Here is a 44,839-nt window from a genome sequence, read left to right on the forward strand (position 1 = left end):
TGGCGCCGCCCGCGCCCACCAGCAGCGCGCGCTTGCCGCGCAGGTCGCAGCCTTCGTCGGCGAGTGCGGCGACAAAGCCGGCGCCGTCGAACATGTCGCCGTGCCAGCCGCCGTCGGGCGTGCGGCGCAAGGTGTTCACCGCGCCGAGGAACGCCGCCTGGTCAGAAAGGCTCGCGCAGAATTCCGTCGCGCTGAACTTGTGCGGCACGGTGATGATGACGCCGTCGACATTGCGCATGCACGCAACGCCCGCGAAGAACGCGGCGAGATCGGCCGGCGCGACGTGCGCGGGCACCACGAGCGCGTCGCGGCCCGCTTCGCGCATTGCTGCCGTCACGCCTTTGGGCGAACGCACCTGCGCGATCGGATCGCCGACGATGTAGTAGACGCGCGTGGCGCCGCTCAGGCCTTCGTCGAGCGAAACCGGTGTGGCCGCGACGGCCTCGGCGGGCGTGGAAGAGGGGGAAGTCATGCTGATTTCATCTCCTGGGTTGTGCTGGCATCATCGTGCACGATGCCGGGCGGTCTTGCGTGCGCGAGCGCGTGCTGCTTCAGGGAGCTCGCGCGGCTTGCATGGGTCGTGCCCCCGAAGCGCCGCCGTTGCGGCGCAATGGCGTTGGCGGGCGGCGTCAGCGGGCAGCCATCGTGCAGCCGATTTCCTGGCGGGTGCCGTAGAGCCGGTCGAGGTCGGTCGGGTTCTTCGGCACCACCGAGACCTGGTTGAGCCAGTCCCACTTGTCGGTGATGTGGTCCTTCACCTTGAACACGGTCCAGCGCCGCAGAAGCTGATGATCCCACGGACGGAAATACGCGGGGCCCATGCTGTCGCCCAGTTGCACCGTTTCGAGGCTCTGCACGATGTCCGGGCCCGAGGTGCTCTTCGCCTCGTTCACGGCCTTGAGCAGCGAGCGCATGGTGAACCAGCCGATCCATGCCTTGTCGGCGGGCGGCTTGCCGTACTTCGCGGTGTACTGCTTGATGAAGGCGATTTCCTCGGGCGAGTGGTCGGGCGAGCTGAAGTGCCACGGTTTGCCGTAGTAGCCGGTTGCGGCGTCGACGCTGATCGACCAGAGGTCGGAGTCGCCGATGATCGGGCAGGCCACCGGAATCTGGTTCTTCATGCCCATTTCGGCGTACTGCTTGAGGAACGTGGAGAGGTCGCCGCCGGGCAGGCCGAGCAGCACGACATCGGGCTTCGACTGGCGGATCTTGAGGATGAACGCGCTGAAGTCGGTGGTGTTCAGCGGCGTGACGTCCGCGCCGACGATCGTGCCGCCCGACTGCTTGAGCAGGTCCGACATCGAGCGCTGGATGTCCTGCCCATACGCGTAGTTCGCCACGAGGAAGTGCCATTTCTTGCCGATCGCGAGCAGCGACGGCGCGAGCGCGCGGCAGGTCACGGGCGTCGGACTCAGCACGCGGAAGGTGTACGGATTGCAACTGCTGCCGGTCAGCTCGCGCGCGGCGGCATTGGGCGCGATATAGGGCGTTTTGGTGCGCATTGCGACCGACGACATGGCCAGCGACGTGCCGCTGTTCGTGCCGCCGATCACGGCGACCGCCTTGTCCTCTTCGACGAGCTTCTGCATGTTCTGCTGCGCCGACTGCGGATTCGGTTCGTCGTACCAGACGAGGTCGACGCGGCGGCCGCGCGCCTGGTTGCCGGCCTGGTCGAGTGCGAGCTTTACGCCGTTGGCGATCACTTCCCCCTGTTCTGTCCACACGCCCTGCTTGGCCATCAGCAGACCGAGCTTGAGCGGCTGCTCGCCCTGCGCGCGCACGAAGGCGGGCGCCGCGAGCACCGCGGCACCGCCCGCGAGTGCCTTGCCGGCCGTGGCGAGCCACGCGCGCCGCGAGATCGCCGAGGCGGGCGGCGTTTCTGCCGTCGACGTTTCGGGGGCCGAAAGGTGGGTGTCCTGTGAGTGCTTGTCCGTCATGTGTCTCCGCTCCTGCCCCGTTTGAAGGGCCTGCTTCGTTGTGGTCGGCACATCGCGCAAAACGGCTGTGCCCGAAAAAAGCCAAAGTGAATCTTGATTCAAAGTGGAATAGTATTCAACAATTAAAGAGAATTTCAAGGTATCGGGGTAATCACCCGTAGCGGCGCTCCGGTGCCGATCTGTTCAACCGAAGCAAGGAGAGATGCGCAATGGCAAGGAGACGTATGGCGGTGATCGGCGCGGGTGCGATCGGCCGGATGCATGTAGAGCGCGCGCGGCTGCATCCGCATGCGCAAGTGGTGGCGATCGCGGACCCATCGCCGGCCGCGGAGCAGTTCGCGCGTGCCGAAGGGCTGCGCTGGTTTGCCGACTACGCGGCGCTGCTCGACGAAGTGCGCCCCGAAGGCGCTATCGTCGCCACGCCGAACGCGACGCATGTGGATGTCGGTCTCACGTGCGTCGCGCGCGGCGTGCCGGCGTTGCTCGAAAAGCCCGTCGCCGATCGCGTGGAGGACGCACTGCGGCTGGACCGCGCCGCGCGCGAGGCGAACGTGCCGTTGCTGGTGGGCCACCATCGCCGCCACAATCCGATCCTGCGCCGCGCGCGCGAGATCGTGCAGTCGGGGCGGCTCGGCAAGCCGGTGGCGGCCAACGCGCTTGCCACCTTCTACAAGCCCGACGGCTACTTCGGCGTGCAGTGGCGCCGCGAGACCGGCGGCGGTCCCGTGCTCATCAACCTGATTCACGACATCGACATCATGCGGTTTCTGTTCGGCGAGATCGTCGAGGTGCAGGCGCAGACGTCGAGCGGCGTGCGCGGTTTCGCGGTGGAAGATACGGCTGCCGTGCTGCTGCGTTTCGCGAGCGGCGCGCTTGGCACGCTCGTCGTGTCCGACACGGCGGCCGCGCCGTGGAACTGGGACCTCGTGGCGGGTGAGGCCGCGCATTACCCGCGTCAGCAGGAGAACGCGCACTTCCTGATCGGCACGGACGCGTCGCTCACGCTGCCGCAGCTCGACGTGTGGGAATACCGCAGCGGCAAGGGCTGGCACGAGCCGTTGACGGTGGAGCGCAGCACGCCGCATGCGGGCGATCCGTATCACGAGCAATTGCGCCACTTCGCCGCGGTGATCGCAGGCGAGGAGGCGCCGGTGTGCGCCGTGGACGACGGCGCGCGCACGCTCGCGGCGACACTGGCGGTGCACCAGGCGGCCGCGGCACGCGCGCCCATTGCGCTCGATCTCGCTGAAGCCGTGCGGCGATAAATACTCAGGATGGCTGATGACCGTGGCGATAGAACGCCACGGTCTCGCGCAGGCCGTCTTCGAGCGAGGTTTGCGGCAGGCCGGGCAGCAGGCGCGCGAGCGCGGGATCATGGGGAAACGCACTGGCGATCGGCAGCGGCGGCCCGCTCGCATCGATCTGCGCACCCGGAACGATGGCCGTGATCCTGTCGATTAACGTGCTGATCGACGTTATCTCGCCCGCCAGCGTGAACGCGTGCGCGCCCTCGAAGTCGTGCAGCAGCGCTGTTTCGTAGGCCGCGGCGACATCGTCGGCGAAGATGAGGCCCGTCGAGCCGCCGAACGGAATCGTATAGCGTTCGCCGCGCGCGGCCGCGCGGCAGGCGAGGCTCGGTCCCGCGCTCGAGCCCGATTCGCGCCCCGCGCCGTAGACCACGAGCGGCCGGAAGCCGATGCTCGCGATGCCGTGGTCGTGCCAGTACGCGCGGGCGGAGCCTTCGCAGGCGAGCTTGAAGGCGCCATAGTGCGTTTGCGGCAGCGGCGTCGCGCCGTCGTCGGGGCCGAACACGCCCGCGCTGCTCGCGTAGAGCACGCGGCGTATACCCGCCGCGCGTGCGGCATCGAACACGTTCAGCGTGCCGAGCAGGTTGATCTGTGCGCCGCGCACGGGATTCACCGCGCAATCGGGCGTGAGGATGCCCGCGAGATGAATGGCCGCGTCGCAGCCTTCGAGCGCACGGGCGGTGTCGTCCGCGCTGGCGATATCGCCGGTGCGCCACTGCACCGAGGCCGCGCGCTCGGGCGACAGCGTCTCGATGAGCCGCGCGTTCGCGCGCAGGTCGAACGCGACGCAGTCCATGCCGCGCGCCAGCAGCCGCTTCATGATCCACGCTCCCAGAAAACCGCTGCCGCCCGTGATCAGTACCCGCATTGTCCTGTCTCCATGTTGTTCATCATGTCACAAATTTTTGCTGAGCCGTATTTGTTGAATACTATTCCATATAGAAAATTAATTCCACAAATCTGCGCGATGGTGCTGCTCGGGAGCGCACGTCACGAGAGGGCGGTTTGTGACCGTAAATCCAGGGCATTGACCGCGAGCACGCCCATGCGAATCTGCTTGAATTCCAGTGTGGAATTGTGTTCTCATTTGGCTATTACGATAACGATGAGAAAGCTAAATGGCAGGGAATCTTGAGCGTGCGCTGGCCGTGCTCGAACTGTTGGCGAAGAATGGCGGCCGCATGCCGCTGGCCACGATTGCGGACACGCTGAACATTCCGCGCAGCGGCACGCACCGGCTCCTCTCGATGCTGATCGACGAGGGCTTCGTGCGCCAGGACGAAGAGCATGGCGAGTATCTGCTTGCCATGAAGCTCGTTTCACTGGCGTTGATCTATCTCTCGACGAGCGGGGTGTTCGACATTTCGCAGCCGGTACTGGACCGGCTGGCCGAGGCATCGGGCGAACTGGCGCGGCTTGGCGTGGTGGAGGGCGATCACCTTACCTTCGTCGGCAAGGCGCAGGGAGCGAAGTCGGGCTTGCGCTACGACCCGGACATGGGCAGCAACCCGCCGCTGCATTGCACGGCCAGCGGCCAGGCGTGGCTTGCCACCCTGCCGGACGAGCGCGCGATCGAACTGGTGTCGAGGCAGGGCGGGCTCGGCGCGAAAACGCGGAACGCGCCGCGTGCGCCGAAAACGATCCAGCAATTCCTGAAGGACCTGAACGGCGCGCGCCAGCGCGGTTACGGTGTCGCTATCGAGACCTACGAGGCCGGTATGACGTCGATTGCGGCGGCGGTGCGCAATCCCGTTACTCATGAGGTCGTGGGCATCGTGAGCCTCGCGGGTCCGAGTACTCGCTTGCCGGAGTCGCGTCTGAAAGAGCTCGCGCCGCATTTGCTCGAAGCCGCAACGGATATGGGCGCGGCCACGCTGACTTCGCGATATTTCAAGCAGAGTACCGTGGCCGGTGCCGATCGAACGTAAGCCGCCGGGCAATTCACCTTGAGTTCCGTTGAAGTGAACCGCTCCAGCGGTAAAGACCAATCTGACCGAATTTCCGGGCCCATCTCTGATTTTTCAGGTGATTTTTTTGCCACTCAGCGTATAAGCCTCCTTGATGATCTCAGGCGCGATTGCCGCGGCGTTGGCGACGTTCGCCCCCAAAGACCTCGCGACGCCAGCAGCCAGGATCTCTTTGCGCAGTCCGATCGTCTCCTTATCTCCGGACTTCTCCAGGTGATAGAGGTCGTAACTCGCTGAGTATTGGTCCAGCACGGGCTCGGGAGTCCACTCTGGCGCACCGGGCCTGAGATTCCGTGCGTAAGTTTCATTGACTGCTTCTGAAGGCGATGTGAACCCAGCCAGGGCCGCAACGCCTTTTTGGGCCTCGGCCAAGATACCCTTCGCCTCGAGTGAACTATAAGACGCAATCACGACAGGGTGCATCTCACTGGAGTATTTACCGTCTTCCGCGAAGATTGCCGGTCCATCCGCCCACGGATCAATCACCACATTACCAGGATGTCGCTGTGCTGACGCCGGATCACGGGCGAGTTCCGTCCACGCATGGTCATTACGGAAGTCAGTCACCCGTTGAGCGCTCTGATCAGGTTCCATGACAGTGCTAAGCATCGCCGCAGCGACCTCGGAATGTTCACCGCAATTTCCCGCTCCCGTGAACATCGCAGTTGCCGATATCTCTCCGGTTTTGGCAGCGGAGCCAGTCCGGCCTCCGAATAGCTGTTCGAACGCCGCTCCTGCGGGTATTTGCCTGGCCTGGAGCGTTCGAGCGGCAGCCGTGCGGACGATGGCCGCTTGTGAGTCGCTTTTGACATTGCCACGGCCGTGATTTAACGCTTCGCGGGTCAGTTCAAGTGCTTTCTGTCCATTTTCCAGATCGGCAAGGTCAGCACCTTCTACATGTTGTCTTTTTGCCGCACGGAGGAACAAGTACCCCGCCATCTCGGCCCGGATGGCGCTTGGACCGTTGCTGCTGGGGTCGCGTTTGGGAAGCGCTATTTTTCGCGAGGTGCGCGGCTGGGGCGGCCGGCTCATGAGCTCCGACAATACCCCCTCTAGAGTCGTAGGTTGAGTGACATCCGACTTTGGATGACTTTCAGGCCTGACCGGAGAGGCAGCGTGACCTATGGGCCCGCCTGATGGTGACAGTCGGATTATTGGCATGACGTATTCTCCGGCAAGGTTGGAGAGAAGTAACGCGCAGACTAGCGCACGGAACAATCGTATTGTTTCACGTTGACTTTAATGCACGCTTCACCCCAGACATGACTCGACGCGAAGCTCTTGCGCAGATCACGAACGTCTGCGGGGTTCCGATAACGCGTTGTTGGCCGAGCGCGGGTTCGGATGACTGAATCGTTTTTGTCACCGCTCCACCATGGCACCTTGACCACATCGCCGCGTCGGCGTAGGAATACGAATGAGTGGCCACTGTGTATTTTTTAAACACTATTGGCGTCTGTGCGTAAATCTGCACACCGCTTCGCGTTAGCGGGCCATTGCCAGGCGCATGCGGCGGATACTCGGGCGAGGTGTCCGACATACATGCGTTATCAAGGCATGGTGCGTGCCCTGATATGGGCTGTAAGGAGCAGGTTCATGCCAAAAATTTTCGGTCTCAACCCAACTGCAATCGTAAGAAGTCGCCTTGCCGATGTTCCCAACAGTGCTCCCGCTGCGACGGAGCGCGGCGGGAAACAAACCGGTGGGATTCTGGATGGTCTCGCATCGCGAAATCAGTTGCACGCATCGCCGGATCGCCCTTCTACCGGGTTGAAGAAGTTCATGGCGAATCAGGTATTCGGCAACGCGACTGATCGCAAAACGCTCGAACCTTGGCAACAAAGGAAAATTCGAGTGGGAATTGCCACCGGGCAGATCGAACCGGTGAAGATCAAGGGGAATGCCGGGGAATTGGCCGGGCACCTTTATAAAGCGACCTCTGACGAGAAAGCCGGAAAAGTCGCCTTGGTCCTGTCCGGATCAGGGGAGCCGGCAGAGATGCAAGTACCGGATATCGCGGATAAGTACCGAGAAAATGGAGTCGATGTCCTCGCGATAAACTATCGTGGCTTTGGTGCCAGCGAAGGAACGCCCAGTGAGAAAGGCCTCTATCAGGATGCTGAGGCGATGCTCGATCACTTGACGCATACGATGAATGTTCCGGCGGAAAATGTGTTGGTACACGGTTACTCAATGGGTGGCCCCGTTGCAGCACATCTTGCTACCAAAGCACGGTCGGAGGGGCTCAGCCTGGGCGGACTCGTCCTGGATCGGCCGATGCCAAGCACGTCTAAAGGGGTGCGTGCTCACTTTCCAAAAATAGGTGCTATCCCGGGGCAACTCGCCAAGCAGTCCGTTGGCGCGCTGAGCGTGGAGAAGAATCTCCAGGGTCAACCGGCAGGTACGAAGGTCGTGATGATGACCGATAGCGACGGATTGGGCAGGGAAGGTGAGTTGCTACGGGAACGCTTGCTCACGCGTGGATTCGACGTGTCCGGCAGTCAGGTCGATGCCGCGCATGACGAAAGTAATGTCGTCATGCGCGGCCAGTTCAGCGCAATCCAGCAAGCGTTTCTGCCTTCCGCGCCCACTCGACCGGCTCAGCCTGCCGTATCGTCACAGCGTCACGATGCACCGCAGGTCAGCGAACAGGATCAATTCATCGAGGACTTCAGCTACCTCAAGGATTATATTCAGGTTAGCTAATAATGAATTAATAACGCGTGAAAATTTTCCGATAATATAAAATGAAATTGCATGGAATCGCTGCGAAACTGCTTGATTTCAAGAGCACAGAACCGAATGGGCCGGTGTTGATTTCGCGCCCTTTTGACGTACGTGCGAATACGCCTCAGGCGCTTCAGGGATTGAAATCCATGCAACGCAAAAATTTGATGGAGGAGTACGTTTTTCTCGATGTGCCATTCGTTCATCAGCAGCACATCAATTTGTGTGGTGATGCAAGTGTCAACATGCTTCTTGCGTATCACGGCAAGACGACGAATGATCTGGCGAAAAATCCCCGAGGCATACTTTCCGGTCTTACCGTCAGTGGCATTATCGCCCAGATAAAAGAGAAAGGCCTGCAGCCCACTCACGTTCGGTTGCCGACGGCTCGAAGGGCCGAATGCAAGGCAAGCTGGCAAAACGGTCCTCTTTGCAAGGCGCTTGATAGGCACGGGCCCATCATATGTATGGGCAGACTGCCGGGCGATGTCGTCGATCACTGCATTGTATTGATCGGTGCTTCCGATGAAACTGTTGTGTACCACGATCCGTGGAGCGGACCTCGCTGTACAAAAACGCTTGAACAATTCAACGCGTTCCTTGATTGGAGTGATCCGTATACGATGATCGCCGGAAGCGGGCGAAGGCTAATCGGCCAATCGTCTTTATCTTCAGCGCAAAGCTAAAAGTCTCGAAGATCACTACCCGCACCGGAACCATTCAGGCTCGGCAACGCAAATAGCTGGTTCCTGACGACGGAAGCGGCGCCGATAGCGGCTCCGTCCACGCCGAGCCGTGTGATGTAGATCGGCGGCGCCGTGAAGCCGTGCATGAGGTTGCTCGCCAGCGCCCGTTTCACCCTCTGTTCGACGCGAGGGAACACTATGCTCAACGGTCCGCCAAGGACGATCTTTCCGGGGTCCAGCACATAGACAAGATTCAGGATGCCCGTTGTCAGGACGTTCGCCCATTCATCAAATGTTTCTTCGAGTGCAGGTGTGCGGCCGGTATGGTCCGTGCGTGCTAGCCATTCGAGACCGCGCTCGAAACTCTGATCTTTCGGCAGGAACGCGCGGAAACGTTCATAGCCCGCGAGCAGTTCGAACGTGTGCGACGCGATCGCGCCCGGAGTCGCCCCCATCACCATATGCCCCAGTTCGCCCGCGTAGCCACGCGCACCTTCGAGGATGCGTCCCTGCTGAACGATCGCGCCACCGAGACCTTCGGTCAGCAGAATCAGCAGCATGTTTTGCGCATCCTGCTCGCGAGCCATCGTGCGTTCGGCGTTCGCAAAGGCGACAGCGTCGTTGCAAACCGTGATGGGCCACGCCAGATCGCTGCGTGCGGACAGTATCTGTTTCAACGGCACATCGCGCCAGCGCAGGAACGGCGCGATGACCACGCGGCCGCCACGATCGACGAGTCCCGGCACCGAAACGCACAGGCCCTGAACGCGGCTCGGCTCGACGCCGCTCTCCTGCAGAAGACGTGCGGACAGGTTCGCGATCTGCTCGACCACGCGTTCGACGTTGTCCGCATGAGCCTCGATGGAATCGCTGAGCCGATGCGCGATGCGCATTTCCAGATCGACCATCACCGCCGTCAGGTTGAGGCTGGAGATATCGATTCCGATGGCGTAGGCGCCCTGCGGATTCAAGCGTATCCCTGATCCTGGCCGGCCAGGCCGGCCGCCCTCCACGCGGTCGGACGTTTCGACAACCAGCCCCGAGTCGATCAACTCCTTGACGGCGTGTCCAATCGTTGCACGCGTCAGACCCAACTCTCGCGAAAGATCCGCACGACTGAGCGTGACGCCGCGCTCAAGCTGTCGCAGACATCGCGCCGTATTGATGTGACGCAGCAGCATGGGGGTTGTCGAGGCGGTTTCCTGTGGCGCCGCCTCGGGCGTTGGGCTGTCCACGCGCGAAGACGGGGCAGGGGTGGTCCAGTCTCCGGGCACGGCCGCCGGCCGTGCCGAGTGAGGATCGAACTGCTTCTCCCGCGCGGCTTTGCGAAACCTGTACAGGTAGCTCTTCAACGTCGCGGTGGTGATGGCGAGCCCATTTTCGTTCAGCACCTTCACGACGTCTGAAATGCGCGCGCCGGCGCTCAGGCGCTGCTCGATGTCGGGCAGGACGCTGCGCAGCCTGGCGGCCTTGCTGCCGGCTTCGATCCCGGTAATGGCTGAGCGGAGTGATTGAGGAGGCTGCATCGTGCGATCCTGTCCAATTTTTTGCATTCTAGACGCATCCTTATCGCATTTCAAATGTATGTATATGACAAAAATAAGCGCGTTAACCCCGAATACATCGATTTTTATATTTGTTTAAAATACAAACAAATAGAGTGCAATCTCGCTGCCGATGCGTGGCTGCCGCCGACGTATTTCGTCCATCTCAACGTTTGACAGGAAACAACATGCTCAGGAATATCGACCCGCTTCTCGGCCCGGAACTGCTTGCGGTGCTGCGTGCCATGGGGCACGGCGAGGATATTGCGATCGTCGATCGCAACTACCCGGTGTTGAGCGCCGGTCCGCAAATCATCCGGCAGGACGGCGCCGACGGTCCGCGTGTACTCGACGCCATTCTTTCGGTTTTACCGCTCGACAAAGGCGCGCAGACGATCACCCGCATGGAGGTACGCAACCAGCCGGCCGAAATCCTGCCGGTCATGAGCGATTTCATTTCGATTGCGAACACCCACGCGCCGCATCTCGGGGTCGATTCGTTGCCGGCGGCCGAGTTCAAGGCGCGGGCCGCGAAAGCGGTAGCCATCGTCGTGACTGGCGAGGCGCGCGTGTACGGGAATATGCTGTTGCGCAAAGGCACCTTGCCGCTGTGAGCGGCAAACGAAAGACAGCATGCCGGTTAAACGGAGGACTTTATGACTGATGCGTTGATAAATTTGCGGTTTCTGGCCGCGTGTGCGATTGCCAGAGAGGCGGGGCAGTTGATCCGCAGGCGTTTCCTTGCGCGCGACGATGCATTGAATTTCAAGTTCAAAGGTCCTCAGGACTATCTGACCGAAACGGACGGAGAAGTCGAGCGACTGATTGCTGCGCGACTGGCCGCCTCGTTTCCCGACGACGGCTTTTTCGGCGAAGAGAGTGGCGGCGAAGCCGGCGATCGCGTGTGGATCGTCGACCCGATCGACGGAACGGCCGATTTCGCGCGCGGCGTGCCTTATTTCTGCGTGTCGATTGCATTTGTCCAGCATGGCAAGACGGAGATCGGCGTGCTGTACGACCCGATGCTCGACGAGTTGTTTGCCGCGCGCAAAGGGCACGGCGCCACCATGAATGGGCAGCCCATCAAGGTCAGCGCGATTGCGGACATACGTCAGTCCGTCGTCGAACTCGGGTGGTCGTCGCGCGTTCCGTTCGAGCCTTATGCCAAGGTTCTGGAGAAGCTACATTCGCTGGGCGCGGGCGTGAAGCGGCGCGGCTCCGGCGCGCTCGGCATCGCCTATGTGGCCATGGGGCGGCAGGATGCCTACTGCGAACTGCATATCAACTCATGGGATGCGGCGGCAGCCGTCCTGCTCGTCGAAGAAGCGGGCGGATGGGTCAATGACTTCCTCACGAAAGAATGTCTCACGCGGGGCAATCAGGTCGTTGCCTGCACGCCGGGACTGCGTGGCTGGCTCGAAACCGTGCTGAGCGTATAGCCAAAGCGTGGAATGCATCCGGTCGTTTTATCAAGGAGAGGAACAGTGCAGGAGAATTCGGTGAACCCCTTTGCATTGAAGGGGGAAATTGCTCTTGTCACGGGCGCAACACGAGGAATCGGCCGCGCGTGCGCGAAGGCCCTTGGCGAAGCGGGCGCAGCCGTGGCGCTCGGCTGCCGCGACATGCAGGCCGGCGCCGACGAGGCGCAAGCATTGCGCGATGCCGGCATCAACGCGGTCGCAGTGCAGATGGACATGATGTCGATCGAGTCGATCGAGCAGGCCGTGTCGATGGTAGAGACGGAACTGGGTCCGCTGTCCGTGCTGGTCAATAACGCAGGTCACAGCCGCCCGGCGCCCGCCATGGAGGTCAAGACCGGCGACTATGACGCGATGTTCGATCTGAACGTCAAGGGGGCTTTTTTCGCCTCTCAGGCCGCCGCGCGCAAGATGGCAACGCGCGGTCGCGGGTCGATCATCAACATTGCATCGCAGGCCGGGTTCGTCGCTCTCGATGGCGAGTCGATCTACTGCATGACGAAAGCCGCGATGATTCATATGACGCAATGTCTCGCCGTCGAATGGGCGCAGCATCACATCCGCGTCAACGCCGTTGCTCCCACGTTCATCCGGACGGACAGCACCAAAGGCTGGCTCGAGAACGAAGCCACGCGCAATTCACTGCTTGCGCGAATTCCGCTGCGCCAGATCGGCGAACCGGAGAACGTGGCGGAACCGGTCGTGTTTCTCGCCTCGAATGCGGCTGCGATGATGACCGGCGCCACGCTAAAGATCGACGGCGGCTGGACCGCCGTGTGATGTGGGGCCCACGGACGCCGTGAGAACGGCGTCCGCCTGCATCGATGTGCCTGATTCATTAAGTTCAGGATTACTGTTTATTCGGTGCGGGACACCGATGGAGAACGCTGTGAGAAAGGATGAAAGGCAATTGCGTATCGGCATATTGGGCTGTGGACCGATTTCGCAGTTTGCACACTTCGAGTCCGTGCAGAAAGCGCGCAACGCCACGTTGTTTGCGGTGTGCGATGTCGACGAAGGTCTCGCGCGACATTTCGGCCAGTTCTACGACGCGCAGAAGATCTATCTCGACTATGACGAGATGCTCGCGGACCCGGAGGTGGACGCCGTCGTGATCGGTACGTCCGATGCGTTCCACGTACCCGCGTCACTGAAGGCACTTGCTGCGGGCAAGCACGTGCTGTGCGAGAAACCCATCGGCGTTTCGGTCGAGGAGGTCGAGCAGCTCGCTCTGGAAGTTCGACGTTCGGGCAAGGTTCTGCAAATCGGCCACATGCTACGCTTCGATCCCGGCATCGAATCGGCGAAGGCATTCGTGCAGGATGAAATGGGCGAGATGCTGGCGCTCAAGGCCTGGTACTGCGATTCGACGCATCGCTATACCAACACGGACGCGATTCAACCCATGCCACGCCAGGGCACGCGCGTGCTGCGTCCGCAAGGCGACCCCAAAGCCGACAGGCAACGGTATTTCATGCTGGCGCACGGCAGCCATCTCGTCGATCTCGCGCGCTATCTCGGCGGCCCGATTCGCGCGGTCGATGCGAGGCTGCGAGAGAAATTCGGCGCTTATTGCTGGTTCGTGGACGTCGATTTCGAAAACGGCACGCTGGGGCATCTGGATTTGACCATCGCGGTTCGCATGGACTGGCACGAAGGGTTTCAGATCTACGGCGAGCACGGTAGCGCGACCGCGAAAATCTATAACCCCTGGTACTACAAGGCGAGCGACGTCGAGATTTTTCACGAGCGTAATGAGACGACCACGCGCGTGCTGGGAGCCGATGGGCATTTCTATCGACGCCAGATCGAAGGGTTCGCGGATACGGTGCTGAATGGCGTCGCGGCACGAGGCGCCGATATCGACGATGGTGTTGCGTCGATCCGGGCAATGGTCGCGATTGCGCAATCGGTGCATAGCGGAGCGCCGGTCGCCCTCGATGAAGTCGGGGGTGCGTTGTGATGACGCCAGGCGTTTTTGCCCGGACGTACGCCGCGAAATACCCCGGCGATCTGTTCGCGCGGATACGTGCCGACGGGTTCTCCGCCGCGCAGTTCAACCTTTCATGTGCGGGTTTTGCGGCATTGCCCGACGCGTTTCCGTCCGGCATGGGGGAGCGTATTGCCCAAAGCGCCAGGGAAGCGGGCCTGACGCTGTGCGCGTTATCGGGTACCTACAACATGGCGTATCCAGACCCTGCACAACGACAACGCGACAGAGCCGGGTTCGAAAACGTGATGCGGGCAGCGCGCGAGATGGGCGTCTCGCTGGTGACCTTGTGCACCGGATCGCGCGATACCTCGAATATGTGGCGCGCTCATCCCGACAACCGCTCTGACGAGGCATGGCATACCCTTCGCGGTGAACTCGATTTTGCGCTGGCACTTGCCGAGGCATTCGATCTCGTGCTCGGTATCGAGCCGGAACCGGGCAACGTGATTGCAGATGCGAGGCTCGCGCGCAGGATACTCGATGAGATGGGTTCGACGCGTCTTGGCATTGTGCTCGACGCCGCCAATCTTCTTCCGCCCGAGGCGCAGCCCCGGCAGAACGAGATCGTTGCGGAGGCTGCGGAACTGCTCGGGGGCAGCCTGTTTCTCGTGCATGCGAAGGATATAGACCGTCATGGCACCGTCGTTCCCGCAGGCCAGGGCGCCGTCGATCTTCCGGCATTCGTCGCCCGGATGAAAGCGGTTGGCTACGATGGTCCGCTCGTCGGCCACAACTTCGAAGAGTCCGATGCGCCCGGCGTGGCATCGTATCTGTCGTCAATCATTCAGGACTGCGCGCGATGACTGGCCGCTACTTTGAAACGGCGGATGGATGCAGGCTGGCATTCGTGGATGAGGGCGAGGGTCTGCCGGTGTTGTGGCAGCACGGGTTGGGCGCGGACCGCAGGCAACCGGCAGAGGTTTTTCCCGCGATCGACGGCATTCGCCGCATCACGCTCGAATGTCGCGGCCACGGTCTTTCCGCGTTAGGGAGCGTCACGGCATTGTCGATCGCACAGTTTGCCGATGATGCCGTGGCCCTTCTGGATCATCTTGGCATCGGGCGCGCGGTCGTCGGCGGCATATCGCTTGGCGCGGCTGTGGCGTTGCGCATCGCGGTGTCGCGCCCCGAACGCGCGGCCGCGCTGATTCTTGCGCGGCCGGCGTGGGTGGACACGGCGGGTCCCGAGCAACTGCAGATCTATCGCGACGTGGCCGATCTTCTCGCGAAACATGGGGCCCGCGAGGGTTTGATGCGACTCGAAGCCGGCGAGCGTTTGCAAGAGATCGAAGTAGTCTCGACCGATAACGCGGCATCGATGCGTGGCTTTTTCACGCGGGCCGATCCGGAGTCGACCATTGCGCTGTTGAGTCGCATTCCCGCACAGGGGCTGGACGTTCAACGCAGCGATATCGGCGGGCTCGATTTGCCGACGCTCGTCGTTGCCAACGGCCAGGATTATGTGCATCCAGTGGAAATGGCGCAGACGCTGGCCGACCTGATTCCGGGTTCGACGTTGAGGATCGTGACGTCGAAATCTGTAAGTCGCAACGAGTACCTCGCCGGGATGGAACGGGCGTTGCGCGAGTTTCTGATGCCGATGCGGAGCACGTCATGACACAGGCCACAAAGAGCTTGCAGACACCAGACGGCGCATCCATTCTCGTGATCGATATCGGTGGTACGAACGTCAAGTTTGGCTACGCATGTGGCGGCCAACCGCTGGCTTATCGCAAGCTCTTTTCGAGCGATGCGCTCAGAGCGGGGGATCCTGTGCAAGCACTGGCACGAATGGTCGGGAATGTGATCGCGGAGACAGGCATCGCGCCACAGACGATAGTCGCCGCCGTGCCGGGATTTATCGACCGGGATGGCGATCGCGTTCTGCATGCCGCGAACATCGGGAGTCTCGATGGCCGGCGGCTGGGTACCGAGCTTGCGCGGCTCGTCGGCTGCACCGTTCTCCTTGAGCGTGACGCGGTATTGGCCCTGCTGGGCGAGACGCGAGCGGGCATTGTTGGGGATGCAAATGATGTTCTCGGCATCTTCTTCGGCACCGGGATCGGTGCGGCTTACGTGAATGACGGCAAGCCGTTTCGCGGCGGCGGCTGGGCGCTGGAAATCGGTCTGATGCCGTTTTGCGCGCAAGGTCCTGTGCCCGAGGGCGTGCGACCGGACTGCCTCGAAGCCTATGCATCCGGGCGTGCGCTGCAAGCTATTGCCGAGCGTAACGGCGTGTCCATTGACGGTGTATTCCAGGCATCGGGGTTCGATTCTTCGTTGGAGAAAGAGCTGTCGCGCTTCGTCGGATATCAGGCGATGGCGGTGGGCGCGGCCATTGCGATGATGTCGCCGTCTGTGATTCTTCTCGGTGGCGGAATCATGGATATGGCCGGCTATCCGCGGGAAGCGTTGACCGAACTCATCGGCCGTTTCGTGCCGATGGCGGAGACGGGACGCACGTTGGATGTGCGCTGGTCCCGGCACGGCTGGACCGCCGTTTTGCATGGGGCATCCGCGATCATCGCGGGGGGCATGGCTACGCTATAGGTAGAAAATAGATTCCCGAATGGTTGGAGGTGCTAAGCAGGATTGCAGTTTTTGAGTGTGCGTTGCTTAATCCATATTTCTATTTTGAAAGAGAAATTCAAAATGAATATGCCTCAGAAGAACGCGTATCGGCAATTCAAAAAAACAGGCAATCTATCGCAAATCTCCGCTTGCTACGAGGAGGGGCGCAACATCCTGTGGGTGATGTTGCACCCGCGGCCGCGCCCCTGCTTCAATGTCGAACTCGTGCGTGAAATTCTCGAACTCGCCCAGGCCGCCCGGGAATCCGATGTGCCGATCGACTTCTGGGTCACCGGCTCAAAGGTTCCGACGATGTTCAATGTCGGCGGGGACCTCGATTTCCTGGCGAAAGCGATTCGCATGGGAAAACGCCAGGAGCTGATGGCCTACGCACAGGCCTGCGTCGACTGCGTGTATGCAGCAGCGCGAGGGTTCGATACCGGGGCCATTTCGCTTGCGATGGTCGAAGGAACCGCACTTGGCGGAGGGTTCGAGGCAGCGCTTGCACATCATTTCCTGCTCGCTCAGCGCGACGTACAAATGGGGTTCCCGGAAATCGCGTTCAATCTCTTTCCCGGTATGGGCGGGTATTCGCTCGTCGCTCGCAAGGCAGGCATGCTGCTCGCCGAAGAGCTGATCGTCGGAGGCGAGTCGCATACAGCGCAATGGCATGCGGAGAAGGGGCTCGTCGATCAGGTATTCAAGCCGGGCGATGCCCAAGCCGCGATGCATACCTTCATCGACAAACTGCGCCCGAAACTGAACGGCATTCGCGCCATGATACGCGCGCGCCAACGCGTGTTGCCGTTGTGTCGTGCGGAATTGCTGGCGATTACTGAAGACTGGGTCGAAGCCGCCTTCGATATCAAGGAGAAAGATCTCGCCTTCATGGAGCGTCTCGTCGTCATGCAAAACCGGCGCTCGTCCAGTTTGCAAATGGGGTCTACGAATTTTTTCGAAAACGGGTAGGTCCGGTAGGGTAGGCAGTGGGCAGGGGCGTATTACGAAGGTGCGAGCTGTTTTCTTCGGTACGCCAACTGACCGCGTGTGATGCCGAGAATCGCGGCTGCCCGTGAGGCATTACCTCCGGCCTGATCGACCGCGGCGCTGACCATCGTCCTTTCCATCTGAGCGAGAGTGACGCCATGGCGGCGCATGAGTTCGCTCACGATTGCCGAGTGATCCGGTTCCGCCTCGTCCCGATGCAAAGCGGGAGCCGCTTCTGCGGTGCTCTTTTCCGAAGGAATCGACACGATGTGATCCGTTTGCGTACGCTCGCGCGAAAGCTCCTTCATCGTAATGACATGTGAAAGGTCGAGCGGCCGGTCGTTGTCGCTGAGAATGATTGCACGCTCGAGGACATTCGAAAGCTCACGGATATTGCCGGGCCAGGGGTACGAGAGCAGCGTGGCCATGGCTTCCGGCGCGAGTCCGTGGACCTGGCGGTCGTAGGCCTTCGAATAGCGCTCGACGAAGTGCGCAATAAGCACCGGGATATCTTCCTTGCGTTGCCGCAGCGGCGGAATCTGAATCGGGAAAACATATAGGCGGAAGAACAGGTCTTCCCGGAAATGGCCTGCACGCACGGCGCCCCAAAGATCCTCGTTGGTTGCGGCAATGATGCGAACGTCAGCGTGCCGGGCCGTGCCGCTGCCGAGGCGTTCGAACTCTCCCGTTTCCAGTACGCGCAGCAATTTGCCTTGCGCGGTAAGCGGCAGGGTCGCGATCTCATCCAGAAACAGAGTGCCATTCTCGGCGAGTTCGAAACGCCCTGCACGGGCGGCCTCGGCACCGGTGAAAGCGCCGCGCTCCACACCAAACAGTTCGGCTTCCATCAAGCTCTCGGGAATGGCCGCGCAGTTTATGGCCACGAACTGCTGCGCCGCCCGGTGACTCCGCTCGTGCAGCAGGCGGGCCAAAGCGCTCTTGCCGACGCCGCTTTCCCCCAGCAACAGTGCGGTCGCCCCGGTTGGTGCCACACGGTTGATCTTCTGGACAACAGCCTGGAAAGCCGGCGACATGCCAACTATCTCCGACTTACCCTTGGACTGTTCATGCGGGAGTGCCGCCACGCGTCGCTTTTCTCTTCTTTCCTTTGCCTTGAAATCAGGCACATGATCCATGACTGGCGCGTTCAGGAACTGCAGCTCCGTCTCCGGATCGGCCCATTCGCTTGCCGGCTGGGCGATGACATGGCACACGTCGTGCCCCATTGCCCGACAGCCGATTTCCCGCACGAGGATCAGCTTCCCCATGCAGGCGCTCAGGAAGCCGCTTGCGTATCCGGTCTGTAGCCAGCATGCGGGCGTCGAACTGAAGCTATGCGACAGTCGGTGGTCTTCGTCTTCGAATGAATGTTCCCACAGGAATTCCAGACGGCAGCGCCCTTGCGTCACGTCCAGGTCCGCGCTGATCAGCTTGGAGAGGGCGACCCCCTGTAGCGCATGAAGCTGCGGGCCTCGCGCCAGCAAATCGAATATAGCGGCGCCCGGTGCATGAAGTTGTAGTGCTGTCTCCGCGTCGCGTGTGCCTGAAGAAAACCCGATGCGAGTCAGGATCGCTCTGGCGGAATAACTGCCGAGTGAGGCAATCAGTTCGCCGCGCAAATCGTTGAGCGCGGCGAGATGCATCATGATCATGCGCTGCTTGCCCAGATAGATCTGCGCCCGCTCGGGATTGAAATGGAGCTTGTCTTTGAGTAGTGCGATATCGGGGAAGTCCATGCGGCTGAGTGCTTTCGGCATCGATGTCTCCCTTGGCTTGCCGGGCGGCCTGCCAAAGGAGGTTAAAAATTTTGCAGTGGGGCATCATTTTTTTTCAGGTACCGCGAAAAATCAACCGCGACCGATTTGTGGTTTTATATTGCAATGCAGCATTATCGATGTTCTAAGTTTTATATTTTTTCATAGTTTTAACGGAAAATGAGAAATGATGCGACGCATCATTTTTGTGATGGCATGATGATTGCTTGATAGATCCGGCGGCGCGATAGTGGCTGCGCAAGAAACCCCTTGAAGGAGCAGTAATCATGTCGGAGCTTTCAAGCCTGGGATACACCGTGTTCCAGGTGAGCAATTTGAGGAAATGGGAGGATTTTGCAGTTGACGTGCTTGGCCTGATGGCGGGCCAGCGAAATTCCGGTTCACTTGGCTTGCGTATGGACGAGTACGCGCAGCGCATCCTGCTGGAGGAGGGGCGCGACGACGACATTGCCGCGGCAGGCTGGCAGTTCGATACGGAGGACGAGTTGCATGCCTACATCACGCGACTGAAGAGCACGGGTCTTCCGGTCCGCGATGGCGGCAAGGACCTTGCCGCGAGCCGGCAGGTGGAGCGTGTCTTCTGTTGCGACGACCCGAATGGCTTCGTCCATGAATTTTATTGCGGCCCGACCTATGCCCCGGGTTCTGCGCCGTTTCACTCGGCGCGACTAAAGGGAGCGGGATTCGAGACGGGACGCCTCGGCATGGGACATATCCTGCCCGTTTCGAAAGACTACGTTAGGTCGCTCGACTTCTATAAGAACGTGCTCGGCCTTCGTATCAGCGACACGATTCGCGATTCGCATACCATGCCCGGTGTGATGATCGATGCGACTTTTTTTCACACGCGAACGGGGCGCCATCATTCGCTGGCCACAGCATCCATGCCTTTCCCGAAGCGGCTGCACCACGTGCTGCTTGAGGTGCAGAGCATCGACGATGTGGGTATGGCCTATGACCGCTGCCTGAATGCCGGTCTGACGATCCACGCGGGATTGGGACATCATCCCAATGACCAGATGTTCTCCTTTTACGTCCAGACGCCGTCGGGTTTCGGACTCGAGTATGGCTATGGCGGTGTCGTCATCGACGACCTTGCGTGGGAAGTGAAAAACTACAGTCAGCTGAGCGACTGGGGCCATCGGCCTCCGGCCATGTCCGTGTAAGCGGTTCGCGTTCGGGCAGACTGTCACGACGACGCGATTCCACCAAAGGTATTCCGTGCAGCGCACCGTGCGAGTGACACGGTGCGGTCCGTGCATCACGAATAACGGATCGGTTCTTCAATTCAGGAATACAGAATATGGCTGAAACTGCGCTAGCGAAAACGCCGGTGCCGCGCATCGATACGTTGCCGGATTGCTTCCGACAGGGAATGCGCCGCCTGGCAGCCGGCGTTTGTGTGCTGACGTCCGATCTGGACGGGATGCCGGTCGGGTTGACGGCGACGGCCGTGACCTCGTTGTCCGCGGAGCCGCCGCGCCTGCTGGCTTGCGTGAACCGCAAGGTGTCCACGTATACGGCCTTCGAAAAGGCGCGTGCTCTATGCGTGAACGTGCTGTCCGCGAGCGACGTGGATATCGCTCGACGTTTTGCAGGGATGGTGCCGGATGTCAGCGGGCCGGATCGATTCGCGACGAGTATGTGGAAAGGCAAGGTGCCGGCATTGTCCGGCGCACTGGCGAGTTTCCAGTGCCACATAGCCGAGATGGTCCAGGCAGGCACGCATTCCATTTTGATTTGCGACGTGGAGAGTGTCGTTGTAGGAGAAGTCGACACAGCGCCGCTCGTGTACGCGCACGGGCAGTTCAGCGCGCTTGTCGACGATTCGAGTGTTAAGGAGAAGGAAGGAAATGAATGTCGCTAACGAAATGATTTACGCGCCGTCGGTGAAGGAACTGGTTGCGCGCGCCAACGCAATGATTCCTGCACTACGTGCCAGCGCCGCTGAAGTAGAACAGGCGCGCAGTGTGCCAGCAGAGACGATCGAGGCCTTCAGGCAGGCCGGTTTCTTCAAGATACTGCAACCGAGGCGCTGGGGGGGATGGGAAATGGACCCGGGCGTATTCTCCAGGGTACTGATGGAACTTGGTAGAGGGTGCCCATCCAGCGCGTGGAACATGATGATTCTGGGTGTCCACCAGTGGGAGTTCGGTACGATGGACCCGCGCGCGGGGGAAGCATTGTGGGCAACGGACCCGAATATCCTGGTCGCTTCGTCTTATGCTCCGTTCGGGAAATGTCGCCGGGTGGAAGGCGGATGGCTCGTGAGCGGCGAATGGCGAACCTCCAGTGGGTGCGATCACGCCGAAGGCGGTGCCATGCTGGGTGCGTTTGCGTTCGACGAAAAAGGCAATCCTCGCGATCACCGCGCCTTCCTCGTGTCGCGCGACGACTACGAGATTATCGACGACTGGCATGTCGTCGGACTCGGCGGTACCGGGAGTAAGAGCGTGCGTATCAAGGGCGAGGCATTCGTGCCGGATTATCGTTCGCACAGCATCGTCGACTATCGGAAATCCAACCGGCCGGAGCCGTATCTGTACCCGTTCAGCCAGGTTTTCTATGGGGCGGTGTCGTCGGTCATCATCGGCTACGCACGCGGCATGATCGATCTGTACATCGAACAGATGACGTCGCGCCAGAATGTCATGGGGCCGGGGGGCGCGGCACAGAACCCGTACGTGAAGGACAAGCTCGGCAACGCCGCATTGCTGGTCCGCTCGGCACAGGCACGCCTCGCGCAGGTCTATGCGGACGCATCGGCTCACGTTAGCCAAGGCGAGTTGGTGCCTCTGAACGATCGCGTCTATCACGCCCTTGAAATTCAGCGCTGCGGCAAGGATTGCCTCGATGCTTCGCTCATGCTGTGGAAGAAGCTCAGTGCGCGCGCGGTTGCGCTGAGCAACCCGGCGCAATTGTGGATGCGCGCCATGCTGGTCGCTGCCAACCATATTACCCAGAACGAAGACGATACGGCGGGTGTGCTTGGCGGGTATCTGCTTGGCCAGGGTGTTCCGCCATTCCTGTTCGGTTTGCCGGAAGCGCAGTAGTACCAGACACGCCCCGGAAAAGCCGCGCTATGGGCGCGGTTTGCCGGGGCGTCCGCGAGAGGTGAACGCGGTGGCATGAGTGAACGAGGGCACGCGTGATATTCGCACCGAAGCGACCGGAGGAGCTTCAGAAGTTCGACATCGTTTGAGAGATCGGCGCGCCCTGCTCCTGGCTCAGTTTCGGGGGACTGGGAGTCCAGCAGGACACAGGGCAAGCTTCAGCCCACGATCTGGCAGTTTGTTGAAAAGTGCCCCGTTTTGATAACCAGAGTGCTGGCTAAGGGGGCTTACGCAATTTGTACCGAGTCACCTGCTTTGGCAATAGTCATTTCGTTTTTCTGAAACATGCTTCGCATCAACGGAATATCTCGAACGAGGTTCGATCGATCATTTCCACTCGTACTCCTCCCGGCATAAGATCCGCAAACGTTTCCGCTGCATTGTCGGGAGTATCTCCGCAGGCGCGAACGGCGGACGACTATGTGAGACTGCAGCCGTGGAATTTCACATGTGGGAGAGCACCAACAACGTATCGCCGTTCCTGAGTAACGTTTATCAAGGTTTTGGCTCTAACCGGCGGTGGATCGAATGAAACTGACCAGCAATATCATCAAGGGAATGGGATTTGGCACGGAAACGCGCCAGATAGACAAACGAGAGCAGCCAAGTCCGGCCGCAACCTCGAAGACAGCGGGCCCGCTATCAGATCTTTCGCAAATAGGCAGACATCGGAAGCTGGTCAAAGCGCGCCCGCCAAGACCGGCTATTTCTTCCCTGGTCTTGTCGACGGCCCGATTGGTCGGTGTTCCGACGTCCCGCGAGAAGCTTGCCGGTGGGCTGGAGGCCCCCCCCAAAAAGCCTTCCAGCTCTTCCGAGAAATATCAAACAGTGGGAATGCGCAAGACCGGACTGGAAAAGGATTTGAATAATGCGCTTGTCGGCTCAGCAGTTCCTTATCTCTCGGAGAAAGAAAGTGCGAAATTTCTGGTGCAGGTCAAGGACGGTCACTTATACCAGGAAGCGAGTGGAGAGATGGAGCGTCTAAGTACTAAAGGGCCACCAATCCAGCGGACCATTATCTTTTTGTCATGGATGGACGTGGACGTGTGTTCGCTGCGCCATCACGAAAGGTCACACACCATTCCGCATTCTTGTCAGGCAATCCAGTCGCAGCGGCAGGTTCCTTCAAGGTGGAGGAAGGGCGGATTGTCGCAATCACCGATCAAAGTGGACACTATGCGCCACCTCGCGAGTACTCGGGCCAATTCGTGAAGGAGATGAAGCGCAAAAAGGCCGATATGTCCACTGTCGACTTAGACTACATGGGCTCATCCAAAAAGGATATCAAGAAGGCTAGCAAGACCTTGGGCGTTAGTTTTGAACGGCTGTATCCCGATGGTCCAAAGAAGCAAAACTATTAGCTTCGTGTGCAAATCGGGAAAATTGTCGTCGCGCGTTGCATCGCAACTCAAATCGTAGGATTGCGCGACAGACGTCTTCGAGTTCTCGCTTACCCAAAAAAAGCCGCCGCACCGGTCCCCATCCCGCCGCCCCCCACCCAACCATTCATTTCGCCCCACGCGACGAAACTTCGGATGCGAGCCGGAATGCTCCGACGCTCCGCATACAGTGATCGTGGTTTACAGACCGTTATAAGCCCTCACGGGCGATCACGCGAACGGTGCTTCTCAAACGGACTCAATTCTTGGAGTGTCGACCATGTCCAATCTGGCGATTCAGAACCCGTACCAGGCCGGTTCGCTGAATGGTCTGGATACAGGTAGCTTCGGCGCCGGCAATGCCGGCCAGGAGCAACTGATGTTGGAATTGCTGCAGGAAATCCTGCAGATCCTGAACCAGACGTACCAGAACCAGAACGGCAGCGGCGGTGATGGCAGTGGCGGTGGCGCGCCCTCGGTCGGCGGTGCGGGCGGGCCGTCGGTTCCCGCACCTTCCGGCGGCGGTTTCTCGCCGCCTGCGCCCGCACCCGCGCCCGCGAGCGCAGGCTCCGGAGGTACACCGCCGGCCAGTGCCCCGTCGGTAGGCACGACGTCGCCGAGCGGCGTGAACGGAGCCGGCGGTGGACCGTCCTCGGTCGACCTGTCGGGCTTCGGCAGCCTGCAATTGCCGAGCGGCAGCAACGGCCACGTGGATACGATCAGCGGCGGCCAGCTCGGCAATTACAACAGCCAGTATTTCCAGCACAACGGCAACGGTTCGATCACGCTGACGGTGCCGCCGGGCGGTGGCGCCCATACCGCGAATTCGAATTTCCCGCGTTCCGAACTCTCGGAAAATGGCACCTGGAAGATGTCGAGCGGTACGTCGACGCTCAGCGGAACGGTCTCGGTCGACAAGCTGCCGCCCGACGGCGACGTCGTGTTCGGCCAGATCCACCAGCAGGTGTCGAGCGGTAAGCCGCGTCCGCCCGTCGAACTGCATTGGGACAAGGGCAACATCGTCGCGAGCGTGATGGACTCGAACTCGCCGAATGCGGGCCGCCATAACGTGACGATCGCAACCGGCGTCAAACCCGGCGAAAAGTTCTCGTACGACATGCAGATGAAGCCGAACGGTCAGCTCGATATCACGGCCGCGGGGCACAGCCAGTCGATCCAGCTGGACCCGAGCTTCAACAACGCCAATATGTACTTCAAGTCGGGCAACTACTGCCAGGACCCGGCGGGCGGCAGCGCCGTGACGCTCTACGGGCTCGGCATCTCGCATACGAAATGAACGGCGCGTAGCTCGCGCCGTTGGCCGATGGGCTGCAAGTATCTGCGAATGCGCAGCGGCGGAGCAATGCCGCATCCGTCGTCGTTTCTGCCGGCCGTCACCGTCTCTCCGTCGCGCACGATCGTCAATACGATCGTGCGCGCGCTCGAACGCATCCCGACAGCCCTCTCCAGCGCCTTCGCGTGCGCCCCGTCAAACCCGCTGTAAGCCCCGCCGGACGGGGCTTCGGCAGACATATGATTTTCTTATGAGGTCGATTTATTTTTCTGCCTCGACTTCGTCGGCGCGAGCTTCGACAATCGCGCCCATGCCGATGTATGAACCGGTACGCATGACCCGGTTCAATTGAATTCCGAACGACGAAGGATAAGCAGAAGATGAATCAGAAACACACGAATGCGCCGAGCGACGAGACGCCAGGTGCCGATGACGGACGCTGGCAGTTCTGGGTCGATCGCGGCGGCACGTTCACGGACATCGTCGCGCGCCGGCCCGACGGCGCGCTCGTTACGCACAAGCTGCTGTCGGAGAATCCCGAGCGTTACGAGGATGCAGTCGTGCAGGGCATGCGCGACCTGCTCGCCCTCGCGGCCGACGAGCCGCTGCCGGAGCAGCTCATCGAGGTCGTGAAGATGGGCACGACGGTGGCGACCAATGCGCTGCTCGAACGCAAGGGTGCCCGCACGCTGCTCGCGATCACGCGCGGTTTCGCAGACCAGTTGCGCATCGGCTATCAGGAGCGCCCCGACATCTTCGCGCGTCATATCGAGCTGCCGTCGCAGATGTACGAGCGCGTGGTCGAGATCGACGAGCGCGTCGGCGCGCACGGCGAGCAACTGCAACCGCTCGACGAGGCCGGCACGCGCGCCGCGCTCGAAGCGGCGCGCGCGAGCGGCATCACGTCGATCGCGATCGTGCTGATGCACGGCTATCGTTTCCCCGAACACGAACTGCGCGTCGCCGCGATTGCGCGTGAATGCGGTTTCCGGCAGATCTCCGTGAGCCACCAGGTCAGCCCGCTGATGAAACTCGTCGGCCGGGGCGACACGACGGTGGTCGACGCGTATCTGTCGCCAGTGCTGCAGGACTACGTCGAGCGCGTGTCGCGGCAGACCGGTTCGGTGCGCCTGATGTTCATGCAGTCGAGCGGCGGTCTCGCCGACGCGAAGCATTTCCGCGGCAAGGACGCGATTTTGTCGGGGCCGGCGGGCGGCATCGTCGGTGCCGTGAGGACCTGCGAGGCGGTCGGCGAAAGCAGGGTGATCGGCTTCGACATGGGCGGCACGTCGACCGACGTCGCGCACTACGACGGCGCATTCGAGCGCGTGTTCGAGACGCAGGTCGCCGGCGTGCGGGTGCGTGCACCGATGATGGACATCCATACGGTCGCGGCCGGCGGCGGCTCGATCTGCAGCTTCGAAAACGGCCGCTTCAAGGTCGGCCCGGAATCGGCCGGCGCATGGCCCGGTCCGGCGAGCTACCGCAACGGCGGCCCGTTGACGGTGACCGACTGCAACGTGATGCTGGGCCGCGTGCAGCCCGATCATTTCCCGCACGTATTCGGCCCGGACGGCAACCTGCCGCTCGACGCCGGGACGGTCCGCCAGCGCTTCACCGAGCTGGCGCAACAGGTCGAGCGCGAGACTGGCCAGACGATGAGCCCCGAGGCGGTTGCCGAAGGATTCCTGACGGTCGCGGTCGACAGCATGGCGCAGGCGATCAAGACGATCTCGGTCGAACGCGGCCATGACGTGTCCAGCTATGCGCTGTGCGCGTTCGGCGGTGCCGGCGGCCAGCATGCATGCGCGGTCGCCGAGGCGCTCGGGATGCGCCGCATCGTGCTGCATCCGTTCGCGGGTGTGCTGTCCGCGTTCGGCATGGGGCTCGCGGATCTGCGCGTGCTGCGCGAGAAGGCCGTCGAAACGGCGCTCGACGCCGGCGCGGTCGAGGCGATCCTGAAAGAATACGAAGCACTCGAAACCGAGGCGGTCCGGCAGGTGGTCGCGCAGCGAGTGCCGCGCGAGCAGATCGCGACGGCGCGCGCGGTTCGTCTCAAGTACCAGAACACCGACTCGACGCTCGAAGTGCCGTGCGGCGACGCGCAGACGATGGTCGCCGCGTTCGAGGCGCTGCACGAGAAGCGCTACGGCTTCGTGATGAGCGACAAGCCGCTCGTGATCGAATCGATCGTCGTCGAGGCGGTCGGCAGCACCGGCACGCAGCCCGGCATCGGCGCGCCGGCCGGTGTGGCCGGCGCCACGCCGGGCGAGGTGCGGATGTTCCTCGACGGACGCGACACGGCGGTGCCGCTGTGGGTGCGCAAGACCCTCGCGGCCGGCACGAGGATCGACGGACCGGCGCTGATCGCCGAGGACATCTCGACGATCGTGCTGCAGTCGGGCTGGCGCGCGAGCGTGCTCGACGACGGGACGCTGTGCCTCGAACAGGCCGACGACGCCGTCACCGGCGCGGCGGCCCGTCAGACGATCACGACCGAGCGCCATCCGGTGCATCTGGAGATCTTCAACAACATCTTCATGTCGATCGCGCAGCAGATGGGCGTGACGCTCGAAAAGACCTCGTATTCGGTCAACATGAAGGAGCGCCTCGATTTCTCGTGCGCGATCTTCGACCGCGCGGGCGGCCTGATCGCGAACGCGCCGCACATCCCCGTGCATCTCGGCTCGATGAGCGACAGCGTGCAGAGCGTGATCCGGCAGCACGCCGACGACATGCAGCGCGGCGACGTCTACATGCTGAACGTGCCGTACAACGGCGGCACCCATCTGCCCGACATCACGGTCGTGATGCCGGTCTACGGCTCCGACGACGCGCTGCTGTTCTACGTGGCCGCGCGCGGCCACCATGGCGACGTCGGCGGTATCACGCCGGGCTCGATGCCGCCGAACAGCACGACGATCGAGGAAGAGGGCGTGCTGCTCGACAACGTGAAGATCGTCGCGGCGGGCCGCTTTCTCGAACCGGCGGTGCGTGAAATGTTCGGGGCCGGTCCGTGGCCGAGTCGCAACGTCGACCAGAACATCGCCGACCTGACCGCGCAGATCGCCGCGTGCGAATGCGGCGCGACCGAACTGCTGCGTGCGGTCGGGCGCTACGGCGCCGACGTCGTGCTCGCGTATATGAACCACGTGCAGGACAATGCCGAGGAGGCCGTGCGCGCCGCGATCGATGCGCTCGCCGACGGCGAGTTCGCGTACGAGATGGACGACGGCGCGGTGATTCGCGTGAAGGTGTCGATCGATCATGCCAGGCGCAGCGCGCGAGTCGATTTCGACGGCACCAGCGAGCAGCGCGGCAGCAACTTCAACGCGCCGCGCTCGGTCTGCAAGGCTGCGGTACTGTACGTATTCCGCACGCTGCTGGCGGGCAGCATTCCGATGAACGAAGGCGTGCTGCGGCCGATCGAGATCCTGATTCCGCAGGGCTCGATGCTCAATCCGGTCTATCCGGCGGCGGTCGTCGCGGGTAACGTCGAGGTGTCCCAGTCGATCACCGACGCGCTGTACGGCGCGCTGAACGTGATGGCCGGTTCGCAGGGTACGATGAACAACTTCACGTTCGGCGACGACACCCAGCAGTACTACGAAACGATCGCCGGCGGCTCTGGCGCGGGCTTGGGCCATCCGGGCACGTCGGCGGTGCAGACGCACATGACGAACTCGCGGATGACCGACCCCGAGGTGATCGAATGGCGCTTCCCGGTGATCGTCGAGCAGCACGCGATCCGTGCCGGCAGCGGCGGCGGTGGCCAGCAGGCAGGCGGCGACGGCGCGGTGCGGCGCATCCGCTTCACGCGCGCGATGATCGCGAACATCCTCGCGAACCGCCGCCGGGTGCCGCCGTTCGGGCTCGCGGGCGGCGAGAACGGCCGCCCCGGGCGGAACTGGATCGAGCGGGCCGGCGGCGAGGTCGAACGTTTCGGCGCGACCCATACGGCCCAGGTCAATCCGGGCGACGTGTTCGTGATCGAAACGCCGGGCGGCGGCGGCTACGGCCGCACGGCCTGAGCCCGGCGGGCGGCGCGCAGCGTGATGGGGGCGCGCCGCCCGCGCGGCAGTGAACTTCACCTTACCGGCGGTTGGGAACACCACCCGCCGCTGGACCAATCAGGAGACCAACGATGCACCCCACGGCAGTCAATCTCTATCCGTTGCTTGGCGTTCTCGTCATCGTCGCGGGATTCGTCCTGCGTTTCAATCCGATGCTGATCGTCACGGTGGCGGCGATCGTCACTGGTTTCGCCGCGCACTTTCCGGTCGAACGCATTCTCGAGGCGATCGGCAGCGGCTTCGTCAAGACCCGCGTGATCCCGCTCATCATCCTGTTGCCGCTGCCGGTGATCGGCCTGCTCGAACGGCACGGGCTGCGCGAGCGCGCGCAGATCTGGATCAGCGGCATTCGCGCGGCCACGCCGGGGCGGCTCCTGATCGCCTATCTGTTCGTGCGCGAGATCACGGCTGGGCTCGGCCTGACCGGGCTCGGCGGCCATCCGCAGATGGTTCGCCCGCTGATCGCGCCGATGGCCGAGGGCGCCGCCGCGCGCTTCGGCAAGCTCGGCGACACCGAGCGCTACCGGATTCGCGCGTTCGCGGCGGCGTCCGACAACGTCGGCCTGTTCTTCGGCGAGGATATTTTCGTCGCGTTCGGCGCGATCGTGCTGATGGTCACGTTCCTCAAAGAGGCCGGCATCACGGTGGAGCCGCTGCACGTCGCCGTGTGGGGCATCCCGGTCGCCGTCGCCGCGTTCGTCGTGCATAGCTTGCGGCTGCGGCGGCTCGACCGCTGGCTCGAACGTCGGGCGCAGGCTTCGTCCGAGACGCCCGACAGTCCCTCTCACGCCGCCACGCCGGCCAACGGAGAACACGCATGACGATCCTGCTCAACTATTTCTTCTGGCTGCTCGGCGTACTGCTGTTCGTCGTCGGCGGCATCATCGTTTGCGATCGTGAGCATCCCAAACGGTTTCTCGCCGGCGGTTTCTGGATACTCTACGGCGTCGTGTTCGTGGTCGGCGACCGGTTGCCTGCCGCCGTGGTCGGCGGGCTCGTCGTCGCGATGGCGCTGGTGGCGGGCTTCGGCGGCGTGACGGGCGGCAAGCCGAAGGTCCGCACCGAGAGCGAGCGCTTCGAGCGCGCGAAGCAGCTCGGCAACCGGCTGTTCGCGCCGGCGCTGACGATCCCGCTCGTCACCGTGATCGGCACGCTGCTGTCGTCGCATCTCGTGTTCGGCGGCATGCCGCTGATCGATCCGAAGAACGTCACGCTCGTCTCGTTCGGCATCGGCTGCGTCGCCGCGCTCGCGCTCGCATGCTGGCTGACGCGCGACTCGGTTGCGCAGTCGGTCCGCGAATCGCGCCGGCTGATCGACGCGCTGTCGTGGGCGGTGGTGCTGCCGCAACTGCTCGGGATGCTCGGGCTGGTGTTCGCCGATGCCGGCGTCGGCAAGGCGGTCGCTCATGTCAGCACGACCTACATCGACCTCGACCATCGCTTCGTCGCGGTCGTCGTCTATTGCGTCGGGATGGCGCTCTTCACGGTCATCATGGGCAACGGCTTTGCGGCGTTTCCGGTGATGACGGGCGGCATCGGCGTGCCGATCCTGGTCGGCGTGTTCCACGGCAACCCGGCGACGATGGCCGCGATCGGCATGTTCTCCGGCTACTGCGGCACGCTATTAACGCCGATGGCGGCGAACTACAATATCGTCCCGGCCGCGCTGCTCGAATTGCCGGACAAATACGGCGTGATTCGCGCGCAGGTGCCGACCGCGCTGATCATGCTGGTCGTCAATATCGTGCTGCTCAATTCGCTGATGTTCCTCTGATACCCGCAGCGGCTCGGCGGCAGCGAATCGCTGCGCGCCGATTTTTTCGCCTCGTATCGACAGAGAGATCACGTGAACCTGAAGTTTCTGGAAACCTTTATCTGGGTCGCGAAGCTGCACAGCTTCAGCCTCGCGGCCGACAAGCTCCATTCGACGCAAGCCGCCGTCTCCAGCCGGATTCTCGCGCTGGAGCAGCAACTGGGCGTCAGACTGTTCGCGCGCGGCCCGCGGGGCACGAGCCTCACGCCCGCGGGCGAGCGCGTGCTGGCGTATGCCGAGCAGGTCAACGAATCGATGGCGCGGCTGCGCGCGTCGCTGCATGGCGAGAAGCTCGCGTTCGGCACGATCCGGATCGGCGCGATGGACAGTGCGATCCATTCGTGGTTCGTCGATTTCGTCGCGGACGTAATGGAGCACTATCCGAATCTCGACATCGAGGTCACCGTCGAGACCGCGCTGACGCTCAACGAGCAGTTGCGGCGCGGCATGCTCGACATGGTGATCCAGACCGACATGCTACGCGACGAGACGATCCGCAGCATCGAGGTGCTCGAACTGCCGATCAGCTGGATCGCGGCGGCGGATTCGCCGATCGTGACGGGGCCCAGGCCCGAATCGCCGACGGCGGCGCTGCGCTGGCTCGGCGGCGAACGCCTGATCACGTATTCGCGCCATTCGCGTCCGCACCAGGATCTGCTGCGGCTAATGCAGTCGTACGGGCTCGGCGAGTCGCGCGTGAACTGCATGAATTCCGTGGCGGCGATGGTGAAGCTGACGCAGGCCGGCTTCGGCGTCGTGGCGATGCCGGCGGCGCTCGTCGAAGACGCGCTGCAGAACGGCGTGCTGCATCGAATCGAAGGGCTGGAAGTGCCGCCGCCGCTGCCGTTCGTAATGGCGTGGCGCGACGGCACAGACTGGACCGATCGGCTCGTCGAGATCGCGATCGGCACCGTGCGGCGCTACGCGCAGCGGCTCGGCGAGGGCGCCGCGCGCGTCACGGTCTGAGCCGCGCGCGGCCTATCCGATTTTCTTGTGCGGACGATTTAATTTTCTTGCTCGACCGACCGGCGGCGCATGCGTAAAGATGTGGCCGCCGGCCTGCCGCGTCGCGTTGCCTCGCGTTACGTTGCGATGGGCAGAGCCGGGAATGGATCGGCAAAACAGATAAATCGTTTAGGAATGACAATAAAATGAAGAATCTCATCTGCGGGGTAGCGCTGGCAGGCGCATGCGGTGGCGCGTGGGCGCAATCGAGCGTCACGCTGTACGGCCTCATCGACCAGGCGGTGCGCTTTCAGACTTCGGCGACAGGGCATGTCGTCAGCCTCAACGAAGGAGCGATCAACGGCAACCGCTGGGGGCTGAAGGGGAGCGAGGATCTGGGCGGCGGCCTGCGGGCGATCTTCCAGCTCGAATCCGGCTTCAATATCGCGAACGGCAAGAGCGATCAGCAGGGACAGCTGTTCGGCCGCCAGGCATGGATGGGACTGCAGGACGACACGTGGGGCACGCTGAAGCTGGGCCGGCAGTATGGCGGCATCTACAATTTCTACGCGTTCAATTTCGATCCGCTCGGCGGCGGCAATATCAACGTGACCGACTGGTCGTTGTTCCTCACCGGCATCCGCTTCGACAACACTGCCGAGTACGACAACAATCTCGGCCCGGTGACGGTGCAACTGCAGCGCTCGTTCGGCGGCCAGCCGGGCAGCGCGTCGTCGGGCAGCACCACCAGCGCCTTTCTGATCTACAACTTCGCGGGCGGCAAAGTCGGCATCAGCGGCGCCGAGTCGAAGGACGGCGCAGGCCACAAGCTGACGGTCGGCTCGGCCGGGGGCACCTACGCCTGGGGCTCCGTCGGCCTGTATCTGTACGGCATCGATGCGCGCCGCGACGCCGGCTTCTCGGTCGCTGCATCGAACAGCGGCGGCCCGCTCGCGAACACCAACATCATCAGCAATGCGACGACGCTGTCGGGTCCGCAGACGTCGGCACGCGACGACGTGTTCGTGCGCGTCGGTGCAACATGGAAGGCGGCGCCGCAATGGCGTTTCATCGCGTCCTACGCGTATGACCACGCGAACAACGTCGCGCCAGGTCAGAACGGCACGATCCAGACGGTCTATGGGATCGTCGACTATCTGCTGAGCCCGCGCACGGACGTTTATCTCGAGGTGGACCGTAGCCACCTGAGCGGCGCGTCCGTCAACGATCCGAACGGCCCGCTCGCGTTCGGCGGCGAGGCCAACAACTTCGGCGCGAGCCTGAGTTTGCGCACGGTGTTCTGAGCGCGTGGCGGCCGCTTGCCGGCCGCCACGCACCGCTGTCTTCGCATATCGCAATGAAACTGCGCGGGGGTGCCCGATCCGGCCTCGGGATATGAGACCTTGATCCATCAATAACGCATTAATGACATAACAACGAGTGGAGATCATGTCATCATCCAGAGTGGAAAGTTATGCCATGCGCCCGATGGGCGGTTCGGTCAGCAATCCTGAGCAGGCGGCCCCCCCTGAGCCGGTCGAGATGCCCCAGGATGTCGCGGCGAAAACGACCCAGCGAAGTTCCGGCGGCGTGCTCGGCTCACTGGCTCGATTCGCCCGGCCTGCATCCACTACCCTGAATTTCGGATTGTTCGGTTCGAGAACCACCGCGCGGCCGACCGGTCCGAGAGCGCCGGTAAACGCCGACAAGCCGCGGACGGAAGGAACCGGCACCCACGGCTACGGGTTGTTCGGGGTCGCCCAGCATGCGCTGAGCCGTTTTACCGGTGTATCGGGCAAGGACTCCGCTTATACCTCGCATGAGCAGATCAAGACCCGCGCGGGAATGCAGCGCGTGGTAGCGGCCGAGTTCGGCATCGGCGACATCTCGACTGTCGCGGCCGACGCGCCGCTGCGCCGGATGCTCGACACCCTGGCCGGGCAGCTCGTCAATCACGAGCATGTGGCGCTGGCAGGGCTGGCGCTGGCTCGCGTATGCAACGGCGACGCCATGCGTGCGAGTGCCGCATGCGATGCGATGCGCAACCCGGCGGCCGCGACGCCCGATGCGAACCGCGACGCGTTTGCGATGCAGCGTGCGCTGGTCAACGGCGGCAACGGTCTCGACGCGGTGCGCATGCTGCGCCACTTGCCCGACATCCGGGATCAGGACCGCGTCGGTCACGCGGCCCAATCGCAAGCGCTGAATACGCAGATGAACTGTGCGGAAAGACTGCTGCAGCGCTGGCCGCCGGTGGCGGGGCCCGCTCCCGATACGGTCGAGGAACTGATCCGGATGATCAACACCGCGTTGCCCGCCGGGCAGCGCCAGGCCGACATCCCGACCGACGCCTACATGAAGCCGTCGTTGCAGGCGCTCGCGACTTCGATCGAGGGCCGTGCCTTGGTCGCATCGGCCGTACTCCTCAAGAATCCGGGCGCGAAGCTGGAGAAAAATCTCGGCAAGGCATACCTGCCTGCCCGCAACAATATTTTCGACGAGGCACAGGTCCGCGACTTTAGCGCCGAGATGTTCGGCATGCTGCGCGATGGACTGAACGCGGCCGCCGCCGGCTCCATGCTGGGGCTGGGCACAGTCGTCAACAGCACGCCGCTGACTTCGCTGAAACAGGGCACGGGCGGACAGATGATGCGCGAGCCCAAAGCCGATTTCCTGGAATTCCAGCAGGCCGCCGTGCGCTCGATCGGTGCCCTCGTCGGAGGTTTTGATCCGGCCGCCGCTGGCGCGACCTTGTCGCCGGATACGATCCGCAACATGGTGCGTGCCTTTGCCGTCGCTGCATGGTGCAAGCAGGTGGGAACCCAGGGATGGGCGGATACGCATCGATTCAGCGCCGACGATCGGACGGAAATCGCGCGCACGGCTCAGCAGGGGCTCGGCATCACTCACGATGCGCAGCAACTTCGCGAACTTGGGCGGCAGGTCGGCGCGTTGGAATCGGTGGACCTCAAGACGCTGGGCGCGTGGCTCGGTGACGTCGGCATCGACGTATCGCCGGGCACTGAACACGGCGATCGCCTGGCCTCGCTGAATCGTTTCGAGCGACACGGCAACACCTTCGCCGGCGGCCAGTTGGACACCGTAAAACTGAACGATGCGGTAACGGCGGTGGCCGCCCATTTGCGGGCGGCCCCGGGAAATGCGCTGGAGAACGAACTGCGTGCCAGCGCGCTGGAATACTGGACCGCATCGAGCAGTCAGCCGACGGCTGCCGGTCATGCCCAGGGATGGACGAGAGGCACGCCACTGTCGGAGCACGAGCGCGAGGAACTCGTCCGAACCGTGGCCGGCAAGCTCGGCCGTACCGTCGACGACGTGAAGCATTCCGCCGAATTCGCGCAGATCGGTCCGATGGGCGTCGACACCTTGCGTGCCTGGGCCCGCCACGGCGGCATCACGAACGGGCCGGTGCACGACCAGTTGGCGGCGCTGACGTCGGGCATCGAGCCGGACGCGGACGATTTCGTCGACGGTGTTCGCGCCGCGATCATGGGAGCCCGCACCACGTATCCGGTCATCATGCAGCGCACCGAGCGCATGGGTTTCAATATGAATGTCCCGCTGGCGATCAGAAAGGCGATGGAGGATATCAAGCCCGCCTTGCCGAAGATGCCGGGCGAGAGCGCCGACATGTCGCTACTGATGGGGCCCGACGTGGCGGTGGCCGGAAGCCGGGTACGATCGGTCGTGGCGGGTTCCACCGCCATCGCGGGGTCGCTCGACGTGACGCGCGGCTACGGCGTCGGCGGGCACGCGGGCTGGGCGACCGTCGCTACCGCCAATATCGGGGCGCCGCAGGTCGTCAAGGCGCAAGGCACGGTCACAGGGCAGTTGTGGATGAACGGCGACGCCACCGTCTCGAAGGGGTGGACGCTGCGCTCCCGCATGGTGTCGGGTCAGCCCGAAGCATGGCGCACGCAACTGCTGGCTGGCTATGACGCGATGTTCGGCCGACGCGGCGACCGCCCCGCGACCCCGGAAGATCTGTTCGACCGTTTGTGCGAACAGCATGCCGCCAATCCCGAGCTGTCGATCAGCCCGCTCGAAGTGACGCGCTACAGCGGCGGTCCGAGTTTCACCGTCACCGTCGGCTTGCGCGGCGACGCGAACAACTGGAAACCGGGCGTGTCGCTGAGCCTCGGCGGCGCGGCGTCCTATACCGCGTCGGGACGCGGCGACGTGGGCGCCGGCACCATCAGGACGAGCATCGCCAACAATACGTTCGCGGCTTCCGCGACGACCAGCGCATCGATCGCCGTCGGCGTGCCGACGGTCAGCAAGGCGCAGGGACCAGTCGCGACGATCTCGTTTCCGTCGATTCCCGTCGTCGGCGCGAGTGTCGTGACCGTGCCGGTGGCGCGCGGCGGAACGGCGCGCATTTCCACCGAGGACGGCAAGATCGCGCCCACGACCGTGTGGGACGACGAAAGCGTCAGAGTGCAGGATCTGACCGTGCGGACCGAAAGGCCGGAGCGCCGGCGCTCGTGGATCGCTTCGCTGGGCGGCGGCGCCGAGGGCGAGAGAAAGCTCAATGCGTTCCTGAACCTTTGCGAAGGCGAGGCCGACAAGGGCAATCTGCTGATTGCCGATCGCCAGATCATCACGCCGGTCGCCGTGGAGAAGATCAATACGCTGCTGTCGCTGCGGGAGATCCATGTCGCCGGCGCGGCGACGACACCGGAAGATCGGGCCCGATACGACGAATGCAGCCGGGCGATCAGCGCGATCCTGCAAGCGAACGACAGCTGGAAGAACCGCTTCCTGTACCTGCTCGAAAACACGGTCATTCGCGACGTGGTCGGCCCCGACACGGTGTTGACGGCGCAGACGGTCAACGAAGTGCTGACGCCGCATCAACTGCACGCGTTGCCGGCCGAAAATTGACCGCGTGTCGGCGACGTGCAGCGACGTGGCCGGCATCCTCGGAAAAGTCGCTTATTCAAAAGTCGCCTGTTCGGCATGGCTCGAACGGGCGACTTTTTTTTCTTTCTATTTTGTTTCGGATTGCTGGTCAATGAAAGGGGATTGTTTGCTGCAACAGCCGGTCCCGTTGCCGGTGCAACGCGGTCTTCGTGTTTCGATCGAATGCTTCGGATTCTTTAATTATTGCGGTTGTGTGGCAGGCAACATTTTGTTGCAAATTGATTTCCACGCGGCGAGGCGCGATTCCTCGCATTTTCGTACGAAAGCATTAAACAAGGAGACACAATGTCCAGCCAGAGAATTGGAAACTCGCCGTCGACAACGGCGCGGTCGATTGAACAGCAATCTAGCATTCCCGAACAGAACAGGAAGCCCGTCGAGAATATTCCGCCCCGGCGTTCCGGAGGGAATGCCATCATGGGCGCGCTTGGCAGCATAAAAAGCGCGTTCTCTCGCGAGTCGAAGGGGGCGCGCAACGAAGGTCTGAGCATGCCGCAACGTAGCGAGGCCAGGGACGGCGCGGTCGAGATGGCGGCGACGAAGCGGTTCCCCGACGGCAGCACGCGGACATTGCGGTTTCGTGCGCCTTTGCAGCAGTCCGCGCTTGAATCGCCGTCCAATGTGGAGACCAACAGCTATCAGTTTCCCGAATTGATCGGCAGGAACGGCAAGCCGAGCTGGTCGGATTCCCATTTCCATCCGACCAACTATGTTCAGCAGGGCATGAGCCCGGAGCAGATGCTGAAGATGATGGACGAGGCTGGCGTGCATCGCAGCGTGCTGATGCCGATTCCCACCGACGCGGCACCCTGCGGGAACCCCGATCACAATCATATTCCGCCTGAATCGTATTACGTGCCGTCGAGCGATACGAACATCACGCGCCCCGAGATGATGGACGGTGGCCTCGCGCGACTCTCGAAGAAGGCTCATCTGATCCTGAACCAGCAGGTCGATGCGGACACCGCGTTGTTCATGAACATGGCAAAACTGAGCGATGCCCAGCGCGATCGTCTCGATCCGATGATTACGGGGCTGCATCTCGGTTCGCCGCTCAGCGCCCAAGCATTGCTGTTCAAGCTGGCGCACCACAAGGGCATGTTTACCGGCGTGGGCGAGGTCACGATCCACAAGGAGCTGGTGGAGAATCAATACGAGGGCGCGCGCCAGGCGAACCTGACCGACAACATCCAGTCGTTCAAGAACATCGTCGCCACGGCGGGGGTGGCCGGCCTGCCGGTGGTGCTGCATTGCGACGTCGATTCGCTCGACAATCAGCGGACTCGCAGCGAGCAGGGCCAGGCTCTCGATGCGCCGGCACACTTCGAGAATCTCAGGAAGCTGTTCAAATCTCCGGAAGTAAAGGACACGACGCTGATCTGGGCACACTTCGGCGGCATCGGCCGTTTCGTGGCCAAACCGAAGGATCATGCGAACAATCTTCGCCGCGTTCTCGAAGACCCGGACATGAAGCACGTGAACATCGACATATCGTGGTCGCGCGTGGCCGAGCAGATCGTCAACCAGCAGGGCGAGGACGGCAATTTCCTGCTCGATGCCAAGGGCAAGCAGATTCCCGACAAGGAGTCGATCGAGGCGTTCGCTGGATTGATCCGCGATTTTCCGACCCGCTTCGTTTTCGGTTCGGATGCGCTGAATCCTCGGGAAACGGGCACCTGGACGCAGACCGCCGAACTCTACAAGCCGCTGTTCGCTAAACTCGATCAGCCGACGATGGATGCGCTGTCGACGGGCAACTACGACCGCCTGATTACGGCCGCGCGTCCGAAGGTTCGGGCATTCGAGACCTACGCCCTCACCGACGAATTTATGCAGAACGGGCTGCGCGCGAGCGAGAATCGCCTGAACGACGGGCCTCATATCGATCCGGATGCGCTGCGAGCACACCGGGACGCGGCTTTCGCGGCGGCGGGCGTGGATCTGAACGGCGACAGGAAGGTGTCCGGCGACGATACTGCATCGGAATCCTGATAGTCAGGACGCGTCGGCTCGGCGCGCCTCGCGCGCCGAGCCGACATCGCATGGGCCGTACCGGCCGCCGAATCTTTCCTATCCGCTTTTGCGCGACAGGGCGACGAAGTTCGGAACGCCCTGATTGCCTGAGGGCAACGGCATTTCGTCCTTGCGGCCGTCGCGATAGATCACCGCGCTGTAGACCGACCGGCCGCCGTCGAGATTGATGGACCACGGCAATGCCCTGGAATGCCAGGTTTTGTTGAAGCGCTCGATGCGCGCCATGATCGCGGAGAGCTCCGGCAGGGTCGCGCCGTCTCCCTGTGCGCCGCGGACCTTCGCGGTGACCGATACCATGCGCACGGCATCCCAGTGCGCGCTGTCGTCCGGCTTAGGATGACCCACCGCGGGTGGTGCCTCGTAGGTGTTCATGCCGCGGCCGATGCCGTACGGCATCGAGAGCGCGGTGCGCGGATTCGGGTGGTTCGCGTGATGCAGGCCGCCGGGCCTGCTGACGCTCTCGCCATACTGGAATCGCATCTCGGCGAGCTTGTCCTCGCGGAATTTCCGCATGCCGTTTTCCGACAATATCGGGCCACTGTGGAACGACGTGCTGCCGAAATCGACCTTCGCGTACTCGTCGGCATATTGCGGGTCGATCGTCACCGACGGGCGCGACACCTTGAGGTACTTCGCCTCGCCGATGGCCGCGCTCTGGCGCTGGCCCCGATCGGCGTCGTCGTTGTGGTTGTAGAACGTGCCGTTGGTTAGCGCGTGAAGCGGCGACGTCTCGAGATGCGTGCCGCCGAACAGCGCCTGCGTGTTGACGCCATCCGGCTTCTGGACCGGATACCGCCGGCTGTCGCCGCCGACGAGATTCGCCTCGAAGGCGTTCGGATCGACGGCCATGTAGTGCATCGTCTTCGGGAACGTCGTATGCAGATGCGCGAAGCCGAGGCTGGCGAACAGTTTCTTGTCGCCGTGAATGTCGACGCTGACCACGTCGTCCTTCTGCCGCACGCGGACCTTGCGCCGCTGCAACGCGCCACGTATCGAAGCCTGCAGCGAGACGACGCGCCGCTTCGCGTCGGCCGGCAGCGAGGGCGCGAGCGGCCAGCCGCCCGTTATGCCGTGCTGTGGACCGAGCACGCGGATCAGCCGTTCGAGAATCTTTTTGTCGATCGAAGCCGATAACGACACTCGTGCCGCGCTCAGCGGCATGAGGCGCACGCTTTGGGACTGGATGCCCATATCGCGTGGCGTGCCGCCGATGCGGCGTGCCAGATAGAAACGCGCCTTGCTCGTGCTGCGTTCGAAGTCGCCCAGCAGGTCGGTCAGCTCAATGTGCAGGCCGGTCTTTTCGTAGGTTCGCCGCACGGCATTCTCGGCGGGAGACAGCTCGGGCGCGCGCTTGCCTTTCGGCAGCGTATGGTCGTAGCCGCCCGCGTGATCGAGCGGTTCGACGGTCCAGATGCGTCCGTCCGGCTCGACCACGATGGCGCCGGACGCATCGTCCTTGTTGGGGACCGACTGGAAGCGCGGCTCGGCGAATGTCACGGAGGAGCGTGCGGCGTGCCGCCATCCGGTTGCGTCGGTGGGCGCCGTCCAGCTCGACAACGGCGTGCCGTTCAGCGATGGCGGCAGCGCTCCGCGCGGCACGAATACGGCCGACGCCGACGCGTTGCTCCACGTATCGGGCGCGCTGGGTCGAACCGGATTGCTGATGAATGCGACCTCGCGGCCGTCAGTGTGGAAATGCGTGAGGGCGCGCTTCAGGATCGCCTTGTCGACCGGCCGGTCCGGCTGGTCCAATGCCGTCGACGCGGCTTCGGGCGGCATCAGCTTCACGCTTTGCGACTCCCATCCCATGTCGGCCGGGGTGCCGCCCGTGCGGCGCGCGAGGTAGTAGCGGGCGCGGCTCGTATCGCGGTCGAAGTCGCCGACGAAGCCGATGATCTGCACGCGCAGCCCGGTTTCCTCGAAGGCTTCGCGTGCGGCATTCTGGGCGAACGAGCCGGACTCGCGATCGGCTTCACCCTTCGGAAACAGCAGCGTGTAGTTGCCGAAGTGGTTGGTCGGCTCGGTGAACCAGATCCGTCCGTCCGGCTCGCAGATCACGACGCCGGCGCCGCTCCTCAAGCCGGGTTTCGGCGTGAATGACGGTTCCCGGAGTTGGCTGGACGCGACGTTGAGCGCCGCCCAGCCGCTCGCGGTGGCGGGTGCGCTCCAGCGCTGCAGCGCGATGCCGTTGAGCGTCGCGGGCACCTTGCCGTCGGGCACGAAGGTCGCCGTTCGTTGCGGGTCCGCCCAGCTCGTTGCGGCGCTCGGCAGTGTCGGCGTATTGATCAGCACCCTGTTGCCGCGCTCGTCCTTGCGCGGATGGAACAGTCGCGTGAGATCCGCGAGGATCGAGCGGTCGACGTCGCGGTTCAGCAGATCCGCCAGGGCCGTCAGCGGCGCGAGGCGCACGCTCTGCGATTCCCAGCTCATTTGCACCGGCGTGCCGCCGACCCGCTTCGCGATGTAGTAGCGCGTCTTGCTCGTGTCGCGCTGGTAATCGCCCAGATAGCCGGTCAGCTCAACGTGCAGGCCGGTTTCCTCGAATACTTCCTTGATCGCGGTTTCGCGGAAATCGAGGGTCGGCTCGCACTGTCCCTTCGGAAAGGTCTGGTGGTAATCGCCGAAATGATTGGTCGGTTCGACGACCCACACGCGCCCGTCCTTTTCGATCACGATCGCGCCGGCGCCGGATTTCCTGCCGGCCGACTGCGCGAAGGCCGGCTCGTTGAATTTCCCGGTCAGCCGGGTCGCGAAGCGTTTCCAGCCATGCGCGTCGCGCGGCGCCTGAACCGCTCCGAAGCCGATTCCGTGCAGTTCCGCCGGCATCGTCTGACGGCTGCCCGGCACCACGACGACCGTGGCATCCGGGCGCCACCACTGCGCGCCGGAAGTCGGCTCGCTCGGGTGGTCGATCACCGCGTAGATGCCGGCCGATTTCGGGCTCGGATGGATGCGGTTCGTGAGCTTGCCGAGCAGGTACTTGTCGATCGGCATGTTGAGCAGACGTTCCGCGTCGGCGAGCAGGGCGAGCTTGAGGCTCTGCGATTCCCATCCCGTCGCGGCCGGCGTGCCGCCGATGCGCTTGCCGACATAGAAGCGCGTACGCGAGGTGGTGCGGTTCACGTCGTCGAGGAATCCGGTCAGCTCCACGACGAGGCCCGTCTCCTCGTAGGCTTCCTTGATCGCGCTCTGGCGCATCGAGAGATTGGCGTCGAGCCTGCCCTTCGGGAACGAATGTTCGTATCGGCCGTGATGATTGGTCGGCTCCGTCAGCCAGATGCGGCCGTCCGCTTCGAGAATCACGACACCGGCCGCCGGCTTCATGCCGCGGGCATCGAATGCCGGCTCGTCGAAATGGCCGGTGTTGCCGAAGTTGCGCCAGGCGTCGCCGCTGGGCGCCTGCACGGGCCTGAACGGCGTCTTGTTCAGTATCGCCGGCGTCGCGCCGCTCGGCGTGAAGGCCAGCATCGCGCCGGGCTTCGCCCAGTCCGCCGGCTTGCTCGGCACCGACGGTTTCTTGATGATGACGACGTGCCCTTCGTCATTGCGCGCGGGGTGAACGTGCTTGCCGACGGCGCCCAGGATCTTCCGGTCGATCGACTGGTTCAGCAGGGCCGGCGCCGCGTCGGGCGTGGCGAGCTTGACGCTCTGCGTCTCCCATCCCATGTCGCAGGGCGTGCCGCTCTTACGCATTGCGAGATAGTAGCGAGTCCGGCTGCTGCTCCGATCGAAGTCGCCGAGGAACGCCGTCAACTCGACTCTCAGGCCGGTTTTCTCGCGTGTTTTTTTCACCGCGTTGGTTTGCATCGAGAGTGTCGAATCGGCCACGCCCTTCGGAAATGTCTGCTGATAGTCGCCGATGTGATTGGTCGGCTCGATGAGCCAGATACGGCCGTCGTGCTCGATAACGATTGTGCCGACCGCGCTCGATTTTTCCGGATGCGGTTGAAACGCCGGCTCGTCGATCCGTTCGGCGATGGCATGCAGGAGCGTCCACGCGTTCGCCGAATTTGGCGCGAACGACGGCTTGAGCGCGATCCCGTTCAGGCTTTCCGGCAGCGCCGCGCCGGGCGTGCAGGTCAGCACGGGCGCGGGCGCGCGCCACGCCTGTGCCGCGCTGGGCACGCCCGGATTCCTGATGATGACGAGCTTGCCGTCGTCGTTCTTGCGCGGATGGAAGTGCGGCAGCCCGCGTTCGAGTTCCTGCACGAGCCGGCGCTTGCGCATGATGAGCCGCCTCGTGAGCGCCAGCCGCTGGGCCGGATCGCCGGGGCCCCTGGCGCAAAGGTTGGCGATTTGCTGGTCCGGAATCCGCTCGATCGCGCGAATCCCTTGCTTCAGTTGCTCCAGGTTGAGCGAGTCGAAGACGCTGGCTGCTTGCGGATTGATCTGCTGGTCGAGCATCGACAGCAGTTCGGACGCCTCGTCGTCGAAACGATCGCCCTTGAGTCCGCCCATCGCGCGGAAGATCAGCGAGCCGCCGACGTCGACGCGTACCGCTCGTCCGGCCGCATCGAGCAGCAGGTTGTCGTATTCGAGCCCGACGACGTCCCAGTTCGCGAGCCAGACGTCGGCTGCGAAGCCGCTGTGCGCGCCGGGCACCTTGCCGCTCTGGAGCGCCGCCGGATTCGTGCGCAGCTTGCCCATGATGCGCGACGCGATCGCGGGCTGGTTCCCGCGAGTGACCATCGCGAGCTGCGGCACCAGGACGTTCGCGGCGCGATAAAGCTCGGCCGCGAGCCATTCGTTGCGCGAGAAATCTTCCGACTGGGACGACTTCACGTACCACTCGGTGCCGATGCCGTCGACGAAGCGGCCACCCTTGTTGCTGCCGGCCTGTTTGCCGACCTGCGGCCAGTTGTCGGTCGCGACGAGCCGGGAGCGGTCGGCGGCGGCCTTGCCGAACGCACTGATATGCACGACGAGACGGTTCTTGGCATCGGTCGACGTCCCGGTGATTTCGTAGCGATTGGTCACGTCGAGCACGATTTCGTGCTCGCTGTGCGTCTCTTGCGGCAGCGTGCTGATAGCAAAAGCGACACCGCGCGCGCCAGCCAGCTCGCCTCGATCTCCGAAAAGACTCAGATGCATGAGCACCGGTTGCAGGCCGCGTTCCGGCTTCGACTCCTTCGCTGCGAAGTTTTTCGCGACGCCCGTCAACGTCGACACGCTGGCGATGCCGTGGCCGAGGCGATAGGTGCCGTCCGCGTTCTGGAACCCGTGGAGCAGGCTGTGCGCGAACCGGCGGCTCGCGATGCCGGTCGGCTGGGCGAGAATTTCGCCGACCAGCGCCGGCGTCAGTCCAACGCCGCGAAACACCTCCTTCACGCCGTTGGCGGGAACGAGTTGCACCGAATAAAGCGGGATCGCGTCGCGAATCGCGCGTTTCGTTTCCGGGTTGACCTGTACGCCGAAATATTGCGCGATCAGGTTCGCAAAATCGACTCCGTCCGTGGAGTGCAACTGACTCTCGAACCGTGCGGCGAGCGCGAGTTCCTCCTGGGTCCTGAAATGCCGTAACGTCGTCGTCGAGCCGGGTGCGGAGCGGCCTCGCGACACGAAATTGCTGACCTTGTTGCACCGCTCCGGGACGCGCAGCAAACCTTCCAGCGGACCGACGATCGCGTTGGCGGGGACCACGACCGGCCTGTCGGTCGGATGCGCGACAGGCGGCGTCGCGGTGGCGGGCGGCGTGTTCGCGTGGACGGCGTGGTTGAGCGTTGCCGAGGAAAACGGCGCTATGTTCCGTGGCATGCGAATCGCCCCTTGCCATGACGACTTCGGTTGAGATGGTCGGCCGCCTCGTTGCTCGCGGTGCCGCTCCACGCGTGTGCGATCGTCGCTCAATGGCCGAATGGACGATACGTCGCCGACACTCTATGCGGGTTGCCGGCGGCGTCGGAATACGGCACGAAACAACGTTGCGATTTGCGAATGCGGCTTGTCGCGGTACTTGTGCGAGGCCCGAACCGTCACGGTCGCCATTGGGCCTCGCGAGCCGCGCCCCGCCTCGCGTACTGACGAATGCGTGTCCCGTCAGACTGCGTCCTCGGCCGCCGACAGCGAGGTGCCGCGTTGCGGCGCAGCGCGCCGGCGCAGGCTCGTGACGGCATCGCTTGCGCCGTTCACCATGGTGTCGAGCGTGCCCGGCACGCTGTGTAACGTTTGCGCGGCAGTGCCGCCGGCGTGGCCGATGCCCGTCAGCACCGCGTTCGCGACGCTCGACACGCCGCCGCCGAGCGCCCCGCCGACCGCGTCGATGGCCGCACCCG

At 63.0% G+C, this 44,839-nt stretch carries 33 protein-coding genes and 1 pseudogene; 26 read left to right on the forward strand and 8 right to left on the reverse strand.

Features of this window, described 5'->3' with window-relative positions; translation table 11 throughout:
• Positions 1-472 (reverse strand): annotated as a pseudogene (locus GXB81_RS17270) (shikimate dehydrogenase); the annotation flags it as partial.
• A gap of 157 nt (positions 473-629) precedes the next feature.
• Positions 630-1,937: an ABC transporter substrate-binding protein gene (locus GXB81_RS17275; RefSeq protein ID WP_205989857.1), complete on the reverse strand. Its 1,308-nt coding sequence runs from the start codon at positions 1,935-1,937 to the stop codon at positions 630-632.
• 209 nt (positions 1,938-2,146) lie between these two features.
• On the opposite strand from GXB81_RS17275, the gene GXB81_RS17280 reads away from it, so the two are divergent.
• A complete protein-coding gene (locus tag GXB81_RS17280; protein WP_205989858.1) occupies positions 2,147-3,202 on the forward strand; it encodes a Gfo/Idh/MocA family oxidoreductase in 1,056 nt (351 codons plus the stop codon).
• 4 nt (positions 3,203-3,206) lie between these two features.
• Here the strand turns inward: GXB81_RS17280 and GXB81_RS17285 are convergent, their stop codons facing one another.
• A complete protein-coding gene (locus GXB81_RS17285) occupies positions 3,207-4,112 on the reverse strand; it encodes an NAD(P)-dependent oxidoreductase (RefSeq protein ID WP_205989859.1) in 906 nt (301 codons plus the stop codon).
• A gap of 250 nt (positions 4,113-4,362) precedes the next feature.
• On the opposite strand from GXB81_RS17285, the gene GXB81_RS17290 reads away from it, so the two are divergent.
• Entirely contained in the window at positions 4,363-5,172 is an 810-nt protein-coding gene (locus GXB81_RS17290; RefSeq protein WP_205989860.1) for an IclR family transcriptional regulator, read from the forward strand.
• A 93-nt stretch (positions 5,173-5,265) separates the two neighbouring features.
• Here the strand turns inward: GXB81_RS17290 and GXB81_RS17295 are convergent, their stop codons facing one another.
• Complete coding sequence (locus GXB81_RS17295) at positions 5,266-6,138, reverse strand: hypothetical protein (protein WP_205989861.1); 873 nt, start codon at positions 6,136-6,138, stop codon at positions 5,266-5,268.
• A 669-nt stretch (positions 6,139-6,807) separates the two neighbouring features.
• On the opposite strand from GXB81_RS17295, the gene GXB81_RS17300 reads away from it, so the two are divergent.
• The gene (locus GXB81_RS17300; RefSeq protein ID WP_205989862.1) at positions 6,808-7,917 is read left to right on the forward strand and encodes an alpha/beta fold hydrolase; all 1,110 of its coding nucleotides are present in this window, start codon (positions 6,808-6,810) and stop codon (positions 7,915-7,917) included.
• A gap of 41 nt (positions 7,918-7,958) precedes the next feature.
• Entirely contained in the window at positions 7,959-8,624 is a 666-nt protein-coding gene (locus GXB81_RS17305) for a papain-like cysteine protease family protein (protein WP_205989863.1), read from the forward strand.
• On the opposite strand, the gene GXB81_RS17310 is transcribed toward GXB81_RS17305, so the two are convergent.
• A complete protein-coding gene (locus tag GXB81_RS17310) occupies positions 8,621-10,177 on the reverse strand; it encodes an ROK family transcriptional regulator (protein WP_205989864.1) in 1,557 nt (518 codons plus the stop codon). The two genes, GXB81_RS17305 and GXB81_RS17310, sit on opposite strands and share 4 nt — an antisense overlap.
• Positions 10,178-10,356: 179 nt before the next feature.
• Between GXB81_RS17310 and GXB81_RS17315 the strand changes: the two genes are divergently transcribed.
• From GXB81_RS17315 to GXB81_RS17350, 8 genes are all read left to right on the forward strand, one after another.
• Complete coding sequence (locus GXB81_RS17315; protein WP_205989865.1) at positions 10,357-10,782, forward strand: RbsD/FucU domain-containing protein; 426 nt, start codon at positions 10,357-10,359, stop codon at positions 10,780-10,782.
• A 42-nt stretch (positions 10,783-10,824) separates the two neighbouring features.
• Positions 10,825-11,607, forward strand: coding sequence for an inositol monophosphatase family protein (locus tag GXB81_RS17320; protein WP_205989866.1), 783 nt, complete (start codon positions 10,825-10,827; stop codon positions 11,605-11,607).
• Between the two features lie 60 nt (positions 11,608-11,667).
• Positions 11,668-12,426, forward strand: a complete 759-nt coding sequence (locus tag GXB81_RS17325) for a glucose 1-dehydrogenase (protein WP_205989867.1) — start codon at positions 11,668-11,670, stop codon at positions 12,424-12,426.
• A 109-nt stretch (positions 12,427-12,535) separates the two neighbouring features.
• Positions 12,536-13,609, forward strand: coding sequence for a Gfo/Idh/MocA family oxidoreductase (locus GXB81_RS17330; RefSeq protein WP_346777803.1), 1,074 nt, complete (start codon positions 12,536-12,538; stop codon positions 13,607-13,609).
• A complete protein-coding gene (locus tag GXB81_RS17335) occupies positions 13,609-14,442 on the forward strand; it encodes a sugar phosphate isomerase/epimerase family protein (protein ID WP_205989869.1) in 834 nt (277 codons plus the stop codon). The genes GXB81_RS17330 and GXB81_RS17335 overlap by 1 nt, the downstream gene beginning before the upstream one ends.
• Entirely contained in the window at positions 14,439-15,257 is an 819-nt protein-coding gene (locus tag GXB81_RS17340; protein WP_205989870.1) for an alpha/beta fold hydrolase, read from the forward strand. The genes GXB81_RS17335 and GXB81_RS17340 overlap by 4 nt, the downstream gene beginning before the upstream one ends.
• A complete protein-coding gene (locus GXB81_RS17345) occupies positions 15,254-16,189 on the forward strand; it encodes an ROK family protein (protein WP_205989871.1) in 936 nt (311 codons plus the stop codon). The genes GXB81_RS17340 and GXB81_RS17345 overlap by 4 nt, the downstream gene beginning before the upstream one ends.
• Before the next feature lie 102 nt (positions 16,190-16,291).
• On the forward strand, positions 16,292-17,179 hold the full coding sequence (locus tag GXB81_RS17350; RefSeq protein WP_205989872.1) for a crotonase/enoyl-CoA hydratase family protein: 888 nt from the start codon (positions 16,292-16,294) through the stop codon (positions 17,177-17,179).
• A 32-nt stretch (positions 17,180-17,211) separates the two neighbouring features.
• Here the strand turns inward: GXB81_RS17350 and GXB81_RS17355 are convergent, their stop codons facing one another.
• Positions 17,212-18,954, reverse strand: a complete 1,743-nt coding sequence (locus GXB81_RS17355) for a sigma-54-dependent Fis family transcriptional regulator (protein WP_167044180.1) — start codon at positions 18,952-18,954, stop codon at positions 17,212-17,214.
• Between the two features lie 284 nt (positions 18,955-19,238).
• Here GXB81_RS17355 and GXB81_RS17360 point away from each other — a divergent pair, with 284 nt between their 5' ends.
• From GXB81_RS17360 to GXB81_RS17425, 14 genes are all read left to right on the forward strand, one after another.
• Positions 19,239-20,138 carry a VOC family protein gene (locus tag GXB81_RS17360; RefSeq protein ID WP_167044177.1) on the forward strand — a complete coding sequence of 300 codons (900 nt, stop codon included), beginning with the start codon at positions 19,239-19,241 and terminating at the stop codon, positions 20,136-20,138.
• 137 nt (positions 20,139-20,275) lie between these two features.
• The gene (locus GXB81_RS17365; protein WP_205989873.1) at positions 20,276-20,839 is read left to right on the forward strand and encodes a flavin reductase family protein; all 564 of its coding nucleotides are present in this window, start codon (positions 20,276-20,278) and stop codon (positions 20,837-20,839) included.
• Positions 20,826-22,025 carry an acyl-CoA dehydrogenase family protein gene (locus tag GXB81_RS17370; RefSeq protein WP_205989874.1) on the forward strand — a complete coding sequence of 400 codons (1,200 nt, stop codon included), beginning with the start codon at positions 20,826-20,828 and terminating at the stop codon, positions 22,023-22,025. The genes GXB81_RS17365 and GXB81_RS17370 overlap by 14 nt, the downstream gene beginning before the upstream one ends.
• 588 nt (positions 22,026-22,613) lie before the next feature.
• Complete coding sequence (locus GXB81_RS17375) at positions 22,614-23,297, forward strand: hypothetical protein (protein ID WP_205989875.1); 684 nt, start codon at positions 22,614-22,616, stop codon at positions 23,295-23,297.
• A gap of 447 nt (positions 23,298-23,744) precedes the next feature.
• A complete protein-coding gene (locus GXB81_RS17380) occupies positions 23,745-24,761 on the forward strand; it encodes a polysaccharide lyase family 7 protein (RefSeq protein WP_205989876.1) in 1,017 nt (338 codons plus the stop codon).
• A 66-nt stretch (positions 24,762-24,827) separates the two neighbouring features.
• Positions 24,828-24,968 (forward strand): hypothetical protein, encoded by a 141-nt coding sequence (locus tag GXB81_RS17385; protein ID WP_205989877.1) that lies wholly within the window; start codon positions 24,828-24,830, stop codon positions 24,966-24,968.
• 170 nt (positions 24,969-25,138) lie between these two features.
• Positions 25,139-28,789 carry a hydantoinase B/oxoprolinase family protein gene (locus tag GXB81_RS17390; protein WP_205989878.1) on the forward strand — a complete coding sequence of 1,217 codons (3,651 nt, stop codon included), beginning with the start codon at positions 25,139-25,141 and terminating at the stop codon, positions 28,787-28,789.
• A gap of 113 nt (positions 28,790-28,902) precedes the next feature.
• Positions 28,903-29,652, forward strand: a complete 750-nt coding sequence (locus GXB81_RS17395) for a DUF969 domain-containing protein (protein WP_167044158.1) — start codon at positions 28,903-28,905, stop codon at positions 29,650-29,652.
• A complete protein-coding gene (locus tag GXB81_RS17400; RefSeq protein ID WP_167283317.1) occupies positions 29,649-30,605 on the forward strand; it encodes a DUF979 domain-containing protein in 957 nt (318 codons plus the stop codon). Before GXB81_RS17395 ends, GXB81_RS17400 begins: the two co-directional genes overlap by 4 nt.
• A 72-nt stretch (positions 30,606-30,677) precedes the next feature.
• Positions 30,678-31,610, forward strand: a complete 933-nt coding sequence (locus tag GXB81_RS17405) for a LysR family transcriptional regulator (protein ID WP_167044153.1) — start codon at positions 30,678-30,680, stop codon at positions 31,608-31,610.
• A gap of 185 nt (positions 31,611-31,795) precedes the next feature.
• A complete protein-coding gene (locus GXB81_RS17410) occupies positions 31,796-32,893 on the forward strand; it encodes a porin (protein ID WP_167283318.1) in 1,098 nt (365 codons plus the stop codon).
• 145 nt (positions 32,894-33,038) lie between these two features.
• Positions 33,039-36,494 carry a hypothetical protein gene (locus GXB81_RS17415; RefSeq protein WP_205989879.1) on the forward strand — a complete coding sequence of 1,152 codons (3,456 nt, stop codon included), beginning with the start codon at positions 33,039-33,041 and terminating at the stop codon, positions 36,492-36,494.
• 25 nt (positions 36,495-36,519) lie between these two features.
• Positions 36,520-36,972, forward strand: a complete 453-nt coding sequence (locus tag GXB81_RS17420) for a hypothetical protein (protein ID WP_167283320.1) — start codon at positions 36,520-36,522, stop codon at positions 36,970-36,972.
• A gap of 50 nt (positions 36,973-37,022) precedes the next feature.
• Positions 37,023-38,525, forward strand: coding sequence for a hypothetical protein (locus GXB81_RS17425; protein ID WP_167283321.1), 1,503 nt, complete (start codon positions 37,023-37,025; stop codon positions 38,523-38,525).
• A 78-nt stretch (positions 38,526-38,603) separates the two neighbouring features.
• On the opposite strand, the gene GXB81_RS17430 is transcribed toward GXB81_RS17425, so the two are convergent.
• A complete protein-coding gene (locus tag GXB81_RS17430; RefSeq protein WP_167044141.1) occupies positions 38,604-44,321 on the reverse strand; it encodes an NUDIX hydrolase in 5,718 nt (1,905 codons plus the stop codon).
• A gap of 282 nt (positions 44,322-44,603) precedes the next feature.
• The coding region (locus GXB81_RS17435) for a hypothetical protein (protein ID WP_205989880.1) at positions 44,604-44,839 on the reverse strand (236 nt) is incomplete at its 5' end.

Origin of the sequence: Paraburkholderia sp. Ac-20336, from assembly GCF_017105025.1 — a bacterium.
Taxonomy (GTDB): domain Bacteria; phylum Pseudomonadota; class Gammaproteobacteria; order Burkholderiales; family Burkholderiaceae; genus Paraburkholderia.

Coding starts and splice junctions, on each gene's coding strand:
- GXB81_RS17415 (WP_205989879.1), top strand. CDS start 33,039: ATGTCATCATCCAGAGTGGAAAGTTATGCCATGCGCCCGATGGGCGGT.
- GXB81_RS17300 (WP_205989862.1), top strand. CDS start 6,808: ATGCCAAAAATTTTCGGTCTCAACCCAACTGCAATCGTAAGAAGTCGC.
- GXB81_RS17430 (WP_167044141.1), bottom strand. CDS start 44,321: ATGCCACGGAACATAGCGCCGTTTTCCTCGGCAACGCTCAACCACGCC.
- GXB81_RS17375 (WP_205989875.1), top strand. CDS start 22,614: ATGAAACTGACCAGCAATATCATCAAGGGAATGGGATTTGGCACGGAA.
- GXB81_RS17320 (WP_205989866.1), top strand. CDS start 10,825: ATGACTGATGCGTTGATAAATTTGCGGTTTCTGGCCGCGTGTGCGATT.
- GXB81_RS17305 (WP_205989863.1), top strand. CDS start 7,959: ATGAAATTGCATGGAATCGCTGCGAAACTGCTTGATTTCAAGAGCACA.
- GXB81_RS17290 (WP_205989860.1), top strand. CDS start 4,363: ATGGCAGGGAATCTTGAGCGTGCGCTGGCCGTGCTCGAACTGTTGGCG.
- GXB81_RS17390 (WP_205989878.1), top strand. CDS start 25,139: ATGAATCAGAAACACACGAATGCGCCGAGCGACGAGACGCCAGGTGCC.
- GXB81_RS17345 (WP_205989871.1), top strand. CDS start 15,254: ATGACACAGGCCACAAAGAGCTTGCAGACACCAGACGGCGCATCCATT.
- GXB81_RS17280 (WP_205989858.1), top strand. CDS start 2,147: ATGGCAAGGAGACGTATGGCGGTGATCGGCGCGGGTGCGATCGGCCGG.
- GXB81_RS17365 (WP_205989873.1), top strand. CDS start 20,276: ATGGCTGAAACTGCGCTAGCGAAAACGCCGGTGCCGCGCATCGATACG.
- GXB81_RS17360 (WP_167044177.1), top strand. CDS start 19,239: ATGTCGGAGCTTTCAAGCCTGGGATACACCGTGTTCCAGGTGAGCAAT.
- GXB81_RS17340 (WP_205989870.1), top strand. CDS start 14,439: ATGACTGGCCGCTACTTTGAAACGGCGGATGGATGCAGGCTGGCATTC.
- GXB81_RS17335 (WP_205989869.1), top strand. CDS start 13,609: ATGACGCCAGGCGTTTTTGCCCGGACGTACGCCGCGAAATACCCCGGC.
- GXB81_RS17315 (WP_205989865.1), top strand. CDS start 10,357: ATGCTCAGGAATATCGACCCGCTTCTCGGCCCGGAACTGCTTGCGGTG.
- GXB81_RS17400 (WP_167283317.1), top strand. CDS start 29,649: ATGACGATCCTGCTCAACTATTTCTTCTGGCTGCTCGGCGTACTGCTG.
- GXB81_RS17380 (WP_205989876.1), top strand. CDS start 23,745: ATGTCCAATCTGGCGATTCAGAACCCGTACCAGGCCGGTTCGCTGAAT.
- GXB81_RS17355 (WP_167044180.1), bottom strand. CDS start 18,954: ATGCCGAAAGCACTCAGCCGCATGGACTTCCCCGATATCGCACTACTC.
- GXB81_RS17385 (WP_205989877.1), top strand. CDS start 24,828: ATGCCGCATCCGTCGTCGTTTCTGCCGGCCGTCACCGTCTCTCCGTCG.
- GXB81_RS17425 (WP_167283321.1), top strand. CDS start 37,023: ATGCCGCAACGTAGCGAGGCCAGGGACGGCGCGGTCGAGATGGCGGCG.
- GXB81_RS17275 (WP_205989857.1), bottom strand. CDS start 1,937: ATGACGGACAAGCACTCACAGGACACCCACCTTTCGGCCCCCGAAACG.
- GXB81_RS17370 (WP_205989874.1), top strand. CDS start 20,826: ATGAATGTCGCTAACGAAATGATTTACGCGCCGTCGGTGAAGGAACTG.
- GXB81_RS17410 (WP_167283318.1), top strand. CDS start 31,796: ATGAAGAATCTCATCTGCGGGGTAGCGCTGGCAGGCGCATGCGGTGGC.
- GXB81_RS17310 (WP_205989864.1), bottom strand. CDS start 10,177: ATGCAAAAAATTGGACAGGATCGCACGATGCAGCCTCCTCAATCACTC.
- GXB81_RS17285 (WP_205989859.1), bottom strand. CDS start 4,112: ATGCGGGTACTGATCACGGGCGGCAGCGGTTTTCTGGGAGCGTGGATC.
- GXB81_RS17395 (WP_167044158.1), top strand. CDS start 28,903: ATGCACCCCACGGCAGTCAATCTCTATCCGTTGCTTGGCGTTCTCGTC.
- GXB81_RS17350 (WP_205989872.1), top strand. CDS start 16,292: ATGAATATGCCTCAGAAGAACGCGTATCGGCAATTCAAAAAAACAGGC.